The following is a 57671-nucleotide window of genomic DNA, read 5'->3' as shown; positions in this document are numbered from 1 at the left end:
TAGATGCTCTTAATGCTCACGCAGGATTACGTGGTTTAATCTTAACTTCAAACAAAGACGCGTTCATTGTAGGCGCAGACATCACTGAATTTCTTGGCCTATTTGCTAAGCCAGAAGCAGAACTTGATGAATGGTTAAGATTCGCTAATTCAATCTTCAGCAAGCTCGAAGACCTTCCTGTCCCAACTCTTTCAATGATGCGTGGCCATGCCCTTGGCGGCGGCTGTGAATGTGTACTCGCTACCGATTTCCGTATCGGTGACAAGACCACCAGCATTGGCCTACCTGAAACCAAACTTGGCATCATGCCTGGTTTTGGTGGTTGTGTGCGCCTACCTCGTGTTATCGGTGCTGACAGCGCAATGGAAATTATCACGCAAGGCAAAGCATGCCGTGCAGATGAAGCGCTTAAAGTTGGCTTGTTAGATGCGATTGTTGAAACAGACCAGTTACTAGAATCGGCAATCAATACCGTTTCTCTGGCTGCTAATGAAAAATTAGACTGGCAGCTACGCCGTAAACAAAAGACATCAGCGCTTTCACTAAGCAAACTCGAAGCGATGATGAGCTTTACCATGGCGAAGGGCTTAGTTGCTCAAAAAGCAGGGCCTCACTACCCAGCTCCGATTACTTCTGTGATTGCGATTGAAGAAGCAGCACGCAGCAATCGCGATGCAGCACTCGACATCGAACGTAAGCACTTCGTTAAGCTAGCGAAATCGGAAGAAGCAAAAGCATTAGTTGGCTTATTCCTGAATGACCAGTACATCAAAGGCTTAGCGAAACAAGCGGGTAAGTCAGCAAACAAAGCAACTGAGCGTGCAGCCGTACTTGGTGCAGGTATCATGGGCGGCGGTATTGCTTACCAATCAGCTCTAAAAGACGTGCCAGTGATGATGAAAGACATCGCACAGGCGTCTCTAGATCTTGGTATGAACGAAGCTTCTAAGTTGTTGAATAAACGCTTATCACGCGGTCGCCTAGATGGATTCAAGATGGCAGGCATTCTGTCTTCTATTACTCCAAGCCTGCATTACGCGGGTGTAGAACAGTCGGATGTGATTGTTGAAGCAGTAGTAGAAAACCCGAAAGTAAAAGCAGCAGTACTGAGCGAAGTGGAAGGTTTGGTTGGTGAAGACACGGTTCTAACATCAAATACCTCAACGATTCCGATTAATCTGTTAGCGAAATCTTTGAAGCGCCCAGAGAACTTCTGTGGCATGCACTTCTTTAACCCAGTACACCGCATGCCTTTGGTTGAGATCATCCGAGGTGAGCACACTTCAGAAGAAACCATTAATCGCGTGGTTGCTTACGCAGCGAAGATGGGTAAATCCCCTATCGTTGTTAATGATTGCCCAGGCTTCTTCGTTAACCGTGTACTTTTCCCTTACTTTGGCGGTTTCAGCATGTTGCTACGCGACGGTGCTGATTTCACTAAGATCGATAAAGTGATGGAGCGTAAGTTCGGTTGGCCAATGGGCCCGGCTTACTTACTAGACGTTGTAGGCCTAGACACTGCACACCACGCACAAGCTGTGATGGCGCAAGGTTTCCCAGAGCGTATGGGCAAAGAAGGTCGTGATGCGATTGATGCACTTTACGTTGCTGAAAAATACGGTCAGAAAAATGGTAGCGGTTTCTACACATACAGCGTAGACAAGCGTGGTCGTCCGAAGAAGACCTTCTCTGAAGACATTCTTCCTATCTTGGCTGACGTATGTCAAGCACCACAAGATTTTGATGACCAAACAATTATCCAGCGCATGATGATTCCAATGATCAACGAAGTGGTGCTTTGTCTAGAAGAAGGCATTATCGCGACACCGCAAGAAGCGGATATGGCACTGGTTTACGGTTTAGGCTTCCCTCCATTTAGAGGCGGCGTATTCCGCTACTTAGACAGTGTGGGCATTGGTAACTTCGTTGAAATGGCGAAAGGCTACCAAGACTTAGGTGCAATGTACCAAGTTCCTCAGCTATTGCTTGATATGGCAGCGAAGGGCGAAAGCTTTTACGACAGCCAACAAGCCAGTTCTCTGTAACCCACATTTGGAAAAGGAATAGCAAAATGAAAAATGTAGTTGTTGTTGATTGCCTTCGCACCCCAATGGGACGTTCCAAAGGTGGAGCTTTCCGTCACACTCGTGCTGAAGATCTGTCTGCACATTTGATGAAAGGCATTTTAGAGCGCAACCCAGAAGTAAACCCTGTCGAAATTGAAGATATTTACTGGGGTTGTGTACAACAAACACTAGAGCAAGGCTTCAACGTTGCACGTAACGCTGCCTTGCTTGCTGGTCTACCGATTGAGATTGGTGCTGTAACAGTCAACCGTTTATGTGGTTCATCTATGCAAGCTTTGCATGATGCAACTCGCTCTATCATGGTTGGTGATGCTGAAATCTGCCTGATTGGTGGTGTGGAGCACATGGGCCACGTACCAATGAACCATGGTGTTGATTTTCACCCAGGCATGTCAAAACACGTAGCAAAAGCGGCCGGCATGATGGGGCTAACCGCTGAGATGTTAGGCAAAATGCACGGTATTAGCCGTGAAGACCAAGATGCATTCGCAGCACGCTCACATGCTCGCGCTCAAGCAGCTACGGTTGAAGGTCGTTTCAAAAATGAAATCCTGCCAACCGAAGCTCACGCTGCAGACGGTTCTCTGTTCACTCTGGATTACGACGAAGTCATTCGCCCAGAGACAACAGTTGAAGGCTTATCCCAGCTGCGTCCGGTATTTGACCCAGCAAACGGCACAGTAACAGCAGGTACTTCATCAGCTCTGTCTGATGGTGCTTCTGCAATGCTTATCATGAGCGAAGAGAAAGCTAACGCACTTGGCCTTAAGATTCGCGCTCGCGTGAAGTCTATGGCTATCGCTGGCTGCGATCCTTCAATCATGGGTTACGGCCCAGTACCAGCAACCCAAAAAGCACTTAAACGTGCAGGACTAACCATTGAAGACATGGGTGTGATTGAGTTAAACGAAGCGTTTGCTGCTCAATCTCTACCTTGTGCTAAAGACTTAGGTCTACTGGATGTTGTTGACGAGAAAGTAAACCTTAACGGCGGTGCGATTGCTCTGGGTCACCCACTAGGCTGTTCTGGTTCTCGTATCTCGACGACGCTAATCAACCTGATGGAAGCACAAGACGTGAAATACGGCTTGGCGACTATGTGTATTGGTTTAGGCCAAGGTATTGCAACGGTATTTGAACGCCCATAGCGTTTACTGACTGTAATATTTGAAGGGTAATCTTTTGTGCAGCTATATTTATATAGCTGCACTTTTTATTGCTTGGCATCCAACAATGCATCGATTGTGTTCAGCGAACTCAACGAGAGAAAAACCAACCCTGACATCTATGCACAAAACGCATATATTCAATGTTGATGTTTCATTATTTTTTCTCGGATGATTCAACTAAAGTTACTTCAGTTTCCTAATATTCCTCCACGGAGCAGATCATGTTTAAAGCACTTGTACTAAACCAAGAAGACAAAAAAACTATCGCGTCAGTTTCTCAAATTGAAGAATCTCAATTACCAGAAGGTAACGTGAAGATTGATGTTAGCTACTCTTCTTTGAACTACAAAGATGGTTTGGCGATTACAGGTAAAGGGCGCATTGTTCGCAACTTCCCTATGGTTCCTGGTATCGACCTTTCTGGTGTGGTTTCACAATCTGATGACCCTCGCTACAAAGCAGGCGACGAAGTGGTTCTAACTGGTTGGGGTGTTGGTGAAGGTCACTGGGGCGGCATGGCTGAGAAAGCAAGCCTAAACGGTGACTGGTTAGTGCCGATGCCTAAAGGTCTAGACGCTAAGAAAGTAATGGCGATTGGTACAGCAGGCTTCACAGCAATGCTTTGTGTTCAAGCTATTGTCGATGCTGGCATCAAGCCTGAAGACGGTGAAATCCTAGTTACCGGCGCAAGTGGCGGTGTAGGTAGCGTATCTATCACTCTACTAAACCAACTGGGCTACAAAGTGGCAGCAGTGACTGGCCGTGCTTCTGTAAACGGTGAACTACTTAAATCACTAGGCGCGACACGTATTGTAGAGCGTGCTGAACTAGAAGAACCAGCTAAGCCACTAGAAAAACAACTGTGGGCTGGCGCTATCGATACGGTAGGCAGCAAAGTCCTTGCGAAAGTATTGGCGCAAATTGATTACAACGGTGCGGTTGCGATGTGTGGTCTAGCAGGCGGTTTTGACTTACCAACCACGGTAATGCCATTCATTCTGCGTAACGTTCGCCTACAAGGTGTTGATTCTGTAATGTGCCCTCGTGAAAAACGTATTAAAGCGTGGGAACAACTGGCTGAGCTACTACCAGAATCTTTCTACGCTCAAGCAACCAAAGAAGTGTCTTTAGACGGTGCAATTCAAGCAGCAGAAGACATCACTAACGGTCAAATCACTGGTCGCGTAGTCATTAAACTATAGGCTCTCAAACATAAAGTTATCAAACCTTAAGCAACAGCTTTAGGCTTGGATAACCCAAAACAACAAAGGGCTGATTTTTATCAGCCCTTTTGCGTTTTTGTCATTCGGGTCAAGTGAACTCAGACTCAGATCCGGTTAACCCAAACCGACATCCGCAATCCGTTTTTGAATCAACTCACCACACTCTTCTTTTACCACTCTTCTTAACCATTGTTGTGAAGCAGAAGAATCGCAACGCGAGTGCCAGATCAGTGAGTAATCAAACGGCATAAATTCAAATGGTAATGGCTTAACAACCAAGTCATAACGCTCTGCTACCAAATAAGCCAAATCAGCAGGCACAGTAATCACCAACGGCATTCTATCGACAATCGCCAATGCCGCTTCAAGGTGATAAGCACGCAGTACCATTTTTCTGGGTTGTTGATTAGCTAAAGCGTTGTCCAATAAAGCCTTAACACCATCACTGATCGCAATCATCGCATGTGGGAGTGAAACATAGTCTTCAAGGCTTAAAGGTTGATCGGCTAATGGATGGTTTTTAGATAACAGACACGATACACCAACCGGCCCCAAGACTTCTTGATGAAGTGGTGCAATGCTGCCACTCGGACGACAGATCGCCATATCAACGCGTTCGGTGCTGAGCTGTTTAAACAAATGCTCATGCTGCAACGGAGCAAACTCCAAAGAGATATTGGGTGCTTGTTCATAAATCTTAGGCAACGCATAAGGCAAGATGGTTTGCATCGCATAATCGGTGGTAGCGATCAGAAAACGTTCGCTGCAATAGTAAGGGTCAAAGTCACTCGGACTCAGCAATTGGCGAAAAGACTCCAAAGGCTGATCAATACGCTGACTGATCTCGAGTGCTTTCTTGGTAGGAATAAGGTGCTGACCTTGACGTGTAAACAACGGATCGTTTAGTAATTCTCTTAAACGCCCTAATACTCGACTGGTTGCGGATTGGCTTAAGTTAAGACGAAGCGCGGCCTGGCTTACGCTGCCCTCTTCAATCAATACCTTTAAAGCGACCAATAAATTAAGGTCTCTACGATAGATGTCTTCTAATTCCACGCCACTTACCTAGCTGTATACGATTGCCATTAGTCACTAAGTTGTTTATAGCATGCTTTAGATAAAAAAAATCCCGCAATTACGCGGGGAAGCCCAAGAAAATTTGGGGATAGTGTCGGAATGTTGTCGTATCGGAATTCGCTTGCTGTATTCGGGTTAGTGCTCTTGCTCTTCGGCTATGCCTTGCCAACGGCGCATCTCTACCCAAATACCAATAATCGTTGCTACTATGCCAAAAATAGGCATCAGTGAGGTCTCTGTCGATGAGCGTAGTACTAACGCACAAAAAGAAATAAAACAGAGAACCGAATAAATTGTTAATCTATCTAATCCTGTCAACATCGCCACTCCTTAGCTAGTTGCCTTTGCTTCAAGTTGTTATCAACTTGTTAACTAAGTTATAGGAAATGATTCTGTTTGCCAAGCACTTATTGCATATTTTTTCTGCAGACGTATTATTCACTCGTTAGATAGATATAGAGATACAAACCATGACATTCAAACCTGAACTGGCAACCCATACTTTAGAAGCTGAAGGCCTGCGTTGCCCGGAACCAGTAATGATGGTCAGGAAGACAATTAGAAACATGCAGGATGGCGATGTGTTACTGGTAAAAGCTGACGATCCTTCGACAACTCGAGATATTCCGAGCTTTTGTCGATTCATGGATCACCAGTTGGTAGGCCAAGCAACAGAAACGTTGCCTTACCAGTATTTGATCAGAAAGGGATTGGAGGCGTAACGCCCCACCGACTATCAAGTATCAAAAAAGCCGCTCGTACCTTATGTTCTTAAACAGAACTCAGAGTACGAGCGGCTTTTTGTTTATTCGCTTCTAGATTTGTTTTGCAGATGCTCCAGCTGATGCTGAATTTCTCGGATATCTTTGCGCATCGGAATAATATGCGCGACCCGAATCCAAGCCTCTACCGCAAGTGCAGTCATGATGATGGCACCCGCGACCATTGGCAGCCACATGTCCGTCAACACCATGCCTAACAGTGTAAGTGCAAGACCAAAAGTAAATAGATAACTTTGGCTTTGTGGAGTAATACCCATATAACGCGTCAACATAATCATGCCCTCGTGTTCTTAACTCACAAGATTAAAATATCATGACAAGTATGACAGTTATATGTCCATTCGCTCGATAAACCCCACAATACTGTAAGAGTATGACCTACAACACATTACTCTACTGATTGAGTATAATAAGACTCAAAACACTTACGAGTAAAACGCAGCAGCGATAGCTAAACCCACGAATAGCAAGGCTGTGATCTTACGAATCAGATCAAGAGGCATCTTATCAGCAGACAGCTTACCGATGATCACCACAGGCACATTTGCCAGCAACATACCAATGGTTGTACCCAGAATCACCCACGCTAATGCATCCGCATATTGAGCCCCTAGGATAGAGGTCGCAATTTGGGTTTTATCGCCGATCTCAGCAATAAAGAAAGCGATAAAACTGGCGACAAACGGTCCTCGGTTTGAGATCTGTTCATCGTCATCTAACTTATCGGGAATCAAAATCCAGCCAGCCATCGCAATGAAACTGACCACCAGCACCCACTTTAATACTTCAGGTGAAAGATAATCAGCAACCACGACCCCGAGCCATGCTGCAAGGGCATGATTGGCAATGGTGGCAAAGAAGATAGCTGCGATGATAGGTATCGGCTTGCGATATCGACTGGCTAATAAAAGAGATAGCAACTGAGTCTTATCACCGATCTCGGCTAAGGCGACAGTTGTAATTGAAATTGCTAAAACGCTCACGACATGCTCATTTGGGATGGGGATTATTATATTTAACCAAAGACAAACCTCGCGCCCCATCCCGGTTCACGATGCTTGTCTATGGTCTTGCTAAGCACCACCAAGGTGGTGGTTGCCTCGAACGCCATGATGATTTTGCATCAATTATGTTGACGAACGAACTCATTCAATAGGATATGAATAAGTAAGCTACTCCCCAAAGACCGCGAGATTTTAATAGCCCATGCTTTCAAACACAAGTGTCAAAGTTATCAAAATATCCACTTGTGCCGAAAAACAAACATTAAAGGCAAAAAAATCCACTAAACGACATTTTAGACCACTAATTAAACAAGATTACCCCTACTCGCTTTACGAATATCTCGGTATACTCAGAGGTTATTTTTCTCATTCATTTAAAAGAATCGCGCGAACCTGACTATGCAAAAATACGATATCAAAACCTTCCAGGGAATGATCCTCGCGCTGCAGGATTACTGGGCTCAAAACGGTTGTACCATTGTTCAACCTCTAGATATGGAAGTAGGTGCAGGCACCTCTCACCCAATGACATGTCTACGAGCACTTGGCCCAGAGCCAATGTCTACAGCTTACGTTCAACCTTCTCGTCGTCCGACCGATGGCCGTTACGGTGAAAACCCGAACCGTCTGCAGCACTACTACCAATTCCAAGTAGCGCTAAAACCATCGCCAGACAATATCCAAGAGTTGTACCTAGGCTCCCTAGAGGTTCTTGGTGTTGACCCACTTGTTCACGACATTCGCTTCGTTGAAGATAACTGGGAAAACCCAACACTAGGCGCATGGGGCCTTGGTTGGGAAGTATGGCTAAACGGCATGGAAGTAACTCAGTTTACTTACTTCCAACAGGTTGGCGGCCTTGAGTGTAAGCCAGTAACTGGCGAGATCACTTACGGTATCGAGCGTCTAGCAATGTACATCCAGGAAGTAGATTCTGTTTACGACCTAGTATGGAACGTAGCACCAGACGGTTCTAACGTGACTTACGGTGACATCTTCCACCAAAACGAAGTTGAGCAATCGACGTACAACTTCGAGCACGCAGACGTAGATTTCCTATTCACTTTCTTCGACCAGTGCGAGAAAGAGTGTAAAGAGCTACTTGAGCTTGAGAAGCCACTGCCGCTTCCAGCTTACGAGCGCATTCTAAAAGCAGGTCACGCATTCAACATCCTTGATGCGCGCAAAGCTATCTCTGTAACAGAGCGTCAACGTTACATCCTTCGTATCCGCAACCTGACTAAATCAGTTGCTGAAGCGTACTACGCGTCACGTGAAGCGCTTGGCTTCCCAATGTGTAAGAAGGAAGGTAAATAATCATGGCGAAGAATTTTCTAATTGAACTGGGTACGGAAGAGCTTCCACCAACAGCACTTCGTTCTCTAGCAGAAGCGTTTGCTTCTAACTTTGAAGCAGGTCTTAAAACGGCTGAGCTTTCTCACGAAGGCATCAAGTGGTACGCAGCACCTCGTCGTCTAGCACTTAAAGTAACTGCACTGGCTGAAGGCCAAGCAGACAAAGTGGTTGAGAAACGTGGCCCTGCTGTTTCTGTGGCATTCGATGCTGAAGGCAACGCGACCAAAGCGGCACAAGGTTGGGCTCGTGGTAACGGTATTACTGTTGAGCAAGCTGACCGTCTGAAAACAGACAAAGGCGAGTGGCTTCTTTTCAAACAAGAAGTAGCTGGCAAACCAGTTCAAGAATTGGTGATGGACATTGCTGCGAAAGCACTGGCTGGCCTACCAATTCCTAAAGCAATGCGCTGGGGTAACTCAGACATTCAATTTATCCGTCCAGTAAAAACACTGACAGTACTACTAGGTGATGAGCTTGTTGAAGGCGAAATCCTAGGCGTAGCATCTGCTCGTACTATCCGTGGCCACCGTTTCATGGGCGAACAAGAGTTCACAATCGACTCTGCTGACCAATACCCTGCGATCCTAGAAGAGCGCGGTAAAGTAATGGCAGATTACGAAGCGCGTAAAGCGATCATCCTTGCTGATTCGCAAAAAGCGGCAGCTGCGGTTGGCGGTACAGCTGACCTAGAAGATGACCTTGTTGAAGAAGTAACGTCTCTGGTTGAATGGCCAGTAGTACTGACAGCGAAGTTTGAAGAAGAATTCCTAAAAGTCCCTTCTGAAGCTTTGGTTTACACCATGAAGGGTGACCAAAAGTACTTCCCTGTTTACGATGACAACAAGAAGCTACTACCGAACTTCATCTTCGTATCGAACATCGAGTCTAAAGAGCCTCGTCACGTTATCGAAGGTAACGAGAAAGTGGTACGCCCACGTCTTGCTGATGCTGAATTCTTCTTCAACACAGACCGTAAGCGCCCGCTTATCGACCGTCTTGCTGAACTAGACCAGGCTATCTTCCAGAAGCAATTGGGTACTATCAAAGACAAAACAGACCGCATCACAGAGCTTGCAGGCTACATTGCTGAGCAAATCGATGCTGACGTTGAAAAGTCTAAGCGTGCTGGCCTACTGGCTAAGTGTGACCTAATGACCTCTATGGTATTCGAATTTACGGATACTCAAGGTGTGATGGGCATGCACTACGCGACTCACGACGGTGAAGACGAGCAAGTTGCACTGGCACTTTACGAGCAATACATGCCTCGTTTCGCGGGTGACGATCTACCAAGCACTGGTATCTCTTCAGCAGTAGCAATGGCAGACAAGCTAGACACTATCGTAGGTATCTTCGGTATTGGCCAAGCACCAAAAGGTTCTGACCCATTTGCACTTCGTCGTGCGTCTCTAGGTGTGCTACGTATCATCGTTGAAAACGGCTACAACCTAGACCTAACCGATCTGATCGGCAAAGCGAAAGAGCTACTAGGCGACAAGCTGACTAACAAAAACGTAGAAGCTGACGTTATCGACTTCATGCTAGGTCGTTTCCGCGCATGGTACCAAGATGCTGGTTTCAGCGTTGATATCATCCAAGCGGTACTAGCACGTCGTCCAACTAAGCCTGCTGACTTTGACCAACGTGTTAAAGCGGTTTCTCACTTCCGTGAACTGGAAGCAGCAGAAGCACTAGCAGCAGCGAACAAGCGTGTAGGTAATATCCTTGCGAAATTCGATGGCGAGCTACCAGCTGAAATCGACCTAACGCTTCTTCAAGAAGACGCAGAGAAAGCACTGGCTGAAAACGTTGAAGTAATGACGGAAGCACTAGAACCAGCATTCGCGACAGGCAACTACCAAGAAGCCCTAAGCAAGCTTGCTGATCTACGTGAACCCGTTGATGCATTCTTCGATAACGTAATGGTTATGGCTGATGACGAAGCGCTTAAGAAAAACCGTCTAACGCTACTGAACAACCTACGTAACCTGTTCCTACAGATTGCTGACATCTCTCTACTGCAAAAATAAGCACGAGTGAGACAGTTGCTCTAAGTCATACTCTGAGTAATTAACGGTAAACACCCAAAGGGAAGCGAAAGCTTCCCTTTTTGTTTTTGTGAACCAAGCATTTGTTTGTAGAGGTCTTATTGATTAACTGAATGAAACAGCACTCAGACTGTAGAGGGCATTGTTTGCTATAACTGACCTGTTTATTCAGGGGAAGGGAACAATGAAAAAAACAGTACTCGCGCTTTCAATACTCGCACTCAGCGCATGCAGCCAAACCAGTGACAACAACCTATTACTGACAATTGATAACGACACTGTCGTATTCGAATCATCCGGTAAAGGCACCGTGATTGCAGAACAGGAACTCGCGAAAGGTAGCTATACCTTCTCTATCAGCGATACTCAAAATACCTGTGGCACCAACTATGCGCTGGCTGAAGAAAACCGCATCAAATTCAATAAACCCCTTCGCCTAGACGACTGCGCCGAGAAGTCTGAATTAGATATCAAGATCTTTCGCGCTAACACCTATCAGTTTATGCTCAACCCACAAACCAATGAACTGACCGTTCAGATAAAGCCGAAGCAACAACAAGTACAAAGCTTTGCTTGTCCGGTTCCTAGTGACGAACCAACCATCATCGACGTTGCTCAAACCTTTGATGATGGCACCGTGGTTAGAGACGCTCTTTCAGGCAAACAAGTCACAGTAACGAATGGCAGCGTCACCATGCAGCCAGCAGAAAATAGCCAAGGTGTTCTGCTGCTTGAGAAAGTAGAACCAGAAACCAAAGCTGACTTTAGTTGGGATAACGCCACGGTTTACTTCGTAATGACTGACCGTTTCCACAATGGTAATCCTGATAACGACAACAGTTACGGTCGCAGCCAAGATGGACAAGACGAAATCGGCACCTTCCACGGTGGTGACTTGGCAGGCTTAACCGAAAAACTCGATTACATAGAATCACTCGGTGCTAATGCTATCTGGATAACGTCTCCGTTAGAGCAAATCCACGGCTGGGTTGGCGGCGGTGATCGAGGTGACTTCAAACACTACGGCTACCACGGCTACTACCATCAAGATTGGACCAAGCTCGATGACAACATGGGCACCGAAGACGAGCTAAAAACCTTCATCGATACCGCGCATAGCAAAGGCATTCGTGTTGTTTGGGATGTGGTAATGAACCACACCGGCTATGCGACGCTTGCCGACATGCAAGAGTTTGATTTTGGTAAGCTCAACCTAACTGACGAAGAAGCCAAACAAACACTTGGCGAAAACTGGACAGATTGGCAACCTGCCAAAGGTCAGAACTGGCACTACTTCAACAACTACATCTCTTACAGCGACAAAGAAGCGTGGGAAAAGTGGTGGGGCAAAGCTTGGCTACGCAGCGATATCGGCGCCTATGACTCTCCGGGCTACAATAACCTCACCATGTCTTTGGCGCATCTGCCCGATTTCAAAACAGAGTCGACAGAGACAATCGGGCTGCCTAATTTCTATCGCAATAAGTCCACCAGCGCGACCGATGAACTCAAAACACCTCGTAACCATTTAATCACTTGGTTATCGGATTGGGTGCGCGAATATGGTGTCGATGGTTTCAGGGTCGATACCGCTAAGCACGTTGAACTCGAAGCATGGGCAGAACTGAAAGAGAGCACCAACCAGGCACTTGCCGAGTGGAAACAGAACAACCCAGACAAGGCCTTGGATGACTTACCCTTCTGGATGACTGGCGAAGTATGGGCACACAGCGTGGTCAAATCAGATTACTTCGCTAACGGATTTGATTCGATCATCAACTTTGAATTCCAGAGTGATATCGCACCAAAGGCGCTCAAGTGCCTATCCGATCTTGATGCTGATTACCTTCGATACGCAGAGAAGATCAACAACGACAGCGAGTTCAACGTACTGAGTTACCTTTCGTCTCACGACACCTCGCTATTCTGGACACAACATGGCAGTGACTTTGCAAAACAAACCAAAGCTGCAAACGCGTTGATGCTGGCTCCCGGTGCGGTACAGATCTATTACGGCGATGAAATCGCCCGAGACTTTGGCCCAACGGGTTCTGATCCAATGCAAGGCACACGCTCAGACATGCCTTGGGATCAAATCACTGGCGAACGTGCAGAGCTGCTAGAACACTGGCAAGCGCTTGGCCAATTCCGCCAACGCCACCCAGCCGTTGCTCAGGGTAAGCACATCATCCGTAACAGCAAGGGCTACTATGCGTTCGAACGCCAATACCAAGATGACAAGGTATTAGTCGTTTATACCGGTTCGAACTAAACCTTCATTAACATAAACACCAGAAACTAAAGGGGAAGCTTAGGCTTCTCCTTTTTTTATCGCTAAAGGTACGTTCAATAAGCAAGCTGTCACTCATTAACCAAACTTTATAGAAGTTTTTTACGTGTTAGAGCATTTGGCGCTATGCGTCGCAAAAACATTGCGGTATGTTCAAGGAATACACTGATGGCAGACATAAGGTCTGCCTTAATGACACGTAACAAGCAATCACAATGAATTAGGTAAAATTAGTAATGCAGTTCTCTAAGTTTGGCGAAAAGTTTAATCGATACTCTGGAATCACTCGTTTAATGGATGATTTGAATGATGGCCTGCGCACTCCTGGCGCTATCATGCTCGGTGGTGGCAACCCAGCCGCTATCCCTGCCATGCTCGATTACTTTAACCAAGCCAGTGCCGACATGCTCGCCAGTGGAGAACTCATCGCCGCCCTCGCCAACTACGATGGTCCGCAGGGTAAAGACAGCTTCATCAAATCGTTAGCGGCAATGCTGAAAGAGACCTACGGTTGGGACATCAGCGAGAAGAACATCAGCCTGACTAATGGCAGTCAAAGTGGCTTCTTCTACCTATTCAACCTGCTAGCAGGCCAACAGCCTGACGGCTCACATAAGAAAATCCTACTGCCGATCGCACCGGAATACATCGGCTACGGCGACGCGGGTATTGATGACGATATTTTTATCTCTTACCACCCAGAGATCGAACTGCTAGAAAACCGTCAGTTTAAATACCACGTTGATTTTGAACAACTAAAGGTTGATGACTCAGTCGCGGCTATCTGTGCATCTCGTCCAACCAACCCAACGGGTAACGTACTGACCGACGAAGAAGTGCGTAAACTGGATAAACTGGCGCGTGAAAACAACATCCCACTGCTGATCGACAATGCTTACGGCCTGCCGTTTCCTAACATCATCTTTGAAGATGTCGAACCGTTCTGGAATGAAAATACGATTCTGTGCATGAGCCTTTCTAAGCTTGGTTTGCCGGGTGTGCGTTGCGGTATCGTAATTGCGAGTGAAGAAGTAACACAAGCATTGACCAACATGAATGGCATCATTAGCTTAGCGCCAAACAGTGTTGGCCCTGCAATTGCCAATCACATGATTGAAAAAGGCGATTTACTGCGCTTAAGCAGCGAGGTGATCAAACCTTTCTATAAAGATAAATCTCTACGTGCAGTTGAGCTCTTACAAGATGCTATTGACGACCCACGCTTTAGAATTCACAAACCTGAAGGCGCCATCTTCTTGTGGCTATGGTTTGATGAGCTGCCCATCACTACCATGGAACTGTATAAGCGCTTGAAAGAGCGCGGCGTATTGATTGTTCCGGGTGAATACTTCTTTATCGGCCAAGAAGACGAGTGGGATCATGCTCACCAGTGCTTACGCATGAACTACGTACAAGATGATGAGGCGATGCAGAAAGGCATTGCTATCATTGCTGAAGAAGTGAAAAAGGCTTACTCAGAGCAGTAATAAGAGCTTTTAGCTTACCGCAGGTCAAATACAAAAAGAGCACCTCATTAGGTGCTCTTTCACTTTTACTTCCCGATATTTTTTAGCTCTAAGGAGCTAACAGTAATTAGCCTTCTAGTAAACTATTACCATTGATAGCAATCTTACGTGGTTGCATCGCTTCTGGGATTTCGCGTTCGAGGTCGATGTGAAGAAGACCATTTTCCATGCTTGCACCTACCACTTTTACGTAGTCAGCCAGTTGGAATTTACGCTCGAAATCGCGCTCTGCGATACCTTGGTATACGAAGGTTTTCTCTGCTTCTGCTTTACGCTCACCTTTCACAATTAGCATGTTCTCTTTCTGAGTCAGATCTAATTGATCATCAGCAAAACCAGCGACTGCCATAGTAATACGGTAGTTGTTCTCGTCTTTTTGCTCGATGTTGTATGGAGGGTAACCGCCAGAAGAGTTCTTCGATGTATTCGCTTCCATCATGTTGAATAGACGATCGAAGCCGATTGCGTTGCGGTAAAGTGGAGTGAAATCTACAGTTCTCATAATGCTATCCTTTTAGTAAGCAATAGTCTTAGCTGCGAATTTTACTTGGATCTAACCTGTGTGTGACCCAGTAAACAGCTAAGAGATTCAATTCGCATTCCTCGGGTTTCACCTCTATTGGCGACAACGCTGGGACATGGCAATGAATCAATTTTTAAGTTGTGTGCTGCCAAAGTTATCCTCTATTGAGCGATACTTCGTTAGCGGTAATGAAGGTTCTGTTTCTTCTCTTGTAGAGCAAGACAGTCATCCTCTTCACAAATAGATATATGGATTGAGCAAAATAGTTTCAAGGGGTTATTTTCAATTATTTTTGCAACTCAATATTTTTCAATATCTTACAAACATAAAAAAGCACCATCCAAAGGATAGTGCTTTTTTATGATTTTAGTTTTTTGAGACGAAGCTATTTGGCTTTAGTTCAAGGAAGAGGCGCGGAGCATACGAATGTATGTGAGCACCTCTGACACAGAAATTAAGCCAAAGAGCGAAGTATCAAAGAGACTAAACGTCTAGGTTTGCTACTTTCAGTGCATTCTCTTCGATGAAGTTACGACGAGGTTCAACTTGGTCACCCATTAGCGTCGTAAACAACAAATCAGCACCAACAGCGTCTTCAATTGTTACTTGCATCATACGGCGAGTTTCAGGATCCATCGTGGTTTCCCAAAGTTGATCAGGGTTCATCTCACCTAGACCTTTGTATCGCTGTAGGCTTAGACCACGACGAGACTCTTTCACTAACCAGTTCAGAGCATCAACGAAGCTAGAAACTTCTTGAGTACGCTCACCACGCTTAATGTAAGCGCCTTCTTCAATCAAGCCATCAAGAGCTTCAGAAAGATCCGCTAGCTTACCAAACTCTTTAGAGTTAATAAGATCGATGCTTAGTAGGTGTTCATGAGTCACACCATGAGTACGAACCACAATCTTAGGAACGCTTAAGCCTAGCTCTTCGTGTTTTTCAACTTCAAGGCTGTATTGGCTTGCACCTACTTCTTTCGCGTTTAGCTGTTCAACAAGCTGCTTACCCCAAGCTTCAACTGCCGCGTCATCATGACACTGCTCGGCCGTTAGACGAGGAACGTAAATCAGTTCGTGAACCAATGCGCGTGGGTAACGGCGGCTCATACGATCAACAAGCTTGATGCCTGCATTGTATTGCTGAACAAGCTTCTCTAAACCTTCACCTGCAAATGCTGGCGCTTCAGGGTTTACGTGCAGTTCTGCGTTGTCTAAAGCCAAAGATACTTGATACTGGTTCATCGCATCTTCATCTTTAATGTACTGCTCTTGCTTACCTTTCTTCACTTTGTAAAGTGGCGGTTGAGCAATGTAGATGTAGCCACGTTCAATCAGCTCTGGCATTTGACGGTAGAAGAACGTCAGTAGCAGGGTACGGATGTGAGAACCATCGACATCGGCATCGGTCATGATGATGATGTTGTGGTAACGCAGTTTATCTGGGTTGTATTCGTCACGACCAATACCACAACCAAGAGCGGTGATTAGCGTTGCTACTTCTTGAGAAGACAGCATTTTATCGAAACGTGCTTTCTCTACGTTAAGGATTTTACCTTTCAGCGGTAGGATTGCTTGGTTCTTACGGTTACGCCCCTGCTTAGCTGAACCGCCAGCAGAGTCTCCTTCCACAATATATAGTTCAGACAGTGCAGGATCTTTTTCCTGACAGTCAGCAAGCTTACCAGGAAGACCCGCTAAATCTAATGCGCCTTTACGACGAGTCATTTCACGAGCTTTACGCGCTGCATCACGAGCACGTGCTGCATCAATAATTTTAGAACAAACTGTTTTCGCTTCACCTGGGTTCTCAATAAGGAACTCAGACAACTTCTCACCCATTGTAGATTCAACGGCAGACTTCACTTCTGAAGAAACCAGCTTATCTTTAGTTTGGCTTGAGAACTTAGGATCAGGCACTTTAACAGAAACAATCGCCGTCAGACCTTCACGAGCATCATCACCAGAGGTCGCAGTCTTCGCTTTCTTAGAGAAGCCTTCCTTGTCCATGAAGCTGTTCAGAGTACGCGTTAGCGCCGCACGGAAACCTGCTAAGTGAGCACCACCATCGCGTTGAGGGATGTTGTTGGTGAAACAGTAGATGTTTTCTTGGTAGCCGTCATTCCACTGCATCGCAACTTCAACGGTAATACCGTCTTCGCGCTCAGAGTTAAAGTGGAAGATTTTTTGGATGATTGGCGTTTTGTTAGTATTAAGGTGTTCAACAAACGCTTGGATACCGCCTTCGTATTCGAAGTGATCCATTTTGTCTTCTTCGCGCTCGTCAATTAGCTTAATTGATACACCTGAGTTCAAGAATGATAGCTCACGTAGACGCTTAGCTAAAATGTCGTAATGGAACTCGATGTTAGTGAAGGTTTCTTCACTCGGCCAGAAACGAATCTCTGTACCTGTTTTATCCGTGTCACCGATAACTGCTAGTGGCGCTTGAGGCTCACCGTGGCTGTAGGTTTGAGTGTGGATTTTGCCACCACGGTGGATAGTAAGAGTAACTTGCTTAGAAAGTGCGTTAACTACTGAAACACCAACACCGTGCAGACCACCAGATACCTTGTACGAGTTATCATCGAACTTACCACCAGCGTGAAGAACCGTCATGATTACTTCTGCTGCTGATACGTTTTCTTCTGGGTGCAATTCTGTTGGAATACCACGGCCGTCATCGCTCACAGACACAGAACTATCTTCATGGATAGTTACAATGATGTCATTACAGTGACCAGCTAGCGCTTCATCAATAGAGTTATCTACCACCTCAAAAACCATGTGGTGCAGACCGGTACCATCATCCGTGTCGCCAATGTACATTCCAGGACGCTTACGTACCGCATCCAGACCCTTCAGTACTTTAATACTCGATGAATCGTAATTATCTGACATAGTTACTCTCTGACTAATTATCCTTGCTCTATTTTGCCATGTTCCACATGAAACATCCTGCTATTTTCGTCATGCATATCTGCAATCTGATCAGCGGTAATAGAGCTTACAAAAACTTGAGCCTGGGTCGCCTTTAAACACTCAGCAAGACGTGCTCGGCGTTGGCTATCTAATTCGGAAGCGAAGTCATCTATCAAATAGATGCACTGCTTACCTGTCATTTGAGTGAGGTGTTGCCCTTGTGCTACTCGTAGCGCGCACACCATCAACTTCAATTGACCTCGTGACAAGACATCTTCCACTGGAGTGCCGTTCACTTTTATCTTCAGATCCGCTTTGTTTGGCCCACTAAAGGTGTAACCAAGCTGCTGATCCCTTTCAAAATTCTTTTCTAATATATCGGCGTACGGGGTGTCTTTGTCCCAGCCACGATAGTAGTTAATCTTTATCTCAAACTCAGGAAGGAAGGTCGCACAGATTTCTTCGGCGACTTCTTTGAGCTGATCAACGTAGGTGGCACGCCACTGACTGATGCTTTCTGCTAAACGGGCCAATTCTTGGTCCCAATAGCTCAGCTCTCGATAGTGCGTTGCCGTTTTCAATAAGGCGTTTCGCTGCTTATTGAGGCGCTTTACCCTGCCCCACGCATCATAAAAGCCCGACTCACTGTGGAAGACTCCCCAATCAATGAATGCTCGGCGATGCTTAGGTCCATCGGTTAGTAAATCAAACCCTTCAGGGTGAATCAACTGCAAAGGTAAGACTTGAGCTAACTGAGCCAACTTTTGCCCAGTTTGACCGCTTATTTTAACCTCTGTCGTGCCATCGCGCTGCTTATTAATGCCAATTGGCAGCTCAAATTGATCCGAGGTCATAAAACGGCCATGTACAAACAGCTCACTACACTCGTTTTGTATGATACGACCGGTAAGTGAACTCTTGAATGAGCGCCCATGTCCGAGCAGATACACAGCTTCAAGGACACTGGTTTTGCCGCTTCCGTTAGCCCCTATAAGAAAGTTAAAGCCTGATGACGGTTGAATGTCACAGGCTTCAATATTTCTAAACTGCTTAACGATTAAGCGCGATAAAGGCATAACGTCTTCATATTAATCTTCAATCACGACTCGGTAGGTCAACATAGGGCTGCTTATAAGCGAATTGGCATAACAACGTACATCGCGCTGTCATCTTGTGCGTTCTCGATAAGAGCACTCGCATTGGCGTCTGACATTGAGATGCGAACCTGTTCACAACGCAGTGTGTTCAGAACATCCAATACGTAGCTTACGTTGAAGCCAATCTCTAGCGCGTCACCGTCGAAGTTAACATCGAGTACTTCTTCTGCTTCTTCTTGCTCTGGGTTGTTCGCGGTAATGCGCATCTCGCTATCCGCAAGGTTAACGCGAACACCACGGAATTTTTCATTCGATAGAATCGCAGCACGAGAAAATGCTGAACGTAATTCATCACAGCCAGCTTCAAGTGTCTTGGTGGTATTTTGCGGCATTACGCGGCGATAATCAGGGAAACGACCATCAACCAGCTTAGAAGTGAAGACATAGTTGTTCACTTCAGCTCGCACGTTAGAGTTACCAATTTGCAGTGTTACTGGCTGTTCAGGTGCATCCAATAGCTTCACTAACTCTTGAACACCTTTACGAGGAACAATGATCTGCTTCTGAGCAAAATCCGCACCCAGTTGTGCTTGAGATACTGCCATACGGTGACCATCGGTCGCTACGCTGCGCAGGATAGAGCCTTCAATCTCAAACAACATACCGTTGAGGTAGTAACGAACATCTTGGTTCGCCATTGAGAATTGTGTTTTCTCGATAAGACCGCGAAGTTCAGCTTGTGTCACTGACACTTCAACTTCACTGCTCCAGTCTTCAATATTTGGAAAATCTGCCGCAGGTAATGTTGCTAAAGAGAAGCGGCTACGACCAGAGCGAACCTGAATACGGTCACCATCCAATACCACCGTGATCACTGAGTTATCTGGCAATCCACGGCAGATATCTAGGAATTTACGTGAAGGTACGGTAATGCTACCCGCTTCGAAATCACCTTCAAGCGTTACACGGCTGATCAGTTCTACTTCTAGATCCGTCGCTGTCATCGACAACACGTTATCTTCTACTTTAATCAGTAGGTTTCCTAGAATTGGAAGCGTTGGCCTGCCACCGAGTGCGCCAGATACTTGTTGTAATGGCTTAATCAGGTGACTACGTTCAATGGTAAATTTCATATCTTGCTCTTACGGTCTAAATGGCACTGCGTAATAGTACGTGGCCAAGATTCTGCTTATTAAGGTTAAGAATACTGTGTATTAAGAAGAAAGGGTACGAATCAAGTTCGAATAATCTTCTTTAATGTCGTGGCTCTCTTCACGCAGCTGAGCAATCTTACGACAAGCATGCAGTACCGTCGTGTGGTCACGACCACCGAATGCATCGCCAATCTCAGGCAAGCTGTGGTTTGTTAGCTCTTTCGCCAGTGCCATCGCCAATTGACGTGGACGAGCAACAGAACGAGAACGACGCTTAGACAATAGATCAGCGACTTTGATTTTGTAGTACTCAGCGACTGTCTTTTGAATGTTATCAATAGTGACCAGTTTTTCTTGCAGGGCAAGTAAGTCACGCAGTGCTTCACGCACGAAGTCGATCGTGATCGGGCGGCCAGTGAAGTTTGCATTCGCAATAACACGGTTCAATGCGCCTTCCAGTTCACGAACGTTAGAGCGTAGACGCTTGGCAATAAAGAACGCCACTTCATCCGCAAGGTGAATTTGGTGGTCTTCGGCTTTCTTCATCAAGATCGCAACACGTGTCTCAAGCTCTGGTGGCTCAATCGCTACCGTCAAACCCCAGCCGAAACGAGATTTAAGACGATCTTCTACCCCGTTGATCTCTTTTGGATAACGGTCAGACGTTAGGATGATCTGTTGGTTGCCTTCAAGCAGCGCGTTAAAGGTATGGAAGAACTCTTCTTGAGAACGCTCTTTATTAGCAAAGAATTGGATGTCATCGATAAGCAATGCATCAACACTACGGTAGTAGCGCTTAAATTCTTCGATCGCGTTGTTTTGCAGAGCCTTTACCATATCCTGAACAAAACGCTCTGAGTGCATGTAAACCACTTTCGCGTTCGGCTTATTATCAACAATGGCGTTACCCACCGCATGCAACAAGTGCGTTTTACCTAAACCAGTGCCGCCGTATAGGAACAACGGGTTGTAGGCTGTACCTGGGTTATCAGAAACCTGACGTGCCGCAGCCAAACCGAGTTGGTTCGACTTACCTTCAACAAAGTTATTGAACTTATGTTTTGGGTTCACGTTTGAGCGGTGATTCAAGTCAACCGCGACAGGCTCTTCATCACGCCAGATATTATGGACAGGTTTGCGAGCTTGTAATTGCGCAGGTGCTGATGACTCAGCGGCCACATCAGCTGCAGTGCGAGTCTGAGTTGGTGTCGGTGTCGCAGGCTTTGGTGCAATCAAACGCTTGCTTCCCACTTCAAAATGAAGATGTGGGATATCGTTACCGCAATATTCTTGCAGCAGACGGTTAATGCTATTTAGATACTTATCACGAACCCAATCGAGTACGAAACGGTTCGGTGCAAATAGAGTTAGAGTATTGTCATTGAGTTCCGCTTGTAACGGACGAACCCACATACTGAATTCTGTAGCTGGTAACTCTTCTTGAAGCTGTTGCAAACACTGCAACCAAAGCGAAGATGACACGGTGCCCTCACTCTATTTAAAGTAATATGAAATGACCGCTAATTTTACCTGTTGATAAGTCAGATCACCAGCAATTGATCACAGATCCAGTGAATAAGATCCAAGTTATTCACAATAAATTTGTAATTTATCGGTGGATCCACACATCTTGCCCCTAATTTACTCACACAATGATCCACTTATGCCCGGATCCTTGCTAGTTATCCCCAAATCGGGAATTCAATCTGGTTATGGTTAATAACATCTGGTTATTTATTCTAGTGAGCATTTTCCCAGTAACATCCAAACCCATAAATATAAGGAGTTACCAAATGAATAACTGGATTAAGGCTGCAATTGCGGCTATCGCACTCTCTGCTGCTACTGTTCAAGCTGCGACTGAAGTTAAAGTCGGCATGTCTGGTCGCTATTTCCCGTTTACGTTCGTTAAACAAGACCAGCTACAGGGTTTTGAAGTGGATTTATGGGATGAGATCGGTAAGCGTAACGATTACAAGGTTGAATACGTAACGGCAAACTTCTCTGGTCTGTTTGGTCTTCTTGAAACGGGTCGCATCGATACCATTTCAAACCAAATTACAATGACGGATGCACGTAAAGCGAAATACCTATTCGCAGACCCATACGTAGTAGACGGCGCACAAATTACCGTTCGTAAAGGTAATGACAGCATTAAAGGCATCGAAGACCTTGATGGCAAGACGGTTGCGGTAAACCTAGGCTCAAACTTTGAACAACTGCTTCGCAGCTACGACAAAGATGGCAAGATCAATGTAAAAACCTACGATACAGGTATTGAACATGACGTGGCACTGGGTCGTGCCGATGCATTCGTAATGGATCGCCTATCAGCACTAGAGCTTATCAAGAAGACTGGTCTACCATTACAACTAGCAGGTCAGCCATTCGAAACAATTGAAAACGCTTGGCCTTTCGTCGACAACGATAACGGCAAAAAACTGCAAGCAGAAGTAAATGAAGCATTAGCAGCAATGCGCGCAGATGGTACGCTAGAAAGTATCTCTCAGAAATGGTTTGGTGCGGACATTACTCAGAAGTAATTACTCACTTTCTCCATTCAAGGCCCACTGCTTTATACAGCGGTGGGCTTTTTGCTTTTGTGCACTGATTAAAAAACCTGATACAACAGTACTTACATATAGAACAACACTGCCAATAAAAATACGAGATAGATTATGGGATTTGACTTTAATTACATGCTGGAGCTGTTGCCAATACTACTGAAGTATTTAGGCACCACGATGGAGATGGCGACCTGGGGCTTGTTCTTTGCTCTGATCCTGTCTCTGATACTGGCGAATATTCGTGTATTCAAAATCCCAGTGCTCGACCAACTGAGCCAGCTGTACATTAGCTTCTTCCGAGGCACACCACTGTTGGTGCAGCTGTTCCTCCTTTATTACGGCTTACCACAAGTCTTCCCGTGGATGGTTGGGTTGGATGCCTTCAGCGCCGCTGTGATTGGCTTAACCCTGCACTTTGCCGCGTATATGGCAGAAAGTATTCGTGCCGCGATTATCGGTATTGATCGCAGCCAGATGGAAGCCAGCCTTTCGGTCGGTATGACAACCAGCCAAGCGATGCGCCGAGTGATCTTACCGCAAGCAACTCGCGTGGCACTGCCGTCGTTGATGAACTACTTCATCGATATGATCAAGTCGACTTCACTTGCCTTCACCCTAGGTGTCGCCGAAATCATGGCTAAAGCTCAGATGGAGGCTTCTTCAAGTTTCCGCTTCTTCGAGGCTTTCTTAGCAGTCGCACTGATTTACTGGGGCGTGGTGGTTATCCTCACTCGTATTCAAATTTGGGCCGAAGTGAAACTGAATAAGGCGTATGTACGATGATCAAATTACAAAGTATCCACAAGCAGTTTGGTGACACCGAAGTTTTGAAAGGGATCGACCTAGAAATCAAACAAGGTGAGATAATTGTCATCATAGGTTCAAGTGGTACGGGTAAATCTACCCTACTGCGTTGTGTGAATTTTCTAGAGCAAGCCGATCAAGGCACGATTTCGATTGATGATATCAAGGTTGATACTCAGAAACACACTAAGGCAGAGGTGCTTGCACTGCGTCGTAAGACCGGTTTTGTGTTCCAAAACTATGCACTGTTCGCTCACCAAACCGCGAGACAGAATATTGCTGAAGGTTTAATTACCGTTCGTGGTTGGAAAAAACAGCAAGCCCATGAAAAAGCACAACAAATACTTGATGATATTGGCTTAGGTGACAAAGGTGATAGCTACCCAGCCGCGCTCTCTGGTGGCCAGCAACAACGGGTGGGTATTGGCCGTGCAATGGCACTACAACCCGAGCTTTTACTGTTTGATGAGCCGACTTCAGCGCTCGATCCTGAGTGGGTTGGCGAAGTGCTTAACCTAATGAAAAAACTGGCAAATCAGCATCAAACCATGCTGGTGGTTACCCATGAAATGCAGTTCGCGAGAGAGGTCGCAGACCGAGTGATCTTCATGGCTGACGGCCATATTATCGAGCAGGGATCTCCACAGGATATTTTTGGTAATCCACAGGATCCTAAATTAAAAAAATTCTTAAATAAGGTTGGGATCGACTAAGGATCCTTGTGATTTTAGTTATTCTACGTATAATCCCCCGACCGGAATTTTAGTTAACCCAATCATTGACACTTTTTGTGACAGTGATTACAATTCCGCCTCTTTGTTGAGAGGCGTCGGTTTTCCTTTCTTATATAAAGAAGAGAAAAAATGCCCACGCCGGGTTTAACAAAAACCTAAAACTACTGATCAGTAAGGTAATTACAATGAAACGCACTTTTCAACCTACAGTTCTAAAGCGTAAGCGTACTCACGGTTTCCGTGCTCGCATGGCTACTAAGAACGGTCGCGCAACAATCAATGCACGTCGTGCAAAAGGCCGTAAGCGTCTTTCTAAGTAATCTTTGATTATTTTGAATAAGCTAGCCTTCGGTCGGGAGTTACGCTTGTTAACTCCCGAACATTATCAAAATGTCTTCAAGCAAGCTCATCGAGCTGGCTCCCCTCATTTCACCATCATTGCCCGAAATAACTCTCTTTCAAATCCTCGTCTTGGATTAGCCGTTCCGAAAAAGCAGATTAAAACCGCCGTGGGTCGTAACCGATTCAAGCGTCTTACTCGTGAAAGCTTTCGTAACACTCAACACAAACTTCCTAACAAAGATTTTGTTGTAATCGCTAAGAAGAGCGCGCAAGATTTAAGCAATGAAGAAATGTTCAAGCTACTCGACAAATTATGGCTTCGCCTGTCTCGCCCTTCGCGTGGATAGCGCTAATGCCCATCTATTTTTATAGATGGTTTATTAGTCCACTCATCGGCCCACGCTGCCGATTTACTCCAACCTGCTCTTTATATGCGATAGAAGCGTTGAAAGCTCACGGTTTTGTAAAAGGGTGTTGGTTATCAGGCAAACGTCTATTAAAATGCCATCCTTTGAACGAAGGGGGCTTTGACCCCGTTCCACCAGTCCAAAAACAAGACAGAGATAAATAACGATGGATTCTCAACGTAATATCCTGTTAATCGCATTGGCTTTGGTTTCTTTCCTACTGTTCCAACAATGGAACGTAGCTCAGAATCCAGCACCACAAGCGGTTGAGCAGGCACAATCTGGCAGCACCCTACCAGCGCCATCTTATGCAGATGATCTAGACCCGGCTCCTGGTCAAGTTGCTTCTTCTGCTAAAACTATCACAGTAACAACTGATGTACTGACTCTGTCAATTGATACGGTTGGTGGTGATGTCGTTAAAGCAAACCTAAACGATTACTCTGCTGAGTTCGATTCTGAAGATACGTTTGTTCTTCTTAAAAACGAACCAGGTCACCAATTTATCGCACAAAGCGGTCTAGTGGGTCCTCAAGGTATCGATTTAAGCAGCACAAACCGCCCAAGCTACACAGTTTCAGCAGACAGCTTCACGCTTGCTGATGGTCAGGATGAACTACGCATCCCGATGACTTACCAAGCGAACGGCCTTGATTACACGAAAACATTCATCCTTAAGCGTGGCAGCTACGCAATGGATGTTGAATACGATGTAGTCAACAACTCTGGTAACAACGCGACATTCGGCATGTACGCTCACCTGCGTCAGAACGTAATGGATGACGGCGGTAGCCTAACAATGCCAACTTACCGTGGTGGTGCTTACTCTACGGAAGATACGCGTTACAAAAAATACAGCTTCGACGACATGCAAGATCGCAACCTGTCTCTTAACCTAGCAAACGGTCAAGGTTGGGCAGCGATGATTCAGCACTACTTTGCAAGTGCATGGATCCCACGCGACGAAGCAGGCAGCAACCTTTACACTCGTGTAATTGGTAACCTTGGCGACATCGGTGTTCGCATGCCGAACAAAACCATCGCTACTGGCGACGAAGCAAACTTCAAAGCAACGCTTTGGGTTGGTCCTAAACTTCAAGACCAAATGGCTGCTGTTGCACCTAACCTAGACCTAGTAGTTGACTACGGTTGGTTATGGTTCATTGCTAAACCACTTCATACTCTGCTTTCGTTCATTCAAGGCATCGTTGTGAACTGGGGTCTGGCAATCATCTGTCTAACTTTCATCGTTCGTGGTGCTATGTACCCACTAACGAAAGCTCAGTACACGTCTATGGCGAAAATGCGTATGCTTCAGCCTAAGCTGACTGCAATGCGTGAGCGTATCGGCGACGACCGTCAACGCATGAGCCAAGAAATGATGGAGCTTTACAAGAAAGAGAAAGTAAACCCACTAGGTGGCTGTTTACCTATCCTTCTGCAAATGCCTATCTTCATTTCGCTATACTGGGCACTAATGGAGTCTGTTGAACTGCGTCACTCACCGTTCTTCGGTTGGATTACTGACCTTTCAGCACAAGACCCATACTACATCTTGCCACTTCTGATGGGTGCTTCAATGTTCCTAATCCAGAAGATGAGCCCGACAACTGTAACGGATCCAATGCAGCAGAAGATCATGACCTTTATGCCGGTTATGTTCACATTCTTCTTCCTGTTCTTCCCTTCAGGTCTGGTTCTATACTGGCTAGTATCGAACATCGTAACTCTGATTCAGCAAACGCTTATCTACCGCGCGCTGGAAAAGAAAGGCTTACATTCTAAGTAAGTTCGATAATAGAAAGAGACAAAGAAAGGCGACCAAAAGGTCGCCTTTTTGTTTTTAGCTGATTACAATTCAGCTAATTGATTAATCGTGAGCGCCCCTTTTTGGCTTTCACATGCTAGCAGGCACAACTATGACTACAGATACGATTGTTGCTCAAGCGACTGCACCCGGCCGTGGCGGCGTCGGTATTATTCGCGTTTCAGGCCCACAAGCAGCCCAAGTTGCGCTTGAAGTTACCGGCAAAGTACTGAAACCACGTTACGCTGAGTACACCCCTTTTAAATCTCACGATGGTTTAGAGCTAGACCAAGGCATCGCGCTTTACTTTCCTAACCCGCACTCGTTTACCGGTGAAGACGTTTTAGAGCTGCAAGGCCACGGTGGTCCTGTGGTAATGGATATGCTCATCAAGCGCATCCTCGCTATTCCAGGGCTACGCGCAGCACGCCCAGGTGAGTTCTCGGAGCGTGCCTTCTTGAACGACAAGATGGATTTAACCCAAGCAGAAGCGATTGCTGACCTCATTGATGCCAGTTCAGAAGAAGCGGCGAAATCAGCTCTGCAATCGTTACAAGGCGAGTTTTCAAAACGCATTAATACGCTGGTGGATTCTCTGATTCACTTACGCATCTATGTTGAAGCCGCTATCGACTTCCCAGAAGAAGAGATTGATTTCCTTGCTGACGGTAAAGTAAGTGCTGACTTACAAGCTATCATCGACAACCTCGAAGCGGTTCGCCAAGAAGCCAATCAAGGTGCCATCATGCGTGAAGGTATGAAGGTGGTGATTGCAGGTCGTCCTAATGCCGGTAAGTCGAGCTTACTGAATGCATTATCGGGTAAAGACTCCGCGATTGTGACTGATATTGCAGGTACAACCCGTGATGTACTTCGTGAACATATCCATATTGATGGTATGCCACTGCACATTATTGATACCGCAGGCCTGCGTGAAGCCTCGGATGAAGTCGAAAAAATCGGTATTGAACGCGCTTGGGAAGAAATTGCTCAAGCCGATCGCGTTTTATTTATGGTCGATGGCACCACTACCGATGCAACCGACCCGAAAGATATCTGGCCAGATTTCGTTGATCGTCTGCCGAATAACATCGGAATGACCGTGATTCGTAACAAAGCCGATCAAACCGGTGAAGATCTCGGGATTTGCCATGTTAATGATCCAACTCTGATTCGACTATCAGCAAAGACGGGACAAGGCGTTGATGCACTACGTAATCACTTAAAAGATTGCATGGGCTTTGCTGGTGGCAATGAAGGTGGCTTCATGGCACGTCGTCGCCACTTAGATGCCCTAGAACGCGCATCTGAGCATCTAGATATTGGCCAGCAACAGCTCGAAGGCTATATGGCAGGGGAAATCTTGGCAGAAGAACTGCGTATAACGCAGCAACACCTTAACGAGATTACTGGTGAATTCAGTTCCGATGACCTACTCGGCCGTATCTTCACCTCTTTCTGTATTGGTAAATAACCTTTAAAGGCCGGCTCATGCTGGCCTTTTTCTTTAGTAAGGACAGCTTAATGATCCACATTATTACAGGCAGCACCTTAGGTGGTGCAGAGTACGTTGGCGATCACCTTAATGATCTTCTTAAAGAGCAAGGCCACGAGATCACCCTTCATAATCAGCCTGAATTCGATGATATTCCCCAACAAGGCTTTTGGTTGCTGGTGACTTCAACTCATGGTGCGGGTGAATTTCCAGATAATATTAAGCCGTTTATCGACGCATTGACCCAGCAATCTCCAGATTTAAGCCCGGTTCGCTTTGCTGTCGTGGCGCTTGGTGATTCGAGTTACGATACCTTCTGTTTGGCGGGAAAATCAGTCCACAGCCAGATGAAAGAGCTCGGTGCTCAGCCTATTTCTGACTGTTTTACCATCGATGTATTGGAAACTCCGGTACCAGAAGACGCAGCAGAAGCTTGGTTCAACGATCATAGCGACCAGTTTTAACCTCTCTCCTCTCTCAAAAAGCGGCTTATGCCGCTTTTTTTGTCTCTGAACATCGTGATTGTGAATAACTTTTTTTCAAAAACATCGAAAATTAGCGATCTATTTTCAATTTCTGCTGTGGATAAGATCATACATATACGGTGATTAACCTATAGTTATCCAAATAACAAGTTTTAGGCTAATTTCCTCCTGTGAATAAGTAGCCATTTTGATCCCAGCTAATCCTCATCCTGATCAAAGTTAGATCACATCATTTGATCCAAAAAAGATCCATGATCTCGTTGATCATTTCCGACTTATCCACAGATACCCTCGATCCTAATAATAGATCTAATAAAAGATCTCCTTAAAGATCTTATCTATATTAATTAAAAACAGCTTTTTCGAAAAATCCCAAAAACGTTTTCTCAGGCTATGAAAACAGGTAGAATATCGCTCCTTTTTATCAATCTAGAAAACGTTTGAATACCTGAGGTCGGTTCATGCTTTATCACGAAAAATTTGACGTCATCGTTGTTGGTGGTGGCCATGCAGGAACGGAAGCCGCACTCGCATCTGCACGTACTGGTCAAAGTACGTTATTACTTACTCATAATATCGATACACTAGGACAAATGTCTTGTAACCCAGCCATTGGCGGGATCGGTAAGGGCCACTTGGTAAAAGAGGTCGATGCAATGGGTGGATTAATGGCGCAAGCTATTGATCATGCAGGTATTCAGTTCAGAACATTGAACGCATCAAAAGGCCCTGCGGTTCGTGCTACTCGTGCACAAGCTGACCGCGCACTGTACAAAGCCTTTGTTCGTAACGTTCTTGAAAACACGCCAAACCTGACTTTGTTCCAACAGTCGGTTGATGACTTGATCGTTGAACAGGATCAAGTGGTAGGTGTGGTAACGCAGATGGGCCTTAAGTTCCGCGCAAGCGCTGTGGTTCTGACTGTGGGCACATTCCTAGGCGGCAAGATCCATATTGGTATGGAAAGTTCTTCAGGTGGCCGTGCTGGTGATCCACCATCGATCGCACTGGCTGACCGTCTTCGTGATCTTCCATTCCGAGTTGATCGCCTGAAAACAGGTACTCCTCCTCGTATCGATGCGCGTAGCGTTGATTTTTCTGAGCTTGAGGTTCAGCACGGTGATAACCCGACGCCTGTTTTCTCGTTCATGGGCAGCCGAGCTCAACAACCTCGTCAAATTCCATGTTACATCACGCATACCAATGAAAATACGCATGACGTAATTCGTGCCAACCTTGATCGCAGCCCTATGTACGCGGGTGTGATTGAAGGCATTGGCCCTCGTTACTGCCCTTCGATTGAAGACAAAGTAATGCGTTTTGCTGACAAGAACAGTCACCAAATTTTTATTGAGCCAGAAGGTCTAACGACTCACGAGCTATACCCGAATGGTATCTCTACCAGTCTGCCGTTTGATGTACAGGTTCAAATTGTTCGTTCGATGAAGGGCTTTGAAAATGCTCATATCGTTCGCCCTGGCTATGCGATTGAGTACGATTTCTTTGATCCTCGCGACCTTAAGCTGACTTACGAAACTAAGTTTATCAAAGGTCTATTCTTTGCGGGTCAAATCAACGGTACCACTGGCTATGAAGAAGCGGCTGCACAAGGCTTGATGGCCGGTCTGAATGCAAGTTTGTTTACTCAAGGCAAAGAAGGCTGGAGTCCACGTCGTGACCAAGCTTACATGGGCGTGCTTATCGACGACCTATCTACCATGGGTACCAAAGAACCTTACCGCATGTTTACGTCTCGCGCGGAATACCGTCTGCTGCTTCGTGAAGACAACGCCGATATCCGCTTGACTGAAAAGTCGCGTGAACTTGGCCTTGTTGATGACGCTCGTTGGGCTCGTTTCAACGAGAAGATGGAAAACATGGAGAAGGAGCGTCAACGTCTGAAAGAGACTTGGATTAATCCAAAATCTGAAGATATTGATCAACTGAACCAAATTCTGAAAACACCAATGTCTCGTGAAGCGAGCGGTGAAGATCTTCTTCGTCGCCCTGAAATGACTTATTCACAGTTAACCGCATTGGATCGTTTTGGTCCTGCACTGGAAGATCAACAAGCGTCTGAGCAAGTTGAGATCCAAGTGAAGTACGATGGTTACATTCAGCGTCAACAAGACGAAATTGAAAAATCACTGCGTCATGAAAACACCAAACTGCCTGCTGATATCGATTACAGCAAGGTAAAAGGACTTTCTAACGAAGTGGTTCTTAAACTAACGACAGCTAAGCCTGACTCAATTGGTATTGCTTCGCGAATTTCAGGTATCACACCCGCAGCAATCTCAATTCTGTTGGTTTACTTGAAAAAACACGGCCTGTTGAAAAAAGGTGAGGAAGCATAATGAGCGCATTACGCGAAAAACTGGATCACCTTATTGGCCAGACTGAACTTGAAGTATCTGAAAAACAACGTGGCCAGTTGGTTGGCTACGTTGAGTTACTGAACAAGTGGAACAAAGCTTATAACCTAACATCAGTTCGTGACCCACAAGAAATGATGGTGAAACATATCTTAGATAGCATCATTGTTAGCACTCACTTACAAGGTAAGCGCTTTATCGATGTGGGTACGGGACCTGGTCTTCCTGGGATTCCGCTCTCAATCATGAATCCAGACTGCGAGTTTTACTTGCTAGACAGCCTAGGTAAGCGTATTCGTTTTATCAAACAGGTGATTCATGAGCTGGGTATCGACAACGTGGTACCGGTTCAAAGTCGCGTTGAAGAATTTCAACCAGAAGAAAAGTTTGATGCAGTGCTCAGTCGTGCATTTGCGTCAATGACAGACATGGTAGAGTGGTGTCACCATTTACCTAAAGAGCAATCCGGTGTATTTTTGGCTCTTAAGGGACAACATCCTAGAGACGAAATCGACCTGTTACCTGAATGGTGTTCAGTGACAGACATTAAAGCTTTGCAAGTGCCAGAGCTTGATGGAGAGCGTCATCTAGTTACTTTATCGCGTCAGGGATAATCAGCGAGGCCATAGTGGGTAGAATCGTAGCAATTGCCAACCAGAAGGGTGGCGTAGGAAAAACAACAACTTGCATTAATTTAGCAGCATCAATGGCGGCAACAAAACGCAAGATATTGGTTGTTGACCTCGATCCTCAAGGTAATGCCACTATGGCGAGCGGTGTCGACAAGTATCAAGTTGAAGCAACAGCTTACGATTTGTTGGTTGAAGACACCCCATTTGATGAGGTGGTTTGCCGGAGTACATCTGGCAATTATGACCTCATCGCCGCGAACGGTGATGTTACTGCGGCAGAAATCAAGCTGATGGAAGTGTTTGCTCGTGAAGTTCGTTTAAAAAATGCACTCGAACCCATTCGCAATAACTATGATTTCATCTTTATTGATTGCCCGCCCTCATTAAACCTTCTTACAATCAACGCGATGGCTGCGGCCGACTCCGTATTGGTTCCTATGCAATGTGAATACTTTGCTTTGGAAGGTTTGACTGCATTGATGGATACCATCAGTAAGCTAGCGGCTGTTGTAAACGAGAACCTGAAGATCGAAGGTCTTCTGCGTACTATGTACGATCCTCGCAACCGCTTATCGAACGAAGTATCTGATCAACTCAAAAAACACTTTGGTAGCAAAGTCTACCGAACTGTGATCCCTAGAAATGTGCGTCTGGCAGAAGCCCCGAGTCACGGCAAGCCAGCAATGTACTACGACAAATATTCCGCAGGAGCTAAGGCTTACCTTGCTCTTGCTGGCGAAATGTTGCGTCGTGAAGAAGTCCCAGTATAGGTCCAACCAAAGGAATTCGCTCAATGTCTAAGCGTGGTTTAGGAAAAGGGCTAGATGCATTGCTTGCAACTAGCTCATTGGCTCGTGAAAAACAGCAAGTTGCTTCTCATAGTCAGGCGTTGTCGGCTGATGGTGAGCTTATTGAACTGGCTGTTGGTTGCTTGAAGCCTGGTGTATATCAACCGCGTAAGGATATTGCGCCTGAAGCGCTAGAAGAGCTGGCAGCATCAATTCAATCTCAAGGCATTATCCAACCGATCGTAGTTCGCCCATTGGCGCACGACCAGTTCGAGATTATTGCTGGTGAACGTCGTTGGAGAGCGGCTCGTCAAGCTGGCCTTAAACAAGTGCCATGTTTGGTCAAGAGAGTCGAAGACAAAGCCGCTATCGCGATGGCGTTGATTGAGAATATTCAGCGTGAAGATCTGAATGTTATCGAAGAAGCACAAGCGCTAGAGCGACTACAGAACGAATTTGAGCTGACACACCAACAAGTCGCTGATGTAATCGGTAAATCGAGAGCTACGGTGAGTAACTTATTACGTCTAAATCAGCTCGAAAATGAAGTAAAAGGTTTAGTTTCCAATAAACAACTGGAAATGGGGCATGCTCGAGCACTGCTTGCGCTTGAAGGTGATACCCAGGTTGAAGCAGCAAACACTGCGGCAACCAAAAAAATGACCGTGCGTCAAACTGAGCAACTTGTCAAAAAGTGCTTAAAACCAGACGTTGAAGGTGAATCGAAGCCTGAAGACACAGAAGCTATCGAACTTTCACGAAGACTCACGGAAAAATTGCAAGCAAACGTTTCAGTTACTCGTTCTGTTAGCGGTAAGTCAAAAGTGACAATTACTCTTGATGAGCCTCACAAATTAGAGCAACTTATTGCTAAACTAGAGTACTAAATGAGATAATTGATTTAGGTCAATTATGTAATAAACAAGTAATTTCGTACAAAAGTTGTAGGTTTGTATGCAAAAATGTAAATGATTGCTGCATTGTTATTGCAATCAATTTGGCTGAACGTATAATTTTCGCCAATTTCTCAGCACGCTTTTAAGCGAGTAGTAAAGAAGGCTTAAAAGAGGAACGAATACATGGTAGCGGCGTTAGCAAGACCAGGACGAGTGCTTGCAAAGCAAATGTTATTGATCGAGCTTAGCGCGGTTATATTAGTGGCGATAGGGTTAGGTTTAGCTGTTAATCCTGATTGGGGTTTTGCTGCATTAATCGGTGGCGGTATTTTTGTCATCGCAAATGCAGTTTTTTGTGTGTGTGCTTTCCTATTTAGTGGAGCTCGCGCAACTAAGTTAGTTGCGGCGTCGTTCTATGCAGGCGAAGCGCTAAAAATCCTTATCACAGTTCTACTATTCTCTATTGTCTACATGTATATGCAGGTGGAATTAGTTCCCCTCAAACTGACCTATTTACTGGTTCTAGGTATTAATATCTTTGCGCCAGTGCTTTTCATTAACAATAAAAAATAGGATGAGTTATGGCTGCGCCAACAGCATCCGGATACATTGAGCACCACTTACAAAACCTTTCTTTAGCTAAGTTTGGTCTTGTAGAGGAGACAAGTTTCTGGAACGTACATATAGACAGTCTGTTTTTTTCGGTGTTGACAGGGATGTTATTCCTTTGGGTTTTTCGCTCAGTCGCTAAGAAAGCAACAGTAGGTGTACCTGGTAAGCTTCAGTGTTTTGTTGAAATGGTAGTTGAATTCGTTGATGGCAACGTTAAAGACACTTTCCATGGCCGCAACCCTCTGATTGCTCCATTAGCACTGACTATATTCTGCTGGATTATTTTAATGAACTTGATGGACTTAGTGCCTATCGATTTCTTACCATATCCTGCGGAGCATTGGCTAGGTATCCCTTATTTGAAAGTGGTTCCTTCAGCTGATGTTAATATAACCATGTCAATGGCCTTAGGTGTTTTTGCTCTGATGATCTACTACAGCATCAAAGTAAAAGGCTTAGGTGGATTCGCCAAAGAACTTGCTTTACATCCATTTAATCACCCAATCATGATCCCGTTTAACCTACTGATTGAAGTGGTATCGCTACTCGCGAAGCCTCTATCACTTGGTATGCGTCTATTCGGTAACATGTTCGCAGGTGAGGTTGTATTCATTCTTTGTGCGGCAATGCTACCGTGGTATTTACAATGGGTAGGCTCTCTACCTTGGGCTATCTTCCATATCTTGGTTATTTTGATTCAAGCATTTGTTTTCATGATGTTAACAATTGTTTATTTATCAATGGCCCATGAAGATGGCGATCACTAAAAATTTTTAAGTTTTATTCTAACTATTAATGTTAATCGGAGAACGTAAATGGAAACTGTACTAAGTTTTTCAGCAATCGCTGTTGCTATTATTGTTGGTCTTTGTGCCGTAGGTACTGCAATTGGTTTTGCTATTCTTGGTGGTAAATTCCTAGAAGGCGCTGCGCGTCAACCTGAAATGGCTCCAATGCTACAAGTTAAGATGTTCATCATCGCTGGTCTACTGGATGCTGTTCCAATGATCGGTATCGTAATCGCACTACTATTCACGTTTGCTAACCCATTTGTTGGTCAACTAGCAGGCTAATTAACTGTTAATTAGTTAATTAAATTTTTGTAGTTGATTCTTAACGAGGGGTAGCTGTTGTGAATATGAACGCAACTCTGTTAGGTCAAGCAATTGCTTTTTCTATGTTTGTTTGGTTCTGCATGAAATATGTATGGCCACCAATCATGCAAGCAATTGAAGAGCGTCAGAAAAAAATTGCTGACGGTCTAGTAGCCGCTGAACGCGCTGCTAAAAACTTGGATCTAGCACAAGCCAACGCTTCTGACCAATTGAAAGAAGCGAAGCGCACCGCAACTGAGGTTATTGAACAGGCAAATAAACGCAAGGCTCAAATTATTGATGAAGCTCGCGAAGAGGCTCAGGCAGAACGCCAGAAAATCTTAGCGCAAGCGGAAGCCGAAATTGAAGCTGAGCGCACACGTGCCCGTGATGACCTGCGCAAACAAGTCGCAACTCTGGCAATTGCTGGTGCTGAGAAAATCCTTGAGCGTACAATCGATAAAGATGTACACGATGATCTTCTTAACAACATTACTGCAAAACTTTAAAGCAAGGGGCTGTATATGTCTGATTTGACTACAATCGCACGCCCCTATGCTAAAGCAGCGTTTGACTTTGCGGTAGAGAAAGGTGAGCTAGACCAATGGGGTCAGATGCTTACTTTTGCTGCCGAAGTGGCACAAAATGATGATGTTCACAATTTCTTAAGCAGCTCTCAAACTGCTGAAAAATTAGCTGAAGTATTCATTGTAATTTGTGGCGAACAATTTGATGAATTCGGCCAGAACTTGATAAAAGTAATGGCAGAGAATGGCCGCTTAATGGCTTTTCCTGATGTTTGCAAAGAGTTCTTATTGCTCAAACAAGAGCACGAGAAAGAGATCGACGTTGAAGTCACTTCAGCGGTTGAACTTTCTAAAGAACAACGCGCAGAGATCAGCAGCAAATTGGAACAGCGCTTAGCGCGCAAAGTTCAGCTGAATTGCAGTATAGATGAGACTCTACTTAGTGGAGTTATTATTCGAGCCGGAGACCTAGTCATCGATAACTCAGCGCGCAGTCGTTTAGACCGCCTGAGCGATGCATTGCAGTCTTAATGGGGATTGGAGCATGCAACTTAATTCCACTGAAATTAGCGATCTAATTAAACAACGTATTGAATCTTTCGACGTTGTTAGTGAAGCTCGCAATGAAGGTACTATCGTTTCGGTAAGCGATGGCATCCTTAGCATTCACGGCCTAGCGGACGTGATGCAAGGTGAAATGATTGAACTACCGGGTGGCCGTTACGCGCTAGCACTTAACTTGAACCGTGATTCGGTTGGTGCTGTTGTAATGGGCCCATATGCTGACCTACAGGAAGGCATGAAAGTTACAGGTACGGGTCGTATTCTCGAAGTACCAGTAGGTCCTGAAATGCTTGGTCGTGTGGTAAACACGCTAGGTGAGCCAATTGATGGTAAAGGTCCTATTGATGCGAAATTGACTTCGCCTGTAGAAATTATCGCACCAGGTGTAATCGACCGTAAATCGGTAGATCAACCTGTTCAAACTGGTTACAAGTCAGTTGACTCAATGATCCCTATCGGTCGTGGTCAGCGTGAACTTATTATCGGTGACCGTCAGACTGGTAAAACAGCAATGGCGATCGATGCGATTATTAACCAAAAAAATTCTGGTATTTTCTCTATCTACGTTGCAATCGGCCAAAAAGCGTCGACTATCGCTAACGTAGTTCGCAAACTAGAAGAGCACGGCGCACTAGCAAACACTGTTGTTGTTGTTGCATCGGCTTCTGAATCTGCAGCGCTGCAATACCTTGCACCGTATGCTGGTTGTGCGATGGGTGAATACTTCCGTGATCGCGGTGAAGATGCACTGATTGTTTATGATGATCTATCTAAGCAAGCTGTCGCTTACCGTCAGATCTCACTACTGCTTAAGCGTCCACCAGGTCGTGAAGCGTTCCCTGGTGATGTTTTCTACCTTCACTCTCGTCTACTAGAGCGTGCTGCTCGTGTAAGCGAACACTACGTAGAAGAATTCACTAAAGGCGAAGTGAAAGGCAAGACGGGTTCTTTAACTGCTCTTCCTATCATCGAAACGCAAGCTGGTGACGTATCTGCATTCGTACCGACGAACGTAATCTCGATTACCGATGGTCAGATCTTCCTACAAACTGAGCTATTCAACGCGGGCGTACGTCCAGCTGTTGACCCTGGTATCTCAGTTTCTCGTGTAGGTGGTTCGGCGCAGACTAAAATCATCAAGAAGCTATCTGGCGGTATCCGTACTGCTCTAGCTCAATACCGTGAACTTGCAGCATTTGCTCAGTTCTCTTCGGATCTTGATGAAGCGACTAAGAAGCAGCTAGACCATGGTCAAAAAGTTACAGAACTGATGAAGCAGAAGCAATACGCTCCTATGTCTGTATTTGACCAAGCTCTAGTAATCTTCGCTGCAGAGCGTGGATACCTTCAAGACGTTGAACTTTCTAAAGTTCTAGACTTTGAAGCTGCTTTACTGTCGTTTGCTCGTGGTCAATATGCCGATCTAGCAACACAGATCGACACAACGGGTGCTTTCAATCAAGAAATCGAAGCTGAGCTGAAGAAGCTTGTTGACGATTTCAAGGCAACCCAGACCTGGTAATTGGTAGGTGGTCTTAGGGCCACCTCATACCATTAACGGAGAGTAACGATGGCCGGCGCAAAAGAGATACGTAATAAAATCGGTAGTGTTAAAAGCACACAGAAGATTACGAAAGCAATGGAAATGGTAGCAGCTTCAAAAATGCGTCGTTCTCAAGACGCAATGGAAGCTACTCGTCCATATGCAGAAACAATGCGTAAAGTGATCGGTCATTTGGCTAATGGTAGCCTCGAGTATAAGCATCCTTATCTTGAGGAACGTGAAGCCAAACGTGTTGGTTACATCATCGTTTCTACAGACCGTGGTCTTTGTGGTGGTTTGAACATTAACTTGTTCAAAAAAGCCATGAACGACATGAAAGATTGGTCTGAGAAAGGTGCTGACGTTGAACTTGCAATTGTAGGTTCAAAAGCGACAGCATTTTTCAACAACAGCGGTGCGAAAGTAGCAGCTCAAGTTTCTGGTCTGGGCGATCGCCCAAGCCTTGAAGACTTGATTGGCTCTGTAAGCGTTATGCTAAAGAAATATGATGAAGGCGAATTGGATCGCCTGTTCGTAGTGTTCAACAAGTTTGAAAACACTATGGTACAAGAACCAACGATCGATCAATTACTTCCTTTGCCTAAATCAGACAGCGAAGACATGAAACGCGATCATGCTTGGGACTACATTTATGAGCCTGAGCCAAAACCACTACTAGATGCACTACTGGTTCGCTACGTCGAATCTCAAGTATATCAAGGTGTGGTCGAGAACCTTGCTTGTGAGCAAGCGGCTCGAATGATTGCTATGAAATCAGCAACAGATAACGCTGGTGACATTATTGATGACTTAGAACTTGTGTACAACAAAGCGCGTCAAGCGGCAATTACACAAGAACTTTCTGAGATCGTTTCAGGCGCAGCTGCGGTTTAAGCTTAGGTAAAACTAAATAGTTAGAGGATTAACGATGGCTACAGGTAAGATCGTACAGATCATCGGTGCGGTAGTCGACGTAGAGTTCCCACAGGGTGAAGTACCTCGTGTATACGACGCTCTGAATGTTAATGAAGTACAAGAACGTCTAGTTCTTGAAGTTCAGCAACAACTTGGCGGTGGCGTAGTTCGCGCAATCGTAATGGGTAGCTCTGATGGTTTACGTCGTGGTTTGACAGTTGAAAATACTGGCGCTCCAATCTCAGTACCAGTAGGTACTAAGACATTGGGTCGTATCATGAATGTCCTAGGTGACGCGATTGATGAGTGTGGCGAGATTGGTGCTGAAGAGCATTACGCCATTCACCGTGAAGCTCCAAGCTACGAAGAGCAGTCTAACGAGACAGCTCTTCTAGAAACTGGTGTTAAAGTAATCGACTTGATTTGTCCATTCGCTAAGGGTGGTAAAATCGGTCTATTCGGTGGTGCTGGTGTAGGTAAGACCGTTAACATGATGGAACTTATCAACAACATCGCACTTCAACACTCAGGCCTATCTGTATTTGCAGGTGTAGGTGAGCGTACTCGTGAAGGTAACGATTTCTACTTTGAGATGCAGGAAGCAGGTGTTGTAAACATCGAAAAACCTGAAGAATCAAAAGTAGCGATGGTTTACGGTCAGATGAACGAGCCACCAGGTAACCGTCTACGTGTTGCCCTGACTGGCCTAACAATGGCAGAGCGCTTCCGTGACGAAGGTCGTGACGTTCTACTGTTCGTTGATAACATCTACCGTTACACACTAGCAGGTACTGAAGTATCAGCACTTCTAGGTCGTATGCCTTCTGCGGTAGGTTACCAACCTACACTGGCTGAAGAAATGGGTGTTCTACAAGAGCGTATCACGTCAACTAAAGCTGGTTCTATCACGTCTGTACAGGCGGTATACGTACCTGCGGATGACTTGACTGACCCGTCTCCAGCAACAACGTTCGCTCACTTGGATGCAACGGTTGTACTTAACCGTAACATCGCATCTATGGGTCTATACCCTGCGATCGACCCGCTAGATTCTACTTCACGTCAACTGGATCCATTGGTAGTTGGACAAGAGCACTACGACATCGCTCGTGGCGTTCAGTCTACTCTTCAGCGCTATAAAGAGCTGAAAGATATCATTGCTATCCTAGGTATGGACGAGCTATCTGAAGAAGATAAGCAAGTTGTATCTCGTGCTCGTAAGATTGAGAAGTTCCTAACTCAGCCTTACCACGTAGCGGAAGTATTTACAGGTGACCCAGGCATTTACGTACCTCTTAAAGAGACTCTACGTGGCTTCCAAGGTCTTCTATCTGGTGAATACGATGACATTCCAGAGCAAGCGTTCATGTACTGTGGTGCAATTGACGAAGCTATCGAGAATGCTAAGAAGCTATAAGGCTAACTAGGAGGCGATATGGCAGCAATAACCTTTCACCTAGACGTTGTAAGTGCAGAGAAACAAATTTTCTCAGGCCTTGTTGAGACGTTTCAGGTGACCGGTAGTGAGGGTGAACTTGGTATTTTCCATGGTCACTGTCCACTGCTGACCGCTATCAAGCCTGGCATGGTGCGTATTGTTAAGCAGCACGGCCACGAAGAAATCATTTATGTTTCTGGTGGTATGGTAGAAGTTCAGCCTGGTACAGCAACTGTACTGGCTGATACAGCTATCCGTGGTGAAGAGCTAGACGCAGCAAAGGCGGAAGAAGCTAAGCGCAAGGCTGTGGAGAATATCCAAAATCAGCATGGCGACATAGACTTCGCACAAGCGGCCGGTGAACTGGCTAAAGCCATTGCTCAGTTACGAGTTATCGAACTGACAAAACAGCGTCGTTAATCTTTTTAAGATTACAGACTCTGAGATAAAGGCGACCTAAGGGTCGCCTTTTTGCATTTTTAGATTCTCAAAAATGCTTCTTTTACGTATCACTACCGGTTAAATGGTTATTGCGATTTAATTTTTTGCCCAAAAACGGTTACAATATCGGCTTAATAAAAATAACGTTGGATAGGTTTACAATGAAGTTTAGCGCGGTAATTCTCGCGGCGGGCAAAGGCACTCGCATGTATTCAAACACACCAAAGGTTCTGCACACACTTGCGGGTAAGCCAATGGTGAAGCATGTTATCGATACATGTAATGGTCTAGGCGCTCAAAACATCAACCTGGTTTACGGCCACGGTGGTGATCAGATGAAGGCTACCTTAGCTGAAGAATCTGTAAACTGGGCACTGCAAGCTGAACAGCTCGGCACAGGTCACGCTGTGGATCAAGCATCTGCACATTTCGCTGATGATGAAAAAGTATTGGTGCTCTACGGTGATGTTCCACTAATCTCACCTGAAACCATTGAAAACCTATTAGACGCTCAACCAAACGGTGGCATCGCGCTACTTACTGTCGTGTTAGACAACCCGATGGGCTACGGACGTATTATTCGTCGTAATGGCCCTGTTGTGGCTATCGTTGAACAGAAAGATGCAACGGATGAGCAGAAGCTTATCAAAGAGATCAATACCGGCGTTATGGTGGCGACTGGTGGCGATCTGAAGCGCTGGTTGTCAGGTCTAAGCAACGACAACGCACAGGGTGAATATTACCTGACTGACGTTATCGCTGCGGCTCACGACGAAGGTCGTGCAGTTGAAGCGGTACACCCAGTAAGCCCAATTGAAGTGGAAGGCGTTAACGATCGTTCGCAACTGGCTCGCCTAGAGCGCGCTTACCAAGCTACGCAAGCCGATAAGCTATTGAAGCAAGGCGTGATGCTACGCGACCCTAGCCGCTTTGATCTACGCGGTGATCTGCAGTGCGGTATGGATGTCGAGATCGATACTAACGTTATCATTGAAGGCAGTGTCAGCATTGGTGATAATGTGGTTATTGGTACGGGATGTGTATTGAAAGACTGTGAGATTGACGACAACACCATCGTTCGTCCATACAGCGTTATTGAAGGGGCAACGGTGGGGGAAGACTGTACCGTTGGTCCATTCACTCGCCTACGCCCTGGTGCAGACATGCGTAACGATTCGCACGTTGGTAACTTTGTTGAAGTGAAGAACACTCGCCTTGGTGAAGGTTCTAAAGCGAATCACCTAACGTACTTGGGCGATGCTGAAATTGGTCAGCGTGTAAACGTAGGGGCGGGTGCAATTACTTGTAATTATGATGGTGCGAATAAGTTTAAGACCATCATTGGCGACGACGTATTCGTTGGTTCAGACAGCCAATTAATAGCGCCTGTTACGATTGGTAATGGTGCGACGGTTGGTGCTGGCTCTACCGTAACACGCGATGTTTCTGAAAATGAGCTAGTTATCAGCCGTGCGAAAGAACGTAAGATTGCTGACTGGCAGCGTCCGACTAAGAAAAAGTAGTCTCTTAATAAATAAGATGATTTAAATGAAAGTCAGTAGTACCGCTACTGGCTTTTTCTTATTTATCTAGATATAAAAAAAGAGCGAGTAATCTCGCTCTTTTTTGTTTTCGTTAACTTAGAAACTAGTCTTGTTTCTCGTCAGCGACTACTCGAGAGTTGTCAGGTGTCGCGAAGTGTTCAGAAAGCTCTTTGTTCGAAACAATATAGCCAACCCACAACGCACCCAAACAGATCACAACGGCAATACCCGTCGCGCTTAGTGCTTGGCTAGCCATTGCCGCGACCAATGCACTTGATAGGCCACTGATACTGATTTGCAGGCTGTTTTGTAGACCAGCAGCTGTTGCTGGGCTTTGTTTAGCGCTTGATAGAGCACGGTTTACTACGATTGGGTAAAGTGCGCCGTTTGCGACAGCAATCAAACAGAAAGGCGCAAGTAGAGGCCAGATTGACGTCAGTTCCCACTGTGATGCGATAAAGATAAGCATCGCCGCTACACTGAACAAACCGATAAGGTTTCTTAGTACAACGCCATCGCCATATTTCTTCACTGCTTGCTTACCGAAGTAACCACCCGCCATGAACGCGATTGTTTGTGGGATAAAGCTCAAACCGATGTCTTTTGCTTCATAACCTAGCTGAGCCATGATCTCAGGCATACCCGTTAGGTAAGCGAAGAACGCTGCCGATGCTGATGCAAACATTAAAACATTACCCATGTAAGGCTTTGATTTAAGCAACATCTTGATGTCTGTCTTAATCGATGTTTGTTTTACTTCGGGCGCTTCTTTTGGTTGAGCCATTGTTGTTGCCACTAGCAATGCACCCATCAAGGTCAACGTGATGAAGATACTATGCCAGCCAAAGTTATCCGCCAGTAACACACCTAGCTGAGGTGCTAGTGCAGGAGATAGCGCAACCAAAGGCATGATGGTTGCAAAAATTTGCTGGCTACTGCTTTGTGAGTAACGCTTGATTACCATTGCTTGCCAGATTACCGCTGGAGCACATACACCGATCGCTTGAATGAAGCGTAGTGTCAGTAGGTGCCATACCTCGGTGCTGAATGCTAAGCCGAATGAAGCCGCAGTAAAGATAACAAGACCAACCGCCAACGTATTACGGTGACCATACTTGTCACTCGCTAGGCCCCAAAGAAGCTGACCCATTGCCATACCGCCAAGGAATACCGTTAGAGACAGAGCAATTTGCTCTGGGCCGGTTGCGAAATCAACTTCCATTGCCTTAAATGCAGGAAGGTACATATCGGTCGCAATAAAGCCAAGCATTGAAAGAACTGCAAGGTAGACCAATTGAAATTTAGAAATATTCATAAGATGCCATTAAGCTAAAGGTAGTGATGTTTTTATCATCAAAAAAATTGTTTGATATACAGAAGTGAAAGCCCCTGTTTATTTATGCTGACATTCTATTTTTCGAACCTGATAAAATAAAACGCTAAAATATGTTGTTATCAATCAAAAAATTTGAAGGCTTATGTTCTCTAAATCCTCTTTAGAAATGCTCGATACGGTAGCTCGCTTAGGCAGTTTTACTGCGGCGGCAGAACAATTGCACAAAGTACCATCGGCGATCAGTTATGGTGTCAGACAGGTCGAACAAGAACTGGATGTGCTGCTTTTCAGACGTTTACCGAGAAAGGTTGAGCTGACACCGGCAGGTGAATTGTTCATTGAAGAGGCACGTGCGTTACTGAGACAGATGGAAGAGGTCAGTGCCCAGACTCGCCGAGCAGCGCGTGGCTGGAAGAAAACCTTACGCCTAACGCTCGATAACGTGGTTAAGCTCGACAAAATGAAGCCGATGATTGAAGAGTTCTACCAAACCTTTGAGTTTGCAGAGCTTCAGATCAACATGGAGGTGTTTAATGGCTCTTGGGAGGCGATTGCACAGGGCAGAGCGGATATTGTGATTGGTGCGACCTCGGCGATTCCGGTCGGCGGCGACTTTGAGGTTAAAGATATGGGACGCCTAGATTGGGCGTTTGTGATGTCGCCAAGCCACCCGTGTGTGCGCGAACAGAACCTCAATGAAGAGTTTGTTAGTCAGTATCCCGCAATATGTTTGGACGATACCTCTAGTGTGCTCCCTAAGCGACACACAGGCCATTACTCAAATCAAAGACGCCTATTGTTACCTAACTGGTATAGCGCCATAGAGTGTCTTAAGAATGGAGTTGGGGTGGGTTATATGCCGAGGCACATTGCCGCGCCAATTATCGAGCAAGGCTTGCTGGTGGAAAAAATACTGCCTGAACCGAGCCCGCAGAGTCATTGTTGTTTGGTCTGGCGAAAAGACGATAACCATAAACTGATCGAATGGATGGTGAAGTACCTAGGATCGAGTGAGCAACTTCACCAAGATTGGTTGGATCATCGCAAGGCGATCTAATGATCTGTTTACAAGAAGATCCTTTTCAAGCTTAAGCTGAATCAGCATCAATAAAAAGAGCGAGTAAAAACTCGCTCTTTTGGGTTTGATAGTTTAATTCTTAAGACAAGAAGAACTTGTAGGAAGGGTTATCGGTTTCATCTTTACACTGATAACCAAGCTCTCGTAAATGTGTTGAGAACTGAGCTAAATCATCATCGCCAAGTTCGAAGCCACACAATACGCGACCATAATCGGCACCGTGGTTACGATAGTTGAACAGGCTGATGTTCCAGTGGGTACCTAAGGTATCAAGGAACTTAATCAAGGCTCCTGGGTATTCAGGAAACTCGAAGCTGTATAGGCGCTCTTTCAATGGTTTTGATGGTTTGCCGCCAATCATATAGCGAATGTGTAGTTTTGCCATCTCATCATCAGAAAGGTCGACGACTGGATATCCGCCCTCACGTAGGTCATTGATGATGTGCTCAAGTTCTTCCTGACCACCTTGCAGACGTACACCAACGAAGATATTCGCTAGGCTTTCGTCGTTGTGGCGGTAGTTAAACTCCGTCACCGCTCGGCCGCCAATAATATTGCAGAACTCTAGGAACGCCCCTTGTCGCTCAGGGATAGTCACCGCAAGCAAACCTTCTCGCTTCTCACCTAACTCACAACGTTCAGACACATAACGCAGACCGTGGAAGTTGGTGTTAGCACCAGACAATACCGTTGCTAATTGCTTGTCTTGCAGTTGGTTCTGTTCAGCAAACTTTTTCAAACCAGCCAGAGCAAGCGCTCCTGAAGGTTCAGCAATCGCACGAGTGTCTTCAAAGATGTCTTTCACCGCAGAGCATATCTCATCGCTAGAGACTGCAATGTGACCGTCAATGTACTGTTGGCAAAGACGGAATGTCTCTTCACCAATGCGTTTAACCGCAACACCATCAGCAAACATACTGACCTGATCCAGTACCACAGGTTCACCGGCATCGAGGGCCGCTTTTAAGCAAGACGAATCTTCTGGTTCTACTGCAATGACTTTAATCTCTGGCATCAGCTGTTTTACTAATACAGCAACACCCGCAGCTAAGCCACCACCACCAACCGGCACAAAGATGTAATCCATATGACCATTCTGCTGCAGCATCTCCATACCCATGGTGCCCTGTCCGGCGATCACCAATGGGTGATCGAATGGAGGCACAAAGGTGTAGCCATGTTCAGCGGAAAGGCGTTCTGCTTCAGCTTTAGCTTCATCAAAGTTGCTGCCGTGTAGAACTACGTTACCGCCAAAGCCACGTACCGCATCAACCTTGATGTCTGGTGTGGTTTTTGGCATCACAATCGTGGTTTGAATACCAAGCTTAGAACCGGACAGCGCCATACCTTGAGCATGGTTACCTGCCGATGCTGCAATCACACCTGCGGCTTTCTGTTGCTCTGAAAGGCTTGATACCATGTTGTAGGCACCACGTAGCTTGAACGAGTGGACCGGCTGACGGTCTTCACGCTTTAGCTGAACCTGATTACCAATGCGAGCACTTAAGCGAGGCATCTCTTGCAGAGGTGTCACGATTGCGGCTTCGTAAACTGGCGCTCTCAGGATCTGACGCAGATAATCTGCGCCAGTTTGTTTTTGGGGACTGACCGTGTCATCACTCATAGACTAGCCCTCTAGCTTAGACTTATCACGCACGGCGCCTTTGTCGGCACTGGTCGCCATGCTTGCGTAAGCTTTCAGTGCGAAAGACACTTCACGCTGACGGTTTTCTGGTTTCCAGCCTAGTGCGTCTTGCTTAACACGACGCGCTTCTAGTTCAGCTTCAGGCACATCAAGTGTGATCGAACGGCTAGGGATGTCGATAGTGATGATATCGCCAGTGTTTACTAGACCAATCACACCGCCACTTGCTGCTTCTGGAGAAGCGTGACCGATAGACAGACCCGATGTACCACCCGAGAAACGACCATCTGTTAATAGAGCACAAGACTTGCCTAGACCCATAGATTTTAGGTAAGTGGTTGGGTAAAGCATTTCTTGCATGCCCGGACCACCTTTAGGACCTTCGTAACGAATAACAACCACTTCGCCCGCTTTCACTTTGCCACCTAAGATGCCATCAACAGCACTATCTTGGCTTTCAAATACGATAGCAGGACCTTGGAATTTCAGGTTCTCTTCATCAACACCTGCTGTCTTAACGATACAACCGTCAACGGCGATGTTGCCTGAAAGTACGGCTAGGCCACCTTCTTGGCTGAATGCATTCTCTTTAGTACGGATACAACCTTCTTTACGGTCGTCATCAAGACGATCCCAACGGCAATCTTGTGAGAAGGCTTTGGTGGTACGAATACCTGCTGGGCCCGCGCGGAAGAACTTAAGTACCGCTTCGTCTTCTGTCTGCATGATGTCGTATTGAGCTAGCTGCTCTTGCATGCTTAGGCCAAGTACAGTGCGAGTTTGGTTGTTCAGTAGGCCTGCGCGGTCTAGTTCACCTAGGATAGCCATAACACCACCAGCGCGGTGAACGTCTTCCATGTGGTATTTAGGTGTTGAAGGCGCAACCTTACATAGGTGTGGAACGCGGCGAGACATCTCGTCGATATCACCCATATCAAAGTCGACTTCACCTTCTTGAGCTGCTGCCAATAGGTGAAGAACGGTGTTACTCGAGCCACCCATTGCGATATCTAGAGCCATTGCATTTTCAAAGGCTGCGCGGTTCGCGATGTTACGAGGCAGTGCTGATGCGTCATCTTGCTCGTAGTAACGCTTAGTCAGGTCAACGATACGCTTACCAGCATTGATGAATAGCTCTTCACGGTCAGCGTGCGTTGCTAGCATAGAACCGTTACCAGGCTGAGATAGGCCTAGCGCTTCAGTTAGACAGTTCATTGAGTTAGCCGTGAACATACCTGAACAAGAACCACATGTCGGACACGCAGAACGTTCTACTTGCTCACTTTGCTCATCAGAAATCGTTGGATCGGCACCTTGAATCATTGCATCAACAAGGTCTAACTTGATGATTTGATCGGAAAGCTTGGTTTTACCTGCTTCCATTGGGCCGCCTGATACAAAGATCACTGGGATGTTAAGGCGCATTGCAGCCATCATCATTCCCGGAGTGATTTTGTCACAGTTAGAGATACATACCATCGCATCCGCACAGTGAGCATTCACCATGTACTCTACTGAGTCTGCGATAAGCTCACGTGATGGCAGTGAGTACAGCATGCCACCGTGACCCATTGCGATACCATCATCAACTGCGATGGTGTTGAATTCTTTAGCGATACCGCCCGCTTTCTCGATTTCACCTGCTACCAATTGACCCATATCTTTAAGGTGAACGTGGCCTGGTACGAATTGAGTGAAAGAGTTTACAACTGCGATGATTGGCTTACCGAAGTCATCATCTTTAACGCCAGTTGCACGCCATAAAGCGCGCGCACCAGCCATGTTGCGTCCGTGGGTAGTCGTTGCTGAACGATAGATTGGCATTGCTTAAATCCTTATAAAATATTTGGCTGTTGCTTACTTAGTTGTTTGCGTTTGGTTTTCTGAAGTTTGGTCTGCTGGGTAAACGTAGTCTAACCAGCCCCACTTATCTTCAGTGGTTCCATTGAATAGACCAAAGTAAGCCGCTTGAACTTTTTCAGTGATAGGACCGCGTTTGCCTTCACCTACTGTAATTTTGTCTACGCTGCGAACCGGAACGATTTCCGCCGCTGTGCCTGTCATGAATACTTCATCGGCAAGGTATAGCGCTTCACGAGCAATGTTCTCTTCACGGATCTCATAACCCATGTCTTTTGCTAGTGTCATGATCGAATCACGCGTGATACCCGGCAGAATCGCACTGGTCGCTGGTGGTGTGGATAGCACGCCGTTACGTACCACAAAGATGTTCTCACCAGCCCCTTCAGAAAGGTAACCATCAACACTCAGTGCGATGCCTTCATCGTAACCATGACGGCGAGCTTCGCCACCAACTAATAGTGAAGATAGGTAGTTACCACCGGCTTTTGCTGCGGTTGGGATCGTGTTTGGAGCGGCACGGTTCCAGCTAGAAATCATTGCATCAACGCCGTTTTCTAGTGCTTCTTCGCCTAGGTAAGACCCCCAAGGGAAAGCAGCGATGATCAGTTCCATCTCAGTATTTTCTGGCGGGCAGACACCCAAACCAACGTTACCTACGAAACCTAGAGGGCGGATGTACGCTGACTCTAGCTTATTTTGGCGTAGCGTTTCGCGAGTCGCTTCCATAATTTCTTCCTCAGTGTAAGGAATAGGGAAGCGATAGATTTTTGCTGAGTCTTTTAGGCGCTTAGCATGTTCAGGGTGACGGAAGATAACCGGCCCTTTTGGTGTGTTGTAACAACGAACACCTTCAAACACAGAAGTACCGTAGTGCATTGCGTGAGTCAGGACGTGAACGTTCGCCTCTGCCCAAGGAACCATCTCACCGTTAAACCAAATATAGTCTGCTGTTTTAGCTGTCATGTTTGCGGTTCCTTATGCGTTTATCTTTTGTTGTAAGTTGTTGTTTGGCAGTTCATTACGGCTGATCGAGATAACGTCAACGGTACGTACATCCCACAGCTTTTCGATTTGGTTTACCAAGAACGAGATCGGACGGTCACTGTCTACGATGATCTCAACACTCGCCACTTTGCTTTCGTGGTTTTGAGTGCCCGCAACTTGCTTAACAATGAAGCCACGGTGGCGGATAACACGAAGAACACGCTCTAGTAGTACAGGCTTATCATCGGCTTTGATGTCTAATAGGTATCTTTTCATGTTATGTGTTCTCCAACATCTCACTGTTTGAAGCACCTGGCGGTACTAGTGGCCATACGTTTTCTTCTTCATCGATAAGAACATGAAGTAGGTAAGCGGTTTTGCTCTCTAGCATCTCTTTCAATGCTGGTTCTACTTCTTCTTTACGAGTGATGGTTTTGCCCGGGATATCGAACGCTTTCGCGAGCATCACGAAATCAGGGTTGTCATCTAAGATAGTTTCACTGTGGCGGCCATCAAAGAACAGCGATTGCCATTGGCGAACCATGCCCAAACGAGAGTTATTAAGCAGTACCATCTTCACTGGGATCTGACGACGCTTCAATGTGCCAAGCTCTTGAATGTTCATCATGAACGAGCCGTCACCAGAGATAAGTATAGATTGGTCGTCAGGACGCCCAACCGATGCACCCATTGCAGCTGGCAAGCCAAAGCCCATGGTGCCTAAACCGGCAGAGGTAATGAAGTTCTGTGGATCGCGAGGCTGAATGTGCTGAGCTGCCCACATTTGGTGTTGGCCCACATCAGTCGATACGATAGAGCTTGCTGGCATCATGTCTGACAGTTGCTTCAACAGCAGTGGAGCAAAAACCAGATCACCAGGGTGGTCGTAACGCCATTTGAATGAGCTACGAAGACCTTCAGAGTGATGAACCCAAGAGGAGATGTCTTGGCTTAGCTCTAGTTGAGGCATGATCTTGTTGATGTCACCGCGAATTGGCGCATTGGCAAGACGCAGTTTGCTGAACTCAGCGGCATCGATATCGATATGGATAACCTTAGCATGCGGCGCAAAGGTATCGAGTTTGCCAGTTACTCGGTCATCAAAACGAGCACCGACAACAATCAACAGGTCACTCTCTTGAACCACAAGGTTAGCGGCTTTAGTGCCGTGCATACCCAGCATGCCAAGGTAGTGTGGGTCGTCACGTTCGATAGTGCCCAAGCCTTTCAGTGTGCTTACTGCTGGCATTGGGTTTAGGCGTAAAAACTCACGAACCGCATCGGTTGCTTTAGCAAGTTGAACACCACCACCTACGTATAAAACAGGACGGGTCGCTTGAGACAAAAAGTACTGTGCCTGTTCAATGGCATCAGTTGTCGCAACAGGAATTGCGGGTGGAGTAAATTCAGGAAGAGCGTTAACAGGTGCTTCTGCTAGTTGAACGTCTTTAGCGATATCGACGATAACCGGGCCAGGGCGGCCAGACTTTGCTACCACAAACGCTTCAGCGAGGGTTGGAGCTAGCTCTTCAATATCAGTTACTAGGTAGCTGTGTTTAGTACATGACAGAGACATACCAATCACATCCATTTCTTGGAATGCATCGGTACCAATGTGGGAACTTGCAACCTGACCTGTGATAGCAACCAATGGGATTGAATCCATAAAGGCATCAGCAAGGCCAGTGACTAGGTTGGTTGCACCTGGTCCCGAGGTTGCCATACAAACAGCGACATCTTGTGTTGCTCTAGCCATGCCGATCGCGGCCATAGCGGCGCCTTGCTCATGGCGACATAGGATATGTTCAACCCCGCCGTCATAGAGTGCATCGTAGATTGGCATGATGGCACCACCGGGGTAACCAAATACGGTCTCAATTCCTTGTTGCTTGAGTGCGGATACGACTAGTTCTGCGCCTTTCATCGGAATTCTCCCGTATTACCTTTATTTTGGTAACTGTTTCCTTTGTCTCTGCACATCTTGTGCTCCCATTCTTCCTGTAAATCGGCAAAGCCGAAAATGCTCAAAAATATAAAAATCGAATGTTTAAATTAGAAAAAACCCCCGGACTTGTCAGTGCGGGGGTTTTTTCTAATTCGTGGTTACTTTCTTCCCACTCGCCCCCGCGCAGTCTTAATAATGACTACGATAATCAGGTTAATCAGTGCGTAAATGCGAGCGTTAAAAATCATAATATTCGAGTTTTCTCGTTTATTGTCTTCAGTAAATGTCTACATCTCTAGTGTTATCACACAAATCTGCCGCATGACAAGGGAAATGTCATTCTTTTTTCACATTAAAATACCATTCCACCAAGCTATATAACAACCTTATCGCTTTGGTGAGCAACTAATATCCAGAGCGAATACTTTTAAATCAAAGACAAAGGAAAGTTATGGGACTCGCGATAATTCATAGCCGAGCTAGTGTGGGTGTAGAGGCGCCAGAAGTGACCGTTGAGGTGCATATAAGCAACGGAATGCCTGGCTTCACGCTGGTGGGTCTACCTGAAACAACGGTCAAGGAATCTAAAGACCGAGTGAGAAGCGCGATCATCAATTCTCGCTTTGAGTTTCCATCGAAAAGAATCACGGTCAATCTCGCCCCAGCCGATTTGCCCAAAGAAGGTGGCCGTTTTGACCTGCCCATCGCGCTTGGGATTTTGGTGGCGTCAGATCAGCTTCCGACATCAAAAATAGCTCAACATGAATTTATCGGTGAGTTGGCATTGTCAGGAGAACTTCGCTCGGTAAAGGGCGTTTTGCCTGCGACGTTAGCCGCCGACAGTGTAGAGCGATGCTTAGTTGTCCCACATCATAACGGTGATCAGGCTGCGCTGGTGGGCAAGGGAGCGCATAAATCTGCACAAACCTTGTTGGAGGTTTGTGCTGACATGTGTGGACAGGCTCAGCTTGGGCTATATAGAACGGAACATCATCAGGCTGATGTTTCAGTGCTTCGCGACCTACAAGATATTATCGGCCAACAACAAGGAAAGCGAGCTCTAGAGATAGCCGCTGCTGGGAATCATAACTTATTGTTTCTTGGCCCACCCGGAACCGGAAAAACTATGCTCGCTTCTCGACTGCGTGACCTATTACCTGAAATGAGTGATGACGAAGCGATGGAAACCGCGTCGGTGGCCTCGTTAACGCAACAAGAAATCAATCAATACAACTGGAAGCAACGACCTTTTCGCTCTCCTCACCATTCCAGTTCAATGGCGGCATTAGTGGGTGGTGGTTCGGTGCCTCGCCCCGGAGAGATCTCTTTAGCGCATAACGGCTTATTGTTCTTAGATGAGATGCCGGAGTTTGAGCGCAAGGTGCTTGATTCATTACGAGAGCCACTAGAGTCGGGCGAGATCATTATCTCCCGTGCTGCGGGCAAGACTCGTTTTCCTGCGCGTTTTCAATTGGTCGGTGCACTTAACCCAAGTCCAACGGGTTATTACGAAGGTAACCAGGCGCGCGCCAACCCACAGATCATCCTGCGTTACCTCAATCGCTTATCTGGGCCCTTGCTGGATAGGTTCGATATGTCATTGGAGATACCTCTGTTGCCAAAAGGAATGTTGGCCGAAGGCGGTGATCGCGGTGAAACCACTCAAGTAGTTAAGCAAAGGGTTAGGCAGGCGCGAGAGTTAATGCTATCTCGCAACCATAAATCGAATGCACTGTTAGGTAGCCGAGAAATTGAGAAGTATTGCCCACTGCGACGCGAAGATGCAGAGTTTCTTGAGACAGCACTACATCGCTTGGGTTTATCGATTCGTGCTTATCATCGAATTATTAAGGTGGCACGAACCATTGCCGACCTTGACGGTAACGAGCAGATCGAAAAGAAACATCTATCAGAAGCGCTAGGCTATCGCGCGATGGATCGCTTGCTGAAACAACTCACGGCTCAAGCTGTCTAGCAAGCAGAAAAAGCCTGCTTAGATGCAGGCTTTCGTTGGATTGCAGTTCATACTCGCTAAGGTTAGAACTTGTAGTTCAAGCCAACTGAAACTATATATTGAGACTCGTCGTAGAAGGTAATGTTCGAGTCGCTGGTGCCGTAGCCTGCCAGTGAAATAAACGACCAGTTTTCCCAATCCATGAATTGATCATACTCATAGGCGGCGAATAGGTTGATATTGTCGTCGCTGCGTTTCTTGTCGTAGATCGGGTTGCTCGCATCGTAAGAGCGTTGGTTGTAACCCGCTGTTAGTGCGTACTTGTGACGCCCCATGCCACCAAACAAGCTTACCTCACCACCGAATTGGTCGTAAGATTCAGCTTTACCATCAGCATCACGTGTTTGATAGATGACGGATGGAATAAGCATCATGGTACGACTAAGTGGCAGGCGATATTGACCTTTCAAGTAGAGAGTATTGGCATCTCGTTTGAGCTCTTGATCTTGAATATCATCCTTGTCGACATCTTTGGTCGCATAGGCCATGTCTAGCGAGAAAGCTGAGCCCGCAATGTTGCTTAGCTTCAAACGAAACGCATTGCCAGTTTCATCGGTCTTGGTGCGAGCTGATGTGGTGTTGTATGGATCAGCCCAAGTTTCACCAGACATAATGGTTGGCAGCAGTGAAGCGTCGATCACCATGCCTGACTCAAGTTGGTATTTGTAACCGACTTCGAGAACTACAGTACCTGTTGCTACATCATCTCGCGCGGTACCTGTGTATACCTGATGGTTTAGCTTTTCACCAAAGGTATAAGCAACACTACCTAAAGGAGCAACCAGAAAAGAGCTTTCCGAAGAAGCCTTCTGATCTGTGGATGAAAGATTGCTATCAGCATCGGTATTAAAGTTCGAGGTGGAAGAGGTAACCCCGGTATTGAGAGAGATTTCACCACTGAAACCTTGTTGGTCTGCAAGCTTGGCAAAAGCGGGAGAAGCCGCAACGCTCAATGCCAAGAGAGTTATTTTTATTTTCATTCAAGGGCTCCTTGCCCACCGGTTCTTAGGACGGGTTATTAATAGCAGTAAAGCTTTAAACTTCCAGGTTAATTATTTATCAATAATGATTTTTGAACTAGCAAAAAAAAAGGAAGCCGAAGCTTCCTTTCATCAATGGCTTACTTCTTTAATAAGAAGTTCACGAGCTCGAAGTACTCATCAAGAGAGTTGATACCTTGAGCTTCTACTAGGTAGCGGTTGTTAACCACAACAGCGGGTACACCTGAAAGGCCGCTGTCTTTGAATGCTTTGTCGAAGCGACGAACCATAGAATCTACAGCAAAGCCGTTATACGCAGCATCGAATTTCTTCGCATCAACGCCTTCGTCTAGGAAGATTTGACGCAGTTCTTCTTCATCACGTGGTGGCTTGTTCATTGTGTGGATGCGGTTAAACATCACTGGCACCATTTTATCTTCAACTTTCAGTGCAATCATTGTCGCGTAAGCTTTGCTCATTGGCAGACCCATGTTGCCACCCATGAATGAAACATGGTTCTTCTGTAGCTTAGCGTCTTTAGGTAGCTGTTGTTTTAGCTGCTGGATGATTGGCTCAAAGCTATTACAGTGTGGGCAGTAAAAAGAGAAGAACTCTGTCACCATTGGTTTTTTTGATGCTTCTAGGTCGAGAACTTTGTAGTGTTCACCTTCGTTAAATTTCGCAGCGTGAGCGGTAAGGCTCAACATGATCAATGAGAAAAATGCGAATAGCTTTTTCATTTATCCAATCTCCATTATGTTTGAATTTTTATCTAGTTGTATGTTGCGATTGCTGTTACCACTGAGGCATTAACGAAAGTGGTGGCTCTTGCAGGGTAGCAATTTGCTCTTTACAAGCAAGTACTTGTTGCTCCCAATATTTCGGATCATTAAACCACGGGAAGGCCAGAGGAAACGCAGGATCGTGCCATCGTTTCGCCAACCATGCCATGTAATGCACCATACGTAGACCGCGTAGTGGTTCGATTAGTTTCAGTTGTGCGGTATTAAAATCGCAAAACTCTTGGTAACTCTCTAGCAAAATATCCAGTTGCATCAGCTTATCTTGGCGCTCGCCATTGAGCAGCATCCACAGATCTTGTATCGCAGGGCCGTTACGTGCGTCATCAAGATCGACGAACATTGGCCCATCGCGCCACAAAATATTGCCAGGGTGGCAGTCACCGTGCAGGCGGATATTCTCAATGTTGCTCGGCCACTGGCTCTCTAGCTCTTTGATCAGAAGGTCAACGTCATTGAAGAAGGCATTTTCTAGGTGCGTCGGGATAAACTGAGAGTTCTCTAGAATCTTACGTGGCTGATAAAGGTATTCATCTAAGCTGATGGTCGGGCGATGCTGGAATGTTCTTCCCGCGCTGGCTTTATGAATACGACCAAGAAAGCGTCCTACGCCTTCCAATTGATCTAGATTGTCAACTTCATACTGTCTGCCGCCAACACTTTCAAATAGTGCAAATAGGTAGCCTTGGTATTCATGTAAGGTTGCACCGTTGATTCGCATTGGAGGCGCAACCGGCATCTCTTGTTCGATAAGCTCGAGTGCGAAGTCATGCTCTTCTTGGATCTGTGCCTTGTTCCAGCGTTGTGGACGGTAAAACTTAACGACGTAGCGCTTACGGCCTTCATCGGTGAACTGATAGACACGGTTTTCGTAACTGTTGAGAGCGAGAAGCCCGGATTCAGCGCGAACTCCGATGCTCTCCAGTGCGTACCACATGAAGTCAGGAGTCAGGTTATCAAAGTTAAAGGCTTGCATCGTCATAGAATAAAAAAGGCTCATTACTGAGCCTTTTTCCATTTATTGGGTTGTTATACCAAGCACTACGGTGCGGGTATCAGAGCTTCTTGATAAAGCGGCTTTCGACTTCCATCGTAAACTCTTCATTATCCGAGAGTATAAACTGAATTGTCGAAACTGGTGAGCTCAGTTTTTCTGGGTCGGCGCCCAAACTGATAGGTAGGTTCAAAACCTCGCCTGGATCGACAGTAATCGTCTGTTTACCATACCAGATAGAATCGGGCAGTCCGCTAACATCGAGTTTGTACTCTTGCTCTTGTTGAGTCTTGTTGATCACTTTCAAGGTGTAGGTGTTTTCAACCAACCCTTGGTTATTGACTCTAAACAGTTGGTTTCGGTCACGCAGAACACTTAGGCCGGCAGGATCAACGCTCGCGATTTGGGCGAAGAACAAGCCCAGCATCACGATCAAGATAGCGCCATAGCCCAACAGCTTGGGACGCATTACCTTGGTCGAGTGACCTTCAAGTCTGTGCTCGGTGGTGTAATTGATCAGGCCTTTCTCATAGCCCATACGCTCCATCGTGTTGTCACAGGCATCAATACACGCGCCGCAGTTAATACACTCGTATTGCAGGCCGTCACGGATATCGATACCCGTAGGGCACACTTGTACACACAGATTACAGTCAATACAGTCGCCTAGACTAAGCTCTTTTGGATCGGCTTTACGAGAGCGAGGGCCACGGCTTTCACCACGTTCTGTGTTGTAACCAACGATGAAGGTGTCTTTATCGAACATTGCCGACTGGAAACGCGCGTAAGGACACATGTGCAGACAAACAATTGAACGCATCCAACCCGCATTGGCATAAGTACATCCAGCAAAGAACAGTACCCAAAACACCGGCCAGAAAGACGAGTTAAAGGTAAAGAAGCCAACCACTAACTCTTTGATTGGGATGAAGTAACCAACAAAGGTTAAGCCCGTCGCAATGGCAATCGCCCACCACGCAATGTGTTTGAGGGTTTTTCTGAGGATTAAATTGCTCGTCAGTTTGCCCGAGTCTTGTTTTCTTCGCTTATTGGCAGCGCCTTCTAGCTTCTCTTCGAACCAGATATACATGAAGGTCCAGACGGTTTGTGGGCATAAATAGCCACACCAGACACGGCCTAAGAAGGTGGTTATGAAAAACAGGCCAAACGCGGCAATCATAAATAGGATCGCGAGTAGGGTCAGATCTTGCGGGTATAAGGTGGTGCCAAAGAAGTTGAACTGTTGGCTGCCGATATCGAGCAAGATCGCTTGACGTTCACCAAAGGGAATCCATGGGATAAGCGCAAAAAGTAAAAGTAAGAACCAACCGCCATAGCGACGCAGTTGTTGGAATTTACCTTTGCTTTCTCGAACATAGATTCGGTTACTTGGGTTAAATCGATCTCCATTACCTTTATGTGTTTTCGGGTTAAAGGTTTTAGGAGTCACATCTTTGATATCGATTTTATCCTGACTCATGGACTATCCTTTTTGTGGCTTGTTTGCCCGGTTAAGTCGGGCATGACGACATTACTTGAAAGTATGGTTTAGAGAACCTGTTGAAATTGAGCTTGGTGCATTTGTTGTTATCGCACTCACTCTTATTATTTTAGAAGATTCTTATGGATGGCGATTATAGCGACAATCTTGTTCTCATTTCTTTAACGCTATCAACATTTAACAACAAAAGTCATAACACTTGTGACGAAAAAATAGCGAACAGAAACAAAAAAGCGACCTGGTGGTCTAATGCCGATCAGTTA

Annotated in this window: 53 protein-coding genes and 1 riboswitch (1 of these 54 running past the window's edge); of the genes, 34 read left to right on the top strand and 19 right to left on the bottom strand. The window is 46.0% G+C overall.

Annotated elements, in window-relative coordinates; genetic code table 11:
• The 3 genes from fadB to AB4351_RS18500 all read left to right on the top strand — a co-directional run.
• Positions 1-2045, top strand: the 3' portion of a protein-coding gene (gene fadB / locus AB4351_RS18510; RefSeq protein ID WP_372126811.1) for a fatty acid oxidation complex subunit alpha FadB. The gene continues 127 nt to the left of window position 1, outside the view; the window shows 2045 of its 2172 coding nt (coding positions 128-2172); the start codon falls outside the window, past its left edge; its stop codon occupies positions 2043-2045.
• A 26-nt stretch (positions 2046-2071) separates the two neighbouring features.
• Positions 2072-3235 carry an acetyl-CoA C-acyltransferase FadA gene (gene fadA, locus AB4351_RS18505; RefSeq protein WP_017058821.1) on the top strand — a complete coding sequence of 388 codons (1164 nt, stop codon included), beginning with the start codon at positions 2072-2074 and terminating at the stop codon, positions 3233-3235.
• A 242-nt stretch (positions 3236-3477) separates the two neighbouring features.
• Entirely contained in the window at positions 3478-4458 is a 981-nt protein-coding gene (locus tag AB4351_RS18500; RefSeq protein WP_017058820.1) for an MDR family oxidoreductase, read from the top strand.
• A 135-nt stretch (positions 4459-4593) separates the two neighbouring features.
• Here AB4351_RS18500 and AB4351_RS18495 read toward each other — a convergent pair whose 3' ends face one another.
• Together AB4351_RS18495 and AB4351_RS18490 are read right to left on the bottom strand one after the other, a co-directional pair.
• Positions 4594-5535: a LysR family transcriptional regulator gene (locus AB4351_RS18495; RefSeq protein ID WP_004736673.1), complete on the bottom strand. Its 942-nt coding sequence runs from the start codon at positions 5533-5535 to the stop codon at positions 4594-4596.
• A gap of 156 nt (positions 5536-5691) precedes the next feature.
• On the bottom strand, positions 5692-5877 hold the full coding sequence (locus AB4351_RS18490) for a hypothetical protein (RefSeq protein ID WP_004736674.1): 186 nt from the start codon (positions 5875-5877) through the stop codon (positions 5692-5694).
• A 149-nt stretch (positions 5878-6026) separates the two neighbouring features.
• On the opposite strand from AB4351_RS18490, the gene tusA reads away from it, so the two are divergent.
• Positions 6027-6278 (top strand): sulfurtransferase TusA, encoded by a 252-nt coding sequence (gene tusA / locus AB4351_RS18485; protein WP_004736675.1) that lies wholly within the window; start codon positions 6027-6029, stop codon positions 6276-6278.
• Between the two features lie 83 nt (positions 6279-6361).
• Here tusA and AB4351_RS18480 read toward each other — a convergent pair whose 3' ends face one another.
• Both AB4351_RS18480 and AB4351_RS18475 read right to left on the bottom strand, forming a co-directional pair.
• A complete protein-coding gene (locus AB4351_RS18480; protein ID WP_017058818.1) occupies positions 6362-6616 on the bottom strand; it encodes a hypothetical protein in 255 nt (84 codons plus the stop codon).
• 147 nt (positions 6617-6763) lie between these two features.
• Positions 6764-7321: a TMEM165/GDT1 family protein gene (locus AB4351_RS18475; RefSeq protein ID WP_004739245.1), complete on the bottom strand. Its 558-nt coding sequence runs from the start codon at positions 7319-7321 to the stop codon at positions 6764-6766.
• A gap of 93 nt (positions 7322-7414) precedes the next feature.
• A riboswitch (yybP-ykoY riboswitch) is annotated at positions 7415-7531 on the bottom strand.
• Positions 7532-7741: 210 nt separating this feature from the next.
• Here AB4351_RS18475 and glyQ point away from each other — a divergent pair.
• The 4 genes from glyQ (at position 7742) to AB4351_RS18455 (ending at position 14523) form a co-directional block, all read left to right on the top strand.
• Positions 7742-8659 carry a glycine--tRNA ligase subunit alpha gene (glyQ, locus tag AB4351_RS18470; protein WP_017058815.1) on the top strand — a complete coding sequence of 306 codons (918 nt, stop codon included), beginning with the start codon at positions 7742-7744 and terminating at the stop codon, positions 8657-8659.
• A gap of 2 nt (positions 8660-8661) precedes the next feature.
• The gene (glyS, locus tag AB4351_RS18465) at positions 8662-10728 is read left to right on the top strand and encodes a glycine--tRNA ligase subunit beta (protein WP_017058814.1); all 2067 of its coding nucleotides are present in this window, start codon (positions 8662-8664) and stop codon (positions 10726-10728) included.
• Positions 10729-10930: 202 nt separating this feature from the next.
• Positions 10931-13018: an alpha-amylase gene (locus AB4351_RS18460; RefSeq protein ID WP_017058813.1), complete on the top strand. Its 2088-nt coding sequence runs from the start codon at positions 10931-10933 to the stop codon at positions 13016-13018.
• A 254-nt stretch (positions 13019-13272) separates the two neighbouring features.
• Positions 13273-14523, top strand: coding sequence for a valine--pyruvate transaminase (locus AB4351_RS18455; RefSeq protein ID WP_017071787.1), 1251 nt, complete (start codon positions 13273-13275; stop codon positions 14521-14523).
• Between the two features lie 106 nt (positions 14524-14629).
• On the opposite strand, the gene AB4351_RS18450 is transcribed toward AB4351_RS18455, so the two are convergent.
• A complete protein-coding gene (locus AB4351_RS18450; RefSeq protein ID WP_009848140.1) occupies positions 14630-15064 on the bottom strand; it encodes an Hsp20 family protein in 435 nt (144 codons plus the stop codon).
• Between the two features lie 142 nt (positions 15065-15206).
• On the opposite strand from AB4351_RS18450, the gene AB4351_RS18445 reads away from it, so the two are divergent.
• Positions 15207-15329: a hypothetical protein gene (locus AB4351_RS18445; RefSeq protein WP_267869012.1), complete on the top strand. Its 123-nt coding sequence runs from the start codon at positions 15207-15209 to the stop codon at positions 15327-15329.
• Between the two features lie 239 nt (positions 15330-15568).
• On the opposite strand, the gene gyrB is transcribed toward AB4351_RS18445, so the two are convergent.
• The 4 genes from gyrB to dnaA form a co-directional block, all read right to left on the bottom strand.
• Positions 15569-17986: a DNA topoisomerase (ATP-hydrolyzing) subunit B gene (gene gyrB / locus AB4351_RS18440; RefSeq protein ID WP_017058811.1), complete on the bottom strand. Its 2418-nt coding sequence runs from the start codon at positions 17984-17986 to the stop codon at positions 15569-15571.
• 17 nt (positions 17987-18003) lie between these two features.
• The gene (recF, locus tag AB4351_RS18435) at positions 18004-19083 is read right to left on the bottom strand and encodes a DNA replication/repair protein RecF (RefSeq protein ID WP_017058810.1); all 1080 of its coding nucleotides are present in this window, start codon (positions 19081-19083) and stop codon (positions 18004-18006) included.
• 53 nt (positions 19084-19136) lie between these two features.
• The gene (gene dnaN, locus AB4351_RS18430; protein ID WP_017058809.1) at positions 19137-20237 is read right to left on the bottom strand and encodes a DNA polymerase III subunit beta; all 1101 of its coding nucleotides are present in this window, start codon (positions 20235-20237) and stop codon (positions 19137-19139) included.
• Between the two features lie 81 nt (positions 20238-20318).
• Positions 20319-21740, bottom strand: coding sequence for a chromosomal replication initiator protein DnaA (gene dnaA / locus AB4351_RS18425; protein ID WP_372126809.1), 1422 nt, complete (start codon positions 21738-21740; stop codon positions 20319-20321).
• A 311-nt stretch (positions 21741-22051) separates the two neighbouring features.
• Between dnaA and AB4351_RS18420 the strand changes: the two genes are divergently transcribed.
• From AB4351_RS18420 to glmU, 23 genes are all read left to right on the top strand, one after another.
• Positions 22052-22801 (top strand): amino acid ABC transporter substrate-binding protein, encoded by a 750-nt coding sequence (locus tag AB4351_RS18420; RefSeq protein ID WP_009848135.1) that lies wholly within the window; start codon positions 22052-22054, stop codon positions 22799-22801.
• A gap of 135 nt (positions 22802-22936) precedes the next feature.
• Positions 22937-23608: an amino acid ABC transporter permease gene (locus AB4351_RS18415; protein WP_009848134.1), complete on the top strand. Its 672-nt coding sequence runs from the start codon at positions 22937-22939 to the stop codon at positions 23606-23608.
• Entirely contained in the window at positions 23605-24342 is a 738-nt protein-coding gene (locus AB4351_RS18410) for an amino acid ABC transporter ATP-binding protein (RefSeq protein ID WP_017063027.1), read from the top strand. The genes AB4351_RS18415 and AB4351_RS18410 overlap by 4 nt, the downstream gene beginning before the upstream one ends.
• Positions 24343-24548: 206 nt before the next feature.
• A complete protein-coding gene (gene rpmH / locus AB4351_RS18405) occupies positions 24549-24683 on the top strand; it encodes a 50S ribosomal protein L34 (RefSeq protein WP_004735800.1) in 135 nt (44 codons plus the stop codon).
• Positions 24684-24728: 45 nt separating this feature from the next.
• The gene (gene rnpA, locus AB4351_RS18400) at positions 24729-25052 is read left to right on the top strand and encodes a ribonuclease P protein component (RefSeq protein WP_017055478.1); all 324 of its coding nucleotides are present in this window, start codon (positions 24729-24731) and stop codon (positions 25050-25052) included.
• A complete protein-coding gene (gene yidD, locus AB4351_RS18395) occupies positions 25019-25276 on the top strand; it encodes a membrane protein insertion efficiency factor YidD (RefSeq protein ID WP_372126807.1) in 258 nt (85 codons plus the stop codon). Before rnpA ends, yidD begins: the two co-directional genes overlap by 34 nt.
• 2 nt (positions 25277-25278) lie before the next feature.
• Positions 25279-26901, top strand: a complete 1623-nt coding sequence (yidC, locus tag AB4351_RS18390) for a membrane protein insertase YidC (RefSeq protein ID WP_017058806.1) — start codon at positions 25279-25281, stop codon at positions 26899-26901.
• Positions 26902-27031: 130 nt separating this feature from the next.
• Positions 27032-28393 carry a tRNA uridine-5-carboxymethylaminomethyl(34) synthesis GTPase MnmE gene (gene mnmE, locus AB4351_RS18385; protein WP_029235098.1) on the top strand — a complete coding sequence of 454 codons (1362 nt, stop codon included), beginning with the start codon at positions 27032-27034 and terminating at the stop codon, positions 28391-28393.
• Between the two features lie 50 nt (positions 28394-28443).
• A complete protein-coding gene (gene mioC / locus AB4351_RS18380; RefSeq protein WP_372126805.1) occupies positions 28444-28878 on the top strand; it encodes an FMN-binding protein MioC in 435 nt (144 codons plus the stop codon).
• A 482-nt stretch (positions 28879-29360) separates the two neighbouring features.
• On the top strand, positions 29361-31256 hold the full coding sequence (gene mnmG / locus AB4351_RS18375; protein WP_017058802.1) for a tRNA uridine-5-carboxymethylaminomethyl(34) synthesis enzyme MnmG: 1896 nt from the start codon (positions 29361-29363) through the stop codon (positions 31254-31256).
• Positions 31256-31888, top strand: a complete 633-nt coding sequence (rsmG, locus tag AB4351_RS18370; protein WP_017058801.1) for a 16S rRNA (guanine(527)-N(7))-methyltransferase RsmG — start codon at positions 31256-31258, stop codon at positions 31886-31888. Before mnmG ends, rsmG begins: the two co-directional genes overlap by 1 nt.
• A 14-nt stretch (positions 31889-31902) precedes the next feature.
• The gene (locus AB4351_RS18365) at positions 31903-32676 is read left to right on the top strand and encodes a ParA family protein (RefSeq protein WP_029235097.1); all 774 of its coding nucleotides are present in this window, start codon (positions 31903-31905) and stop codon (positions 32674-32676) included.
• 23 nt (positions 32677-32699) lie between these two features.
• Entirely contained in the window at positions 32700-33581 is an 882-nt protein-coding gene (locus tag AB4351_RS18360; RefSeq protein WP_017058799.1) for a ParB/RepB/Spo0J family partition protein, read from the top strand.
• 192 nt (positions 33582-33773) lie between these two features.
• On the top strand, positions 33774-34163 hold the full coding sequence (locus tag AB4351_RS18355) for a F0F1 ATP synthase subunit I (protein ID WP_017058798.1): 390 nt from the start codon (positions 33774-33776) through the stop codon (positions 34161-34163).
• A gap of 8 nt (positions 34164-34171) precedes the next feature.
• Positions 34172-34969, top strand: a complete 798-nt coding sequence (gene atpB, locus AB4351_RS18350) for a F0F1 ATP synthase subunit A (RefSeq protein WP_017058797.1) — start codon at positions 34172-34174, stop codon at positions 34967-34969.
• A 48-nt stretch (positions 34970-35017) separates the two neighbouring features.
• Positions 35018-35275 (top strand): F0F1 ATP synthase subunit C, encoded by a 258-nt coding sequence (atpE, locus tag AB4351_RS18345; RefSeq protein WP_004411110.1) that lies wholly within the window; start codon positions 35018-35020, stop codon positions 35273-35275.
• Between the two features lie 59 nt (positions 35276-35334).
• Positions 35335-35805, top strand: a complete 471-nt coding sequence (atpF, locus tag AB4351_RS18340; RefSeq protein ID WP_032545592.1) for a F0F1 ATP synthase subunit B — start codon at positions 35335-35337, stop codon at positions 35803-35805.
• A 15-nt stretch (positions 35806-35820) separates the two neighbouring features.
• On the top strand, positions 35821-36354 hold the full coding sequence (atpH, locus tag AB4351_RS18335) for a F0F1 ATP synthase subunit delta (RefSeq protein ID WP_017058795.1): 534 nt from the start codon (positions 35821-35823) through the stop codon (positions 36352-36354).
• A gap of 13 nt (positions 36355-36367) precedes the next feature.
• On the top strand, positions 36368-37909 hold the full coding sequence (atpA, locus tag AB4351_RS18330) for a F0F1 ATP synthase subunit alpha (protein ID WP_372126803.1): 1542 nt from the start codon (positions 36368-36370) through the stop codon (positions 37907-37909).
• A gap of 48 nt (positions 37910-37957) precedes the next feature.
• A complete protein-coding gene (atpG, locus tag AB4351_RS18325) occupies positions 37958-38824 on the top strand; it encodes a F0F1 ATP synthase subunit gamma (RefSeq protein ID WP_017058793.1) in 867 nt (288 codons plus the stop codon).
• Between the two features lie 34 nt (positions 38825-38858).
• Positions 38859-40262, top strand: a complete 1404-nt coding sequence (gene atpD / locus AB4351_RS18320; protein WP_017058792.1) for a F0F1 ATP synthase subunit beta — start codon at positions 38859-38861, stop codon at positions 40260-40262.
• An 18-nt stretch (positions 40263-40280) separates the two neighbouring features.
• Positions 40281-40703: a F0F1 ATP synthase subunit epsilon gene (locus tag AB4351_RS18315; protein ID WP_017058791.1), complete on the top strand. Its 423-nt coding sequence runs from the start codon at positions 40281-40283 to the stop codon at positions 40701-40703.
• A gap of 182 nt (positions 40704-40885) precedes the next feature.
• Entirely contained in the window at positions 40886-42247 is a 1362-nt protein-coding gene (gene glmU / locus AB4351_RS18310; RefSeq protein WP_017067696.1) for a bifunctional UDP-N-acetylglucosamine diphosphorylase/glucosamine-1-phosphate N-acetyltransferase GlmU, read from the top strand.
• A gap of 124 nt (positions 42248-42371) precedes the next feature.
• Here glmU and punC read toward each other — a convergent pair whose 3' ends face one another.
• Positions 42372-43583: a purine nucleoside transporter PunC gene (gene punC, locus AB4351_RS18305; protein ID WP_050633564.1), complete on the bottom strand. Its 1212-nt coding sequence runs from the start codon at positions 43581-43583 to the stop codon at positions 42372-42374.
• Positions 43584-43746: 163 nt separating this feature from the next.
• On the opposite strand from punC, the gene punR reads away from it, so the two are divergent.
• Positions 43747-44661, top strand: coding sequence for a DNA-binding transcriptional activator PunR (punR, locus tag AB4351_RS18300; RefSeq protein ID WP_017058788.1), 915 nt, complete (start codon positions 43747-43749; stop codon positions 44659-44661).
• Positions 44662-44761: 100 nt separating this feature from the next.
• Here punR and ilvA read toward each other — a convergent pair whose 3' ends face one another.
• The 5 genes from ilvA to ilvG are packed head-to-tail and all read right to left on the bottom strand — an operon-like array spanning position 44762 to position 51098.
• The gene (gene ilvA / locus AB4351_RS18295; protein ID WP_017063019.1) at positions 44762-46306 is read right to left on the bottom strand and encodes a threonine ammonia-lyase, biosynthetic; all 1545 of its coding nucleotides are present in this window, start codon (positions 46304-46306) and stop codon (positions 44762-44764) included.
• 3 nt (positions 46307-46309) lie between these two features.
• Complete coding sequence (ilvD, locus tag AB4351_RS18290) at positions 46310-48151, bottom strand: dihydroxy-acid dehydratase (protein WP_065584155.1); 1842 nt, start codon at positions 48149-48151, stop codon at positions 46310-46312.
• A gap of 33 nt (positions 48152-48184) precedes the next feature.
• Complete coding sequence (locus tag AB4351_RS18285; RefSeq protein ID WP_017063017.1) at positions 48185-49153, bottom strand: branched-chain amino acid transaminase; 969 nt, start codon at positions 49151-49153, stop codon at positions 48185-48187.
• 12 nt (positions 49154-49165) lie between these two features.
• Positions 49166-49450 (bottom strand): acetolactate synthase 2 small subunit, encoded by a 285-nt coding sequence (ilvM, locus tag AB4351_RS18280; RefSeq protein WP_017055442.1) that lies wholly within the window; start codon positions 49448-49450, stop codon positions 49166-49168.
• A 1-nt stretch (position 49451) separates the two neighbouring features.
• The gene (gene ilvG / locus AB4351_RS18275; RefSeq protein ID WP_372126801.1) at positions 49452-51098 is read right to left on the bottom strand and encodes an acetolactate synthase 2 catalytic subunit; all 1647 of its coding nucleotides are present in this window, start codon (positions 51096-51098) and stop codon (positions 49452-49454) included.
• 472 nt (positions 51099-51570) lie between these two features.
• Between ilvG and AB4351_RS18270 the strand changes: the two genes are divergently transcribed.
• Positions 51571-53094, top strand: a complete 1524-nt coding sequence (locus tag AB4351_RS18270) for a YifB family Mg chelatase-like AAA ATPase (RefSeq protein WP_017058783.1) — start codon at positions 51571-51573, stop codon at positions 53092-53094.
• Between the two features lie 62 nt (positions 53095-53156).
• On the opposite strand, the gene AB4351_RS18265 is transcribed toward AB4351_RS18270, so the two are convergent.
• The 4 genes from AB4351_RS18265 to ccoG all read right to left on the bottom strand — a co-directional run bounded on the left by AB4351_RS18265 (position 53157) and on the right by ccoG (position 57387).
• Entirely contained in the window at positions 53157-54113 is a 957-nt protein-coding gene (locus tag AB4351_RS18265; protein WP_017066751.1) for a DUF2860 domain-containing protein, read from the bottom strand.
• Between the two features lie 140 nt (positions 54114-54253).
• Positions 54254-54853, bottom strand: coding sequence for a thiol:disulfide interchange protein DsbA/DsbL (locus tag AB4351_RS18260; protein ID WP_017063015.1), 600 nt, complete (start codon positions 54851-54853; stop codon positions 54254-54256).
• Between the two features lie 55 nt (positions 54854-54908).
• A complete protein-coding gene (locus tag AB4351_RS18255; RefSeq protein ID WP_372126813.1) occupies positions 54909-55895 on the bottom strand; it encodes a serine/threonine protein kinase in 987 nt (328 codons plus the stop codon).
• A 73-nt stretch (positions 55896-55968) separates the two neighbouring features.
• Positions 55969-57387 carry a cytochrome c oxidase accessory protein CcoG gene (gene ccoG / locus AB4351_RS18250; RefSeq protein ID WP_017063014.1) on the bottom strand — a complete coding sequence of 473 codons (1419 nt, stop codon included), beginning with the start codon at positions 57385-57387 and terminating at the stop codon, positions 55969-55971.
• Between the last annotated feature and the right edge of the window lie 284 nt (positions 57388-57671).

Origin of the sequence: Vibrio sp. 10N.261.51.F11, assembly GCF_041471665.1 — a bacterium.
GTDB classification, from domain to species: Bacteria; Pseudomonadota; Gammaproteobacteria; order Enterobacterales; family Vibrionaceae; genus Vibrio; species Vibrio crassostreae_C.
The sequence above is the reverse complement of the archived record's forward strand: the minus strand, read 5'-3'. Positions and strand labels throughout refer to the sequence as shown.

Coding starts and splice junctions, on each gene's coding strand:
- tusA (WP_004736675.1), top strand. CDS start 6,027: ATGACATTCAAACCTGAACTGGCAACCCATACTTTAGAAGCTGAAGGC.
- AB4351_RS18255 (WP_372126813.1), bottom strand. CDS start 55,895: ATGACGATGCAAGCCTTTAACTTTGATAACCTGACTCCTGACTTCATG.
- atpE (WP_004411110.1), top strand. CDS start 35,018: ATGGAAACTGTACTAAGTTTTTCAGCAATCGCTGTTGCTATTATTGTT.
- glyS (WP_017058814.1), top strand. CDS start 8,662: ATGGCGAAGAATTTTCTAATTGAACTGGGTACGGAAGAGCTTCCACCA.
- glyQ (WP_017058815.1), top strand. CDS start 7,742: ATGCAAAAATACGATATCAAAACCTTCCAGGGAATGATCCTCGCGCTG.
- dnaN (WP_017058809.1), bottom strand. CDS start 20,237: ATGAAATTTACCATTGAACGTAGTCACCTGATTAAGCCATTACAACAA.
- ilvA (WP_017063019.1), bottom strand. CDS start 46,306: ATGAGTGATGACACGGTCAGTCCCCAAAAACAAACTGGCGCAGATTAT.
- ilvG (WP_372126801.1), bottom strand. CDS start 51,098: ATGAAAGGCGCAGAACTAGTCGTATCCGCACTCAAGCAACAAGGAATT.
- AB4351_RS18410 (WP_017063027.1), top strand. CDS start 23,605: ATGATCAAATTACAAAGTATCCACAAGCAGTTTGGTGACACCGAAGTT.
- atpA (WP_372126803.1), top strand. CDS start 36,368: ATGCAACTTAATTCCACTGAAATTAGCGATCTAATTAAACAACGTATT.
- yidC (WP_017058806.1), top strand. CDS start 25,279: ATGGATTCTCAACGTAATATCCTGTTAATCGCATTGGCTTTGGTTTCT.
- atpG (WP_017058793.1), top strand. CDS start 37,958: ATGGCCGGCGCAAAAGAGATACGTAATAAAATCGGTAGTGTTAAAAGC.
- AB4351_RS18445 (WP_267869012.1), top strand. CDS start 15,207: ATGAATCAATTTTTAAGTTGTGTGCTGCCAAAGTTATCCTCTATTGAG.
- AB4351_RS18260 (WP_017063015.1), bottom strand. CDS start 54,853: ATGAAAAAGCTATTCGCATTTTTCTCATTGATCATGTTGAGCCTTACC.
- AB4351_RS18270 (WP_017058783.1), top strand. CDS start 51,571: ATGGGACTCGCGATAATTCATAGCCGAGCTAGTGTGGGTGTAGAGGCG.
- AB4351_RS18415 (WP_009848134.1), top strand. CDS start 22,937: ATGGGATTTGACTTTAATTACATGCTGGAGCTGTTGCCAATACTACTG.
- AB4351_RS18500 (WP_017058820.1), top strand. CDS start 3,478: ATGTTTAAAGCACTTGTACTAAACCAAGAAGACAAAAAAACTATCGCG.
- AB4351_RS18285 (WP_017063017.1), bottom strand. CDS start 49,153: ATGACAGCTAAAACAGCAGACTATATTTGGTTTAACGGTGAGATGGTT.
- rsmG (WP_017058801.1), top strand. CDS start 31,256: ATGAGCGCATTACGCGAAAAACTGGATCACCTTATTGGCCAGACTGAA.
- AB4351_RS18490 (WP_004736674.1), bottom strand. CDS start 5,877: ATGTTGACAGGATTAGATAGATTAACAATTTATTCGGTTCTCTGTTTT.
- yidD (WP_372126807.1), top strand. CDS start 25,019: ATGGCTTCGCCTGTCTCGCCCTTCGCGTGGATAGCGCTAATGCCCATC.
- gyrB (WP_017058811.1), bottom strand. CDS start 17,986: ATGTCAGATAATTACGATTCATCGAGTATTAAAGTACTGAAGGGTCTG.
- AB4351_RS18315 (WP_017058791.1), top strand. CDS start 40,281: ATGGCAGCAATAACCTTTCACCTAGACGTTGTAAGTGCAGAGAAACAA.
- mioC (WP_372126805.1), top strand. CDS start 28,444: ATGATCCACATTATTACAGGCAGCACCTTAGGTGGTGCAGAGTACGTT.
- mnmG (WP_017058802.1), top strand. CDS start 29,361: ATGCTTTATCACGAAAAATTTGACGTCATCGTTGTTGGTGGTGGCCAT.
- ilvD (WP_065584155.1), bottom strand. CDS start 48,151: ATGCCAATCTATCGTTCAGCAACGACTACCCACGGACGCAACATGGCT.
- ilvM (WP_017055442.1), bottom strand. CDS start 49,450: ATGAAAAGATACCTATTAGACATCAAAGCCGATGATAAGCCTGTACTA.
- AB4351_RS18480 (WP_017058818.1), bottom strand. CDS start 6,616: ATGATTATGTTGACGCGTTATATGGGTATTACTCCACAAAGCCAAAGT.
- AB4351_RS18355 (WP_017058798.1), top strand. CDS start 33,774: ATGGTAGCGGCGTTAGCAAGACCAGGACGAGTGCTTGCAAAGCAAATG.
- AB4351_RS18460 (WP_017058813.1), top strand. CDS start 10,931: ATGAAAAAAACAGTACTCGCGCTTTCAATACTCGCACTCAGCGCATGC.
- AB4351_RS18265 (WP_017066751.1), bottom strand. CDS start 54,113: ATGAAAATAAAAATAACTCTCTTGGCATTGAGCGTTGCGGCTTCTCCC.
- punC (WP_050633564.1), bottom strand. CDS start 43,583: ATGAATATTTCTAAATTTCAATTGGTCTACCTTGCAGTTCTTTCAATG.
- atpD (WP_017058792.1), top strand. CDS start 38,859: ATGGCTACAGGTAAGATCGTACAGATCATCGGTGCGGTAGTCGACGTA.
- recF (WP_017058810.1), bottom strand. CDS start 19,083: ATGCCTTTATCGCGCTTAATCGTTAAGCAGTTTAGAAATATTGAAGCC.
- fadA (WP_017058821.1), top strand. CDS start 2,072: ATGAAAAATGTAGTTGTTGTTGATTGCCTTCGCACCCCAATGGGACGT.
- atpB (WP_017058797.1), top strand. CDS start 34,172: ATGGCTGCGCCAACAGCATCCGGATACATTGAGCACCACTTACAAAAC.
- AB4351_RS18455 (WP_017071787.1), top strand. CDS start 13,273: ATGCAGTTCTCTAAGTTTGGCGAAAAGTTTAATCGATACTCTGGAATC.
- glmU (WP_017067696.1), top strand. CDS start 40,886: ATGAAGTTTAGCGCGGTAATTCTCGCGGCGGGCAAAGGCACTCGCATG.
- AB4351_RS18420 (WP_009848135.1), top strand. CDS start 22,052: ATGAATAACTGGATTAAGGCTGCAATTGCGGCTATCGCACTCTCTGCT.
- AB4351_RS18450 (WP_009848140.1), bottom strand. CDS start 15,064: ATGAGAACTGTAGATTTCACTCCACTTTACCGCAACGCAATCGGCTTC.
- AB4351_RS18360 (WP_017058799.1), top strand. CDS start 32,700: ATGTCTAAGCGTGGTTTAGGAAAAGGGCTAGATGCATTGCTTGCAACT.
- mnmE (WP_029235098.1), top strand. CDS start 27,032: ATGACTACAGATACGATTGTTGCTCAAGCGACTGCACCCGGCCGTGGC.
- atpH (WP_017058795.1), top strand. CDS start 35,821: ATGTCTGATTTGACTACAATCGCACGCCCCTATGCTAAAGCAGCGTTT.
- ccoG (WP_017063014.1), bottom strand. CDS start 57,387: ATGAGTCAGGATAAAATCGATATCAAAGATGTGACTCCTAAAACCTTT.
- rpmH (WP_004735800.1), top strand. CDS start 24,549: ATGAAACGCACTTTTCAACCTACAGTTCTAAAGCGTAAGCGTACTCAC.
- punR (WP_017058788.1), top strand. CDS start 43,747: ATGTTCTCTAAATCCTCTTTAGAAATGCTCGATACGGTAGCTCGCTTA.